The sequence below is a fragment of the Flavobacterium sp. PL02 genome (assembly GCF_035013205.1).
GTDB lineage: Bacteria > Bacteroidota > Bacteroidia > Flavobacteriales > Flavobacteriaceae > Flavobacterium.
The window spans coordinates 1-57,671 of the sequence record NZ_JAYGJP010000014.1 but is presented as its reverse complement, the minus strand read 5'-3'; the positions used below and the strand labels follow the sequence as shown (position 1 = coordinate 57,671).

Genomic DNA, 57,671 nt, shown 5'->3' with positions numbered 1-57,671 from the left:
GGTGGTTTTATAAAAGACAAAGATAAATTTGATCCTTTGTTTTTTGGAATATCTCCTCGGGAAGCTGAATTAATGGATCCTCAACAGCGTTTGTTTTTACAAGAATGTTGGCGAACTATAGAGGATGCAGGCTACACATCAAAATCAATCGACAAACAAAATGTAGGTGTTTTTGTAGGGGCAAGTTCAGGAGATTATCAGCATCTATTGGCTCAGAATCAAGCTGCCAAAGATGGTTTTGCTTTTATGGGGAATTCTCAGGCTATATTGGCAGGAAGAATTGCTTTTTTATTAAATCTAAAAGGACCAGCTCTTACTCTAGATACAGCATGTTCCTCATCTTTAGTAGCTATTGACAGAGCATATCAAAGCATTGTTTCGGGCGAAACAGATATGGCTCTTGCGGGTGGTGTTAAATTAATGTGTACACCATTATTGCATATTTGGACCAGTCAGGTAGGAATGGCTTCGAAAGATGGTAAATGCAAAACTTTTGATAATAAAGGAGATGGAATTGTTTCTTCTGAAGGGGTTGGAGTACTATTCTTAAAGAGATTAGATGCAGCTATAAAAGATGGAGACCAGATACATGCTATCATTAAAGGTAGTGGTATCAATCAAGATGGTAAAACCAATGGAATTACGGCACCTAATGGGGTTGCACAATCTTTACTTCAGCAACGTATTTATGACCAATATAATATAGATCCTGCAACCATAAAATATGTAGAGACTCACGGTACAGGAACTAAACTAGGAGATCCTATAGAAATTGAGGCTCTAAAAACGAGTTTCGGGACAAAACAGGAATTAGATAATAGCTGTGCACTAGGATCAGTAAAAACCAATATAGGTCATGCTGCCGAAGCTGCAGGAGTTTCGGGAGTCATTAAAACAATACTTATGCTTAAGAATAAGTTCCTTGTACCTAGCTTACATTTTGAGCAACTCAATGATGAGATATCTTTAGAGAAAACTCCATTTTATATTAATACTACTCTTAAACTCTGGGAACTCAATATAAAACATCCTAGACGGGCAGTTGTAAGTGCTTTTGGCTTTAGCGGAACCAATGCCCATTTAGTATTAGAAGAATATCCAGAATCAAAATCAGATAAAATACCAGATGATGGTACTGAACAATTGATACTACTTTCTGCCAAAACAGAATATAGTCTTAAAGCTCAGGTGTTACAAATGGTGGATTACCTTAAAGAGTCTAAAGAATCTTTAAAAGCAATTGCTTATACACTACAATTGGGCAGAGATGTTATGCAAGAGCGATTAGCTATTATAGGCAACTCTAAAGAAGAAATTATAAATCATCTGTCTCAATTTCTTAATGAATCAAATCATGAAGTATTTAGAGGGACAGTTGATAAACGAAAAAAGACTACAGTATCTATAACTCAAGAAGAAATGGATGCTGCGATCTTAAAAAAGGACTACAGAACGCTTGCCAGGATATGGATTTTGGGTACAAATGTAGACTGGGCACTTGTATATGGTAATGAGCAAATAAGAAAAGTTCAATTACCAACCTATGCTTTTGAAAAAGAAAGGTACTGGACAGAACCTGTAAATTCAGGTATAACAAATGAATCTGCTGTAAAAATTGTTCAAAATCAATTACATCCATTAGTACATCGCAATGTTTCTACATCGGATGGACATTTATATATAAGCGAGTATTCGGGACAAGAAACAGTTTATAAAGATCATGTAGTTAATGGTAACAAAGTTTTGGCAGGGGTGGCTTATATAGAGCAAGCAAGTATTGCCTTAGAACAAGCAACTGGTCAAAGAATATGGGGACTAAAAGATATTTTTTGGCAACAACCTCTACTAGTAAATGCTAAAAAAGAAGTGTTTACCAGAATAATTTCTGACTCAAAAAACAATAGTTATGAGATTTATACCAAAGAAAATGGAAGTGATTTAATTCATGGTAAAGGATTAGCTATTTTACAAGAGCCACAGAAACCAGAAAAAATAGATGTAAGAAGGTTATTGAGTTTAACTCATAAAAATACTTCGAAAGAAGCATTCTATGCTTTTCTTAAAACAAAAGGTTTTGATTTAGGTGAAAGTTTTAGAGGAGTACAAGAACAGTATTCAACTCCTGAATTTTCTATTTCGAGAATTCAGCTGCCTTTACAATCAGGTTATAAGATGCAACCAGGTGCACTGGATAGTGCTTTACAAAATGCATTAGGCTGGATTATGATGGAAGGGGTATTGGATCAGGCACTTCCGTTTAGTATGAAAACTTGCTATCGATTTGTAGATCAATTACCAGAAACATTTTGGTCGTATGCCCGCAAAAGCAAATCAAATCAAGCAGCTCATAAAGTTCAGGAATATGATATAGATATTTTGGATGAGCAAGGGAATGTCTTAGTACAATTTCTGCAATGTGTATTTCTTCCTATAAAAGAAAAAAGAGAAAAAGAGTCTGCTAATGCTTTAGATATTCAAGAGATTGCATGGCAAAAAACACCTTACATCAAGAATCATGATTTAGTTTATGATCATACAATTGTGTACGTGATTGGGGGCAATCCTATTTTGGCAGATGCAATCCGAAATTCTTATGAAGCAGAGATTCAGTCTATAACCATTGAAAATGAGATTTCGACTTATATTCAAATTTTTGAAAATTTGAAACAAAGACTTCATTCTAAAATAAGAACACAAGTAATTGTATTAGGATCAAATGAAGAATACGAACAGTATGGTTTCCTTTCGGGAATGCTGAAAACACTAACATTAGAACATCCAAATTTTGAAGGGAAAGTAATTGCTATTAAAGATTTTTCGACTCATAATAGTCATGAGATACTCGAAATATTAAATAAAGAACAATTTAATAAAGCGGTTGAGGTAAAATATACATCTCTTGAAAGGTTAGAGAAAAGCAATAGACAATTTACTATTCATGAACAGCAATATGGCGCTATTAAAACAGCAGGAGTATATGTATTGGTAGGTGGGACTGGAGAAATAGGTCGTACTGTTTGTGATTATATTCTGGAAACTTCAGATACTAAAGTGATTCTTTTAGGAAGAAGTGAGCAGCCTGAAAAAAGATTACCTGAAGGGGCTTATTATTATCAATGTGATAGTACAGATGCGTATGCTGTAGCTACAGTTTTTAAAGAAATTAGGAAACAGTTTACAGGAATCAATGGTGTTATTTATCTGGCAGGTATAACTGCAGATAGTTATGCAAAAAACAAAACGATACCAGATGTTACAAAAGTCTTAAAAGTAAAGATAGAAGGTATTAAGAATATCGATAAAGAAACACAGTACGATTCTTTAGACTTTATGGTATTCTTTTCTTCTATAGCTGCTATTTATGGAAATATAGGGCAGATGGATTACGCTGCCGCTAATGCTTTTCTTGATGATTATGCAAGATATAGAGAAACGCAACGTAGAAAAGGAAATCGTTATGGAATTACTAAAAGTATCAATTGGCCTTTGTGGAAAAACGGAGGAATGCAGATTAGTGCAGATACTGAAACATTTTTGCAAAAAAAATGGGGAATGCAACCTATGCCTAATGAAGAAGGTATAAGAGCATTGAAACAAATTTTGAGTTCAGACTTTGTTCAGGCTTCAGTTATATATAAAGTTTCATCAGAAAAGGTGCCAACAAAAATTGAAGATGCCACGAATTCTAATAGAATTTCGACAAAAACGCTGCTGGAAAAATTAACTCAACTAGCAGCTACATTGGTTAAAATGAATCCAGAGAAAATAATTTCGCATATAGAACTGGGAGATTATGGATTTGATTCGATTTTATATACACAGTTTTGTAATGAAATTAATGGGTTTTATGGATTAGATATAACACCAACATTGTTTTTTAATTATCCTACTCTAGATGAATTAGCAACACATTTAGAGGCGAATTATACCTTTTCGGCAGAGGATGAACCATACAATCAGGAAAAGGAAAACATAGAAACTTTTGGAAATCAGGAAGAAGAGAAAAAAGTAGATTTTGATGCCTATTCGAATAAAGCTCCAAAAAGAAAAGAAGTTGCTATAGTGGGAATGAGCGGACGTTTTCCTGGGGCGGCAAATGTGAATGAACTATGGGAGCGTTTAAAAAATAAAGAAGATTTAATTTCAGAGGTTCCTGAGAGTCGATGGGATTGGAGAACGTATTATGGAGACCCACAGCAAAAAGAGAATACAACTTTATGTAAATGGGGAGGTTTTCTGGACAAAATAGGGGAGTTTGATCCTTTATTTTTTAATATTTCGCCTGTTGAAGCCGAACTGATGGATCCTCAGCAACGTTTAGTATTGCAGGAAGTGTATCATGCTTTAGAAGATGCAGCAATTTCAATCGATACGATAAAAGGGACTGATACTGGTGTTTTTATAGGAGTTTCAAGTTCTGATTATTCGACTTTATTAAAAGAGCAAACCAATCAAATAGGTATGGCTCAATTTGCAACAGGCTCTGCCCATTCTGTTTTAGTAAACAGAATATCTTATATTTTCGATTTACATGGACCAAGTGAGCCTATCGATACAGCATGTTCCAGTTCTTTAATTGCCATTCATAGAGCAGCAGAACATATAAGAAATGGTCATGGTACAATGGCAATTGCAGGAGGTGTAAACGCCATATTATCGCCTGAGCTAACATTATCTTTTAGTCAGGCAGGAATGCTAAGCAAAGATGGACGTTGCAAAACGTTTGATCAGGGAGCAAATGGTTATGTAAGAGGAGAAGGTGTTGGAATTTTAATATTAAAAGATTTAGACCAAGCCATTGAAGATAAAAATCCTATTTACGGAATTTTAAAAGGAAGTGCAGAAAATCATGGAGGGAAAGCCAATACTTTAACCTCTCCTAATCCTAAAGCCCAACAAAAGCTATTAATAAAAGCCTATCAACTGGCAGGGGTCGACCCTGGATTAGTTAGTTATATTGAAGCTCATGGAACTGGAACGCCATTGGGAGATCCTATTGAAACTGAAGGTTTAAAATTAGCTTTTGAAACGTTATATAAAGACTCTGAATCTATTTATGGAGAAGAGGCTCATTGTGCTATTGGCAGTATTAAAACAAACATAGGACATCTGGAAGCTGCAGCGGGAGTAGCAGGAGCAATCAAGGTTTTGATGGCGATGAAAAACAATACAATCCCAGGAAATCCATTGTTGCAGCAACCCAATCATTATTTAAAATTAGAGAATACTCCTTTTTATCTACAAAAAGAAACAACAGATTGGAAGGTAACAAAGGGAAAACATAAAATTGCAGGAGTAAGTAGTTTTGGTTTTGGAGGGGCAAATGCACATATAGTTATCGAAGAATATATAGCAAATGAGAAACCAAATTATTCATTAAAAGCAATTCCTGTTTTTGCAATATCGGCCAGAGATATGGATGATCTAAATCGTTTGGCAAAAACGATAAGGGAATATTTATTGACTAATAATACAGCTTTTCAGGATGTATTGTATACGCTACAGTCAGGAAGAGAAGTAATGGAATGTCGATTGGCATTTGTTGTAAATGACCAAAAGGAATGTATTAATCTATTAAATGAATTTATTACGTCTGATCACGGACTAAACGATATGTACATTGGTACTAATGAAGATAGTATTACTGATACAGATAAAGAAGAATTTCAGAATATTACGAACGAATCTTTTACTGACAAAGATGTAAATACAATTGCCAGATTATGGAGTTTGGGTGTAGCAATTGATTGGAAAGTTTTATACGGAAATAAAACACCCCAAAAAGTTCATTTGCCTACATACCCATTTAAGCAAGATCACTATTGGTTTGTTCCAACAAAAAATGAAAAAGAAACCATAGCAAAGCCTTTTAGAAAAGTTCATCCTTTAGTACAAACAGCTATAAACGATACTACTTACGAAAGTGTTTTTTCTGGAAGAGAATCCATTTTTGCTTCACACAAAGTAAATGGAATAAATGTTTTACCGGGAGCTGCTCAAATTGAATGGATTCGCGAAGTAGGAAATCGTTATAAGGAAAAGCCTGTGACTAGAATTACCGATGTAGTTTTTAGAGAAGCTATTCAGGAAAATGACAATGAACAAGTTGAAGTTGTTGTAGCATTAGAAGAAACTGAAAATGGATTGAGCTATAGTTTTAAAAAGAAATCAGATACAACATCAATTTACAGTAATGGTACAATTCAGTACGATTTATTACCAGCAATAAAAACAGTCGTTATAGATAATATAGCCTTGCGATTACCTAATAGTTTAAGCAAGGAGGATTACTATAAATTGCTGAATGATAAGGGAATTACTTATGGAAAACATTTTCAGGGTATTCAGGAAATTATGTATTCAGATAACGAAGTTTTAGCACAAATTTATTTAACAGAAACAGAAGATAAATATATGCTCTCTCCATTTTTATTGGATAGTGCAGTACAAACTGTGATGGGGTTGAGTTTTGGATTTGATAAAAAGAACCCTACCAAACTTCCTTTTCGTATTAAAGAGGTGAAAATTTATAAAGAATTGCCACAACAATTTTGGTCGTATGCTAAAAAAATAGCTCCTGCAAAAGGAGAAGTTCTTCCTACATACAATGTAGATTTAATAGATGGAGATGGCGAAATTTTAGTTCAATTTGAAGGATTTGTTGCTTTAAATATAAAGTCAGAACCTATTGCAGAAGAACTGTCTTATTCGATAGAAGATTTGATGTATGTTTCTGAATGGAAAAGAGAGAGACTATCTAAACAGGAAGAGACTCATAACGGAAACGCCTTAATTATTTCTTATCAAAATGAAGGAAGTAAGATGGTAAATCAATTAAGTGCTTATTTAATTGATAAAGATGTAACTATTTTTAATTCGGATGATTCGTCTGCGTTACCAGAAGGAATTACCGATGTGTATATTGTGCATGATGCGCCAGTAGAAGAGGCTCTTTTGGTATCAGAAACATTCTGGGAAAGAAATGAATTGGCGGTTTTTAAACTGCTCAAAAAACTATTATCCTCATCCTACATATATAAAGGTTTAAACATTACCGTTTTATCAGATCGTACGCAAAAAGTAGTAATTAATGATAAAGTACAGTGTCATGGTAGTGGGATTTTAGGACTGTTGAGTTCATTGGCAAAAGAACAAAGTAATTGGAATGTTCGTATTATCGATGTGGATGCATCAAATGAAATAACAGATCAGGATATCAGGCGATTGCTAACAATACCATTTGATTCTAATGGAGAAATAATAGCGTATCGCAATCAAAATACCTATATAAGAAATCTATATCCGCTAGAAACACAAACCATTACCACCAAATTTAAAAAAGGAGGGGTATATGTAATATTAGGAGGCGCAGGTGGTATCGGGAAAGTTACCACAGCCTATCTGGTTAAAAAATATCAAGCTCAAATAATTTGGTTAGGACGTAGTGCAGAAAATGAAAGCATTCTGGATGCGCAAGAAGAAATAGCACAGTGGGGACCTAAACCAGCATATATCCAATGCAATGCAATTTTAGAGAATGAAGTAAAAGCAGCCTATCATAAAATTAAACAAACGTATCAAAATATTAATGGTGTATTTCACTCTGCATTGGTACTTAGGGATAGCTTAATGCATCAAATGAAAGAAAAAACTTTTGTTGAAGTTTTTGAATCCAAAGCTACAGCAAGTCACTACCTGATAGATGTATTTGCCAAAGAGCCTTTGGATTTTATATGCTTTTATTCCTCTATGCAATCTCAGGTAAATGCTTTGGGACAAGCAAATTATGCCGCAGCTTGTATGTATAAAGATAGTTTTGCCTATACAGTTCAACAAAAATACAATATCCCGGTACAGATTATTAATTGGGGGTATTGGGGATCAGTCGGGGTAGTCGCTTCTGATGAATACAGGAATAAGATGGAGTTATTAGGTATTGGGAGTATAGAGGCAGATGAAGGAATGGCAATTTTAGAAGAAGTAATTGCACAAGAACACCAACAAGTTATTGCTGCAAAATTCATATAAAAGCCTAAGGTAATACTAATTGAAACAAAATATTATGATTAAGATTAACAAAAATAAAAAAGTGACTTTGGTGCAAGAAAGCACGTTTTTGACTCCTCAAATTCCGACTTTAACATTGTATAAAAAAGATGTAATTGCTGAGAATGATTTTAAAGAGGATTGTGGTCTGGCGATATTACAAATATTAATTCGAATGGGAATTCAATCTTTGCGCGCAAATACAATAGTAGAATGGCGAAAAGAACTAAATATTATTCCTCAATATAATTCTTTATTTCAAACTATTCTCGAAGAACTCGAGAGAATGTCTTATATCCATATTACAAATCAGGGAGTAGTTATACCAAAACATATTGAAGAAAAAGCGGCTTTTTTTTCTTTGGAAAATCAGTTAGTAAAAGCCAGAAGAGAAGCAAATCGTCATCATAATTACTATGCATTATTAAATCAGACGATTCAATCTTTTGAAGAAATTTTGAAAGGAAAAACTAAGGCTACAGATGTATTGTTTCCCGAAGGAAATTCCAAGTTAGTGAGTGCTATCTATAATGGCGATTATAGATCTAATTATTTCAACTCAATAGCTGCATCAATTGTAGAAAACACAATTAAGAATTATGAAGGGAATAATTTAAAGATAAACATATTAGAAGTAGGAGGTGGTACAGGAGGAACAACTGTGCGCATTTTGGAACGATTAAAAAATTATGGAAATCATGTTACATATACTTTTACTGATGTATCTCAAAGTTTTTTGATCGCAGCAGAAGAAAGATTCGAAGACATTATACCTTATTTTGAAACCAAAATATTTGACATTACCCAATCAGCATCCATACAAGAAATAGCTACAGGCAAATATGATATTGTAATAGGAGCTAATGTTATTCATGCGACTGCTAATATTGCTGAAACACTTAAGAATATAAAACCAATTCTTAAAAACGGTGGGCTGTTACTTATTAATGAGTTGAGTACGCTAGAAATGTTTACAACATTAACATTTGGTTTACTCTCTGATTGGTGGAATCATGAAGATAAGGAATTGAGAATTTCAGGTAGTCCGGCATTGACTTTTAATGGATGGAAACAAGTATTATCGGAAGTTGGGTTTGTAGATTGTGATGTATATCCGAAACAAGAAGATATTCCGCAACAAATAATAATAGCCAAAAGTAATGGCAGAGTATTAGTTGATACTCAAAAACCAGAGGAATTTGCCAAGGTAACAGCAGAAAAAAATGAAAAAGAGTTTGTAGCAATTGCTTCAAATACTACAATAGATTTAAATGATTTTCAGCAGAAATTGATAGCTATTGCAGCTGGCACAATCAAACTTCCGTTAACAGCTTTTAAGAAAGAAAAGCCGTTTTCAGACTATGGTTTTGATTCGATTTTGGGGCTTACTCTTATTAAAAATATTAATAAAGGTCTAGAGATAACTTTAGATGTTACAGCTATATTCAACTATCCAACAATTCCTTTATTGTCACAGCATATACTGGATATATACCCAGAGTTGTTTCATGCAAAAAGTAAAATAGAAGCATCAGAGTTGGATCAGATTTCTGAAAAAGAGGTTGTAGAACCTAACTTATCAAAAAGGAAAACTACTCAGGAAAATGATACTATTGCTATCATAGGAATGAGTGGACAATTTGGTAAAGCTAATAATCTTGAGGAGTTTTGGGAGGCGCTAAAAAGCGGAAAAAATCTTGTAGAGGAAGTTCCAGAAGACAGATGGGATATTGCATTGCATTTTGATGAAGATCCAAAAGCTAAGCAAAAAACATATAGTAAATGGGGAAGTTTTTTAAGAGACATAGATAAGTTTGATCCCGAGTTTTTTAAGATATCTGGTAAGGAAGCCGAAAATATGGATCCGCAACAACGTATATTTTTACAACATTGTTGGAAAGCACTTGAAGATGCGGCAATTGACCCTGATCTTTTGCAAGATTTTAAATGTGGTGTATATGTTGGAGCAACAGATGGGGATTACTACAAAACCTTTTTAGAAGAGGCAAATGAACCTTCTGCATTTTGGGGTATTTCGGGCTCTATATTAGCAGCGCGCATTTCATATTTTTTAAATTTAAAGGGAGCTGCTGTAGCAATAGACACCGCTTGTTCAAGTTCATTGGTTGCGATGGATATGGGCTGTAAAAGTTTATTGGCAAAAGAAACCGATCTTATTATAACAGGAGGCATTTCATTATCGGTAACACCAGAGTTTTACAAACTAACCAGCATGGCAGGAATGTTATCTCCCGATGGACATTGCTATACTTTTGATGAAAGAGCCAACGGATTTGTACCAGGTGAAGGTGTAGGGGTACTAATTATGAAACGCTTAGACGATGCTATACGAGATGGAGATCCTATTTATGCCACTATACAAGGGATTCTTACTAATCAGGACGGGGCAACTAACGGAATTACTGCTCCAAGTGTATTATCCCAACAAGACATTCAGAAAGAAGTTTTTAAAAGATATAATATTAATCCAGAGACAATTACCTATGTAGAAGCTCATGGAACAGGAACTAAATTAGGCGATCCGATAGAGTTACAAGCTCTTAAGGCATCTTTTAAAGAGCATACTTCCAAAGTAAATTATTGCGGAATTGGGAGTGTAAAAACAAATGTAGGACATACGCTTAGAGCAGCAGGAATGGCGGGTATTATCAAAGTATTGCTAGCTATGAAAAACAAGCAGTTGCCTCCATCTATTAATTATGAAAACATCAATAAACATATCCAATTAAAAGATAGCCCTTTTAGGATACAGGAAAGATTAACTGCCTGGGATAGCGAAGCACCTAAACGAGCTACAGTAAGTAGTTTCGGGATTAGTGGGACCAATGCATTTGTAGTTTTAGAAGAACATTTACAAAAAAACAATCTAGAGGAGGAAATTGATGAACCGATACTAATAGTTTTATCAGCATTAAACGAAGAAAGATTAAAGGTTAAGGCACAACAACTTACCGATTTCATTAAAAATGAAAAGAACCTAAACCTTCGTGACATTGCCTATACATTGCAAGTAGGTAGAAAAGTAATGGAGTGTCGTAAAACTTTTGTTGTGAATCATATAGAAGAATTGATTGCTAAATTGCAACAATTTGTTCAGGAGGAAACGACTGGTATTTATAAAAAGGTTGAAAGCGAAGTAAGTGAATTAAAAATTCAGCAAGCAATTTATGATAAGCAATACGATGCAATAGCAAGATACTGGGAACAAGGAAATACTATAAATTGGTTGAGTTTGTACGATGTACAGCAACCTAATAAAATTCATTTGCCTACGTATGTTTTTGCTAAAGAATCATATTGGATAACTCCTAAAGCAGAAACATCATTCTCTAATATAAAAACATTACATCCATTAGTACATGAAAACATATCGGATTTTGAATCACAAAAATTTTCATCTTGTTTAACTGGTAAAGAAGCTATCCTGTTGGATCATATCGTACAAGATAAAAAGATACTTCCGGGAGTTGCGTATATAGAAATGGCAAGAGAGGCTGTAGAACGCAGTGGATTACAGCCACATAGTTTCTCGAATATAAAATGGTTGCAACCAATAGAAATACATAAAGAATCAAAGTCAATTGAAACTGAAATTTATGTAAATGCAGAGGGCACTTATATTGAAATAAAGAGTATAGATAATGATGAAATAAAGATTCATTTTCAGTCCAGTATAGGAGAGAGTAAAGAAAAAACAGCCCCCCTTAACAGAGATATATCTGCTATAAAAGAGCAAAGTATTGCATCTTATACAGCCGAGCATTGTTATCAAATTTTCAGAACTAAAGGAATTAATTATGGCGATAGTTTACGACATATAAATTCGGCCAATGTTCTAAAAGACGAAGTGCTTACAAGTATTTCGGTTTTTGATAAAAGTACTTTTAAACTTCCAGTTGAAATATTAGACAATGCATTTCAAACAGGAGCATTATTATGGTTACAAAATTCAGAAGAGTTAGCGTTGCCTTACTCTATTGAAAATATTACATGGTACAATCTAGAGGAGGAAATTAAATATTGCTATGCCTATTATTCTGATAAGGAAAATAAAAAAAGCTTTGAAATAGAATTATTAAGTGCAACAGGAAAAGTTCTTATTGTATTATCAGGCTATAGAATGATGCCAATTTTGGGAGTTAAACCCAATACGGCACAAACGTATTTATATGAATCTGTATGGCAACATAAAGTAAATACAAATAACATAGTCGATTCTACTATAACTAACGAGTTTATAGTGGTTGGTGATTTTCCTAAAGTCGAATTACTGGGCGCTATAACAAGAATTAATGATATTGAAGAAACAGTATTGTTTTCTTCGGTTTTTGATAAAGTTAAGCAAGTAATAACTTCCAGAACTCCGGTACGTTTTGTAATTATTTATGATTATAAGAACGAACATAAGGTGCAGTTCTTATCAGGACTATTACGAACTGCAGCTATCGAGAACCCTAAAGTTTTATGGAAATGTATAGGTATTGATTTAGACACAAACACCAATGTAGAACAACTATCGAAAATTATTAGAGTTGAATTAAATGAAAAAGAAACAACAGTTCGCTATGATAATTTAAAAAGAGAAGTAAAAACAATTGTTCCAATAGTAGAACCGCTAACGGTATCAAATGAAAATATCAAATTCGTTAAAGGAGGAGTTTATATCATTACAGGTGGTATGGGCGGTATTGGAAAAACATTGATAGAATATCTTTTTGAATCTTATAATGATATTAAAATTATTGTTAGCGGAAGATCAGTTTTAGATGCAGACAATCAGGAATATGTAGCATCATTTAAGAATCTGGTATATTATCGTTGTGATATTACAAATAAGTCAGCAACTCAACAATTAATTGATGAGGTACAAAGCCAGTACGGTAAACTCAACGGAATTATTCATGCGGCAGGTATCATAAATGATAATTTTATTCAGCAAAAAAATAGTGCAGAAGCATTACAGGTTTTAGAAGTAAAAACCAAAGGAATACGTAATCTTCATGAAACCACACAGCATATTTCATTAGATTTTATGCTTATGTTTTCTTCATTATCTGCTGTTTTAGGAAATTCAGGACAGGCTGATTATGCTGCTGCAAATGAGTATCTGAGAGATTTTGCGAAATTCAGAAATAAAGAAGTATCACAACAGAGAGCTTTTGGAAAAACAATAAGTATTGCATGGCCATTATGGGCTGGTAGCGGAATGCAAATGAATGATAGCAATAAGCAATCTCTTGAAAAGAAACTGAATATAGTTCCTTTACCCCAAAAAGAGGGAATACATTGGTTAGAAAAAGTACTTGCCAGTACCCTTGAGTCAGTTGTATTGCATTACGGAAAAGCTCCTTTGGCTGAAACATTTTTATCGGATATAAAAGGAGCGGAAGCGAATATTACACATCAAAATAACGGAAGTGAAACGGGAAGATTAACCAAAGAACTAACTGAAGAAAATATAAAAGAGGTTACCTACGAATATCTTGTGGGAATTTTGGCAGCAGAGCTACGTTTTCCAAAAAGTAAATTCAAAATCACAGATGCTTTTGAAAAATACGGATTAGATTCTATAATGATGACAAGCCTGACAAATCGTTTAGAAGAAACTTTTCCGAACATTCCGAAGACTTTATTTTTTGAATTCTTAACCATAGAAGAGTTGGTTGCCTTTTTCGTAGAGGAATATCCTAATGAACTAAATGCAATAAGGAATAGTATAAAAGGAGTTACTGAAATAAATAATCAAATTAGTACTTCACCAGAAATAAAATCAACTTTTAAAAAGGTTACAACGAATAAGTTTATACAACAGTCACAAACTAAACAAGACCTTCCAAAGAGGAATACCGATGTGGCTATTGTAGGATTAAGCGGTAGATACCCACAAGCAGATTCTATAGACGAATTCTGGGAAAATCTTAAGATAGGAAAAGATTGTATTACGGAGATTCCTAAAGATAGATGGAATATTGATGGTTTTTTTGATAAAGAAAAGGGAAAATCCGGGCGTAGCTATAGCAAGTGGGGAGGTTTTGTAAATGATATGGATAAGTTTGATCCATTATTTTTTAACATAACACCTTTAGAGGCAGAGAAAATAGATCCACAAGAGCGTTTGTTTTTGCAAGTAGCCTGGGAGGCAGTAGAAGATGCAGGATATACTAATGAAACTTTAAAAAGAAATCCTTTTACGGGAGAACCAGACGGAAAAGTAGGGGTTTATGTGGGGGTCATGTACCAGGAGTACCAGTTATATGGAGTAGAGGAAACACTAAAAGGGAATCCAACAACGCTTAGAGGTAGTTCAAGTAGTATTGCGAACAGAGTTTCGTATGTTTTTGACATTCATGGACCTAGTTTGTCTTTAGATACAATGTGCTCCTCATCAAGCACAGCTATTCATTTGGCATGTAAAGCCATACAAGAAGGAGAAATTAATGCAGCAATTGCAGGAGGTGTAAACTTAAGTGTACACCCAAACAAATATTTGATGCTTAGCGATGGTGGTTTTGCAAGTAGTAAAGGAAGATGTGAGAGTTTTGGACAAGGAGGAGACGGATATGTTCCAGGAGAAGGCGTTGGAGCTGTTTTGTTAAAATCTCTTGAGCAGGCAGAGAAAGATGGAGACCATATTTATGGCGTGATTAAAGGAACGGCATTAAATCATGGCGGAAGAACTACGGGGTATACTGTTCCAAATCCTAAGGCGCAAACAGCGGTAATTAAAGAAGCTATTGAAAAAGCCAATCTTAAACCAGCATCTATTTCTTATATCGAAGCACATGGTACAGGAACTAGTTTAGGAGATCCTATAGAAATTGTAGGGCTAAAAAATGCATTAGAAATAACCGATGCCAGTAAATGTCGTATAGGTTCTGTAAAATCGAATATTGGACATTGCGAATCGGCAGCAGGTATTTCAGGGATTACTAAAGTATTGTTGCAACTTAAATACAAACAGTTAGTTCCATCTATTCATTCGGCTATATTAAACCCAAACATACAGTTCGATCAAACTGCTTTTTTAGTTCAACAAGAATTAGAACCTTGGCACTACCAAGGAGAAAAATTGTTAACTGCAGGTATTAGTAGTTTTGGTGCAGGAGGGAGCAATGCGCATATTCTTATACAAGAGTATCCAAAAGCGGATATAGTTGATGATTTTAATAAAGAACCAGTTATAGTAGTTTTATCGGCTAAAAACAAAAATAGATTAAAAGCCTATGCAAGTCGATTAACAACTTACTTAGAAAAAACTCCAGAAACGTTACAAAATATAGCGTACACTTTGCAGATTGGCAGAGAAGCTATGCCCGAAAGATTGGCAATAGTAACTAGTTCTAAAGAAGAGTTGACACGACAATTAGAACATTTTGTTAAAAACGATGTGGTTTTTACAGAAGATATTTTTACGGGGAATATAAAAGACGAAAGTGCTGATTTTTTGTTGAAAGGTAAAGCTGGAGCAGCCTATATTAAAGAAGCTCTTCAGGAAAAAGAAGTAGCATCTATAGCTCAATTATGGACAAAAGGAGTTGAAATAAAATGGCAATCACTATATTCAAATACCAGTTTTTTACAGAAAATAAGTCTGCCAACATATCCTTTTGCTAAAGAAAAGTATTGGGTACAAACAATTGGTACAGATGTAAAACAGGGATTAATCGCTAAACTACATCCGTTGCTTCATACGAATGAATCCGATTTTGAAGCACAAAAATTCAGCAGTGTTTTTACAGGAACAGAATATTTTTTAGAAGATCACTTTGTTCAAAATGAAAAAGTTATTGCAGGTGTAGCCTATCTGGAAATGGCTAGAGAAGCAGTTGAAAAAAGTACACACCAAGAAGTAACACAATTTAAGGACGTAACATGGTTACATCCTATTAAAGTACTCGAACAACCGAAAAAAGTTACGATAAGACTAGAACCTTCAGGAACGGAAATTAGATATCAGGTATATTCTAAGGAACAAGAAGAAGAAAGTGTTCATGGACAAGGAATTGTAACCACAATTGCTCAAGAAGTCCCTAAACCGTATGATTTAATAAAAATTAAATCTCGTACTGATAAGACAGCTTCGGGAGCAGTTTGTTATGAAATGTTTAGTAGTCTTGGGTTTGGATACGGAGAAAGTTTTCAAGGCATACAAGAGTTGTATTACAATGATACAGAAGCTCTGGCCAAAATAGAATTGCCTAAGGATAGAGACATGACCTTAGATCCTGGAGTACTAGATAGTACACTACAGGGATGTTTGGCATGGTTACTTCTAAAAGACAGTAATAAAATGCCTTTGTCTATACCATTTAGTGTAGGGAAAGTAACGGTTTATAAAGAGATTACATTTCCGGTATGGTCATATGCAAGGTTTAGTCCAAAGGCTAACCCAAAAGCAGTTGTGCCCCAATGTGATATGGATTTACTAAACGACAAAGGTGAGGTTGTAGTAAGTTTTGAAGATTTTGTCATTTTACCATACGATGGAGGATTTTTAAATAAAAACTCCAAAAGAGAATCTTTGGCTACGGAAATTTATGATTACCAATGGAACGCAACTGAATTAGAAAAAACGTATGCTCAAACAACAGATTTCAATGATGTGGTTTTAGTAGGGACTACTCAAAATTTGACACAACAATTTAGTGAAGCTTTTGAGGGAACAGTATATCGTATAGACGACGAAATAGAAGAGTCTTATTTTCTGAAAATAAATGAGCTGCTTAAAAAAAGAATGTCTCAGAAACAGAGAGGACATTTTTCGGTACTTATAAATGACGAAGACTATGATAAATACGGATTTATTATAGGAATGTTGAAATCGGCTTCAAAAGAAAATCCAAGAGTTAAGACTAAACTTATTTCTATAGTATCAATAAATGGTAAATCAGGAAATGAATTAGTACAAATCTTGGAGGAGGAAACTGAGGATGAACAAGCAGAAGTACGTTATGTAAATAGAATTAGAGAAGTGAAAAAGGGAACTTCGGTATCTCTAAACCAGATTTCTAATCTTAGGATTAAAGAAGGAGGCGTTTATTTAATTACTGGTGGTGCAGGCGGAATAGGAAGTGTTTTTGCCGAGCATATTGCTAAAACCCAAGGAACTCAACTTATACTTACAGGAAGAAGCGCTAAAAACGAAACAATCCAAAAGTTTATAGGAAACCTGCCAAACGCGCAATATTACGCATGTGATGTTACCAGGTATGAAGAAGTAGAAAACCTGATACAAACTATCCTGACCGATTACAAAAAAATAGATGGAATTATTCATTGTGCAGGTATAGGTTTGGCAAGTACAATTATAGAGAAAACAGCAACAGAAATCTATAAGGTATTGCCACCAAAAATTGCAGGAGTTAAAAATTTAGACAAAGCATTACAAAATGAAACAATAGATTTTATGATGTATTGCTCTTCCATTTCTTCGGTATTGGGAGATATAGGATTGTCTGATTATGCAGCTGCTAATGCCTATATGGATCATTTTGCAAAAAAACGCAATCGTTTAGTTCAAGATGGTAAACGTAAAGGAAAGACACTTTCTGTAAACTGGGGATTATGGGAAAGTGGAGGTATGCAAGCCAATGCAGAGAGTATAGAATTTTTATCAAAACAATGGGGAATGTCTCCTCTTCCGAAATTAGAAGGAGCAAAAGCTTTGGATAAGGTACTACAACTAGCAAAGGAACAAACCATTGTGGTATATGGTGCTAAAAACAAACTAGACAAAACCTTTGGAGTTAAAGGAATTGATATAGTAGTTCTTGATGAAAATAGTATTTCTGAGCAACCAACAGAAGATTTAAAGACAATTGCTTATCAGAAAATAGTCGAAATATTTAAGAAAGAGCTAAAATTAAAAGAAGAACATATTCAAACCCAACTACCTTTTGAGGAGTATGGTATAGACTCAATGTTGGTAGTAAAACTAACCAATAGATTAGGAGATGTTTTTGATAACGTTTCGGTATCGTTACTGTTTGAATATCAAACAATAGACCAACTTGTGTCTTATTTTGTAAAAGAACATTCAGCTACTTTGCAAGCATTAAAAGCTACAAAACATACATATGATGTTCCTGTTGACAAAATAATTAAGAAAGAAGAAGATTTTGCTATAATTGAAGCAAAAGAATACACGCGTTTTATGCAACCAAAATTAGTTTCGGTTGTAAAAAAGGAAGAAATAAAAAACGAAGATATTGCCATAATTGGATTGAGCGGAATCTATCCTGGGGCAAAAGATATTGCGGAGTTCTGGGAAAATCTTAAAGCAGGTAAAGATAGTATTACAGAGATACCAGAACAACGATGGAATATTGATGAGTTTTATAATGAGCAGAAAGGAAAAAAAGGAACAAGTTATAGTAAATGGGGAGGTTTTATTGATGATATAGATAAGTTCGATTCCTTGTTTTTTAATATTTCGCCACGTGAAGCTTCAATGATGGATCCACAAGAACGTTTGTTTTTACAAACTGCATGGCATGCGATTGAAGATGCGGGATATACCAAAAAGAAATTACAAAATATAGGGAAAAACACAGCTGCAGATATAGGAGGTAACGTAGGTGTTTTTGTTGGAGTAATGTATGAAGAATACCAATTGTTCGGAATAGAAGAAAGATTCAAGGGGAATTTTATCGCTCCAACGGGAAATGCCAGTAGTATAGCCAATAGAGTTTCTTATTTTTTAGACCTTCATGGGCCAAGTATGGCTGTAGCCACGATGTGTTCTTCTTCATTAATTGCCATCCAGATGGCTTGCGAAAACATACATTCTGGTAACTGTGAAGCAGCTATAGCTGGAGGTGTTAATTTAAGCATACATCCGGGCAAATATTTAATGTTGAGCGATCTACATCTAGTGTCAGAAAAAGGCAAATGCGAAACCTTTGGCGAAGGTGGAGATGGGTATGTTCCTTCAGAAGGAGTGGGCGCAGTCATGTTAAAATCCTTGGCAAAAGCTAAAGAAGATGGAGATCAAATTTATGGGGTTATCAAAGGTGGAGCTATAAACCATGGTGGAAAAGTAAACGGATATACGGTACCTAATCCTAATGCGCAAGCCGCGGTAATTTCCAAAGCAATGGAAAAAGCAGGTGTTTCGGCTAAAGCCTATAGTTATATCGAAGCTCATGGTACAGGAACTAAATTAGGAGATCCTATTGAGATTTCCGGACTTAAAAAAGCATTCTCAGGAGCCGAAAATCAATCTTGCAAGATTGGTTCGGTAAAATCGAATATTGGGCATAGCGAGGCAGCAGCAGGAATATCTGGAGTTACGAAGGTGCTTTTGCAACTCAGGAATAAGCAACTTGTTCCTTCATTACATTCTAAGAAATTAAATACCAATATCGATTTTGAAAATAGTCCATTTAAAGTACAGCAAGAATTAGAAGATTGGATTACTACAGATGGCAGGCCAAGAATAGCAGGTATAAGTAGTTTTGGGGCAGGAGGTACCAATGTACATCTTGTGATAGAAGAATATGAAAATGCTACACAGGATTTGGCAGATAATCAAGATCCTGTTATCGTTCCTATATCGGCTAAAGATGCTATACGATTAAAAGAATATGTCCAAAATATAGGCAACTATTTAGAAGAAAATATAGCGCAGTTTACGATTAATGATATAGCCTATACTTTGCAAACTGGTAGAGAAGCAATGGAAAGCAGAGTTGCTTTTATAGTTACAGATGCACACCAATTGGTTGCAAAACTAAAGCAATATCTAGTAGAACCTACGGTAGGAATACTAGGCGAAATAGAGACCAATAAATTGTTTCATCATAAAGAAATAAGTAATGACGCTGAGCAGGCTATAATACAAAAAGATCAGGAAGTTTTGGCTACTTTATGGACTCAGGGAGAACGTATTGATTGGAGTCGTTTGCATGATAAAACGCCTAATATCATTAGTCTGCCAAATTATCCATTTGCCAAAGAATATTGTTGGTTTAAGCCAAAAGAAGCAATAGCAATTAAAAAAGAGCATCCATTAGTACATCAACAATTTCATAAATTAGATAGTTCTCGATTTATAAGTAAATATTCGGGTACCGAACAATTTTTGTCAGAACATATCCTGAATACAGAAAAAATCTTACCTGGTGTGGCCTATCTTGAGATAGCAAGAATTTCGGGAGGATTATATATAGATAAAAAAATAGCGCAATTAAGAGATGTATTTTGGATGTCTCCATTACAAGTTAACGGACATTCCAGATCAATAGTTACTGAATTACAGACATTAAATGAAGAAATTACTTTTACTGTTAAAGATAAAGAACAAGAAAATATTGTTTTTAGTCAGGGTAAAATTAGTACAGCCTTTTCAAAACAAACAGAAAGAGTTGATACAGAATTAATCCGTAATCGATTATTGGATGTTGTTTATAAAGAAGAATATTATAAATTATTTAAAGAACTTGGATTTCATTATGGAACAAGTTTTCAAGGAATCGAATATATCCAATATTCCAAAAATGAGGCCTTAGCAAAAATTAGTATTGATAAAGATTTATCAGATCAGTATTGGGCTGTTCAGGCAATGGATAGTGCTTTACAGACCTGTTTAGGAATTCACCTTAATGGGAATACAAAACAATTGCCATTATCAATCCCATTTAGTGTTAAAGAAGTAAATATTTACAAAGAATTACCTTCTTCGTTCTGGTCTTATGTAACTATAAAAGAACAAGATGAAGGACAAAACGCGCTAAAACACTATGATGTAAAATTAATAGATGGAACGGGAGAAGTAATAATGAGTTTTATAGATTTTGTAACGCTACCCTTTATAAATCAAGAGCAAGCAGTATCGAATAAAATAGAAGCTTACACACAATTATATTCTTATGAGTGGAAATCTAAACCAATCACAGAGAGTGCAATAATCAACTCTAATAGAAATTATGAAGTTATTCTGGCAGGTTCAACTTCAGAAATAGCCGAACGATTAACTGATGAACTGGAAATTCAGGTTACGAGTATACAAAGCCAGAACGAGGAAGAATTTTTTAATGCTATTCTGGATTGTGTTAAACAAAAACTGATTCATAAAAAAGAGACTCATTTCTTCATTGTATTTGAAAACCAAGAAAGTTTGGCGTATAGTTTTGTTTCTGGAATATTGAAATCTGCAAACAAAGAGAACCCTATAATCTCAGGGAAAACGATAACGGTAAATCAAATTTCAATAGAGAACATAGATCTTCTGTGCAAGATTATAAAAGAAGAAAAAAATACAAAAGATACAGAAGTTCGATATAGCAATAGCGGTCGTGAAGTTAAAGAAATTGGATTCTATGAGAAGACATTCAATGAAAATACGATTACCATTAAACCTAATGGAGTTTATATCATTACTGGAGGAGCTGGAGGACTAGGGATGATTTTTGCAAACTATTTGAATCAATTTGAAAACACCAAACTCTTTTTGATTGGAAGAAGTGAATTATCTCAAGAAAAGAAAAACACTATCAATGCATTAAATAATGCAAAGTATATCCGTTGTGATGTTACTAATCGAGTAGCTATGTCTATGGTAATTAATGAAATCCTTAGAGAAGAAGGACAAATTAATGGAATTATTCATAGTGCTGGAATAGGAACAGCGAGTCAGATAATAAAAAAGATCCCAGAAGAAATACATAAAGTATTATCCCCAAAGATTGATGCAACTAGAATTTTAGATGAATTGACACAGCAACTGCCATTAGATTTTATGATGTATGTATCTTCCATTTCTGCCATTATGGGAGATATAGGATTAGCTGATTATGCCTCTGCCAATGCCTATATGGATGCTTATGCGCTATATAGAAACCAATTGGTAAAAGAAGGAAAACGCTCAGGAAAATCCATTACAATCAATTGGGGATTATGGGAAAATGGAGGACTACAAATTCATGAAGAAAGTCAGAAATATTTAGAGCATTATTGGGCAATGGTACCATTGCCTACAGCAGAAGGGCTTAAAGCATTATCTCGTATTTTTAAAGAAGCGCCTTCGCAAGTAATGGTTGTGTATGAGAAAGCATCTAAACTCATAGAAAAGAAAGAACAAAAAATAATAGGCCCAGCTACAAATAATTCTGGGGTTACAAAAGAGGTTTGTATTGAATATTTTAGAAATCTGATAGCCGAAGAGTTACAAATAGAACCTGAGAGAATAGGTTTAACGACACCATTTGAAACGTATGGAATGGATTCTATCCGTATCGTAAAACTTACCAATAAGTTAAATGAAGATTTTGACGACATCTCAAATACATTGTTTTTTGAGAATCCAACTCTGGAAGATTTAGCAATATACTTCATGAAGTATCAGTCGGATTCGATGTTGAAACTCACAGAACCTCAGCAAGGAAAACAAACATTTGTAGCAGATAAAAGTGAAACTTTTTACCATAAAGAAGTAAAAGAACCAATAGCAGTTAATTCTAAAGCTATTGAAGAGCCTATTGCAATTATTGGTGTGGCAGGAAAATACCCTGGAGCCAATACCTTGGAAGAATTTTGGGAGAACTTAAAAACAGGAAAAGATAGCATTACAGAAATTCCAAAAAACAGATGGAATACCGAATCATTCTTTGATAAGGAAAAAGGTAAAGAAGGAAAAACGTATAGTAAATGGGGTGGTTTTGTAGAGGATGTAGACAAGTTTGATCCTATATTTTTTAATATATCGCCCAAAGAAGCGGAGCTAATGGATCCACAGGAGCGTTTGTTTTTACAAACAGCCTGGGAGACGGTCGAAGATGCAGGATATACGCCAGAAGATCTGAATCAAAAAGTAGGTGTTTTTGTTGGGGTAATGTACAGTGAGTATGCCATGTTTGGTATAGATGCCATGCATGGAGACCAATTTGTAACACCAAAAGGAATCCATAGTAGTATAGCCAATAGGGTTTCTTATGTAATGAATTTTGAAGGACCGAGTATGGCTATCGATACCATGTGTTCTTCTTCTATTACCGCAATACATTTGGCTTGTGAGAGTATCCGAAAAGGAGAATGTACAACCGCAATAGCAGGAGGAGTAAATCTTAATTTACATCCGTATAAATATCTCTCGCTAAGTAGTGCTGGTTTTGTATCGAGTCAGGGAAAATGTGCCGCTTTTGGCGAAGGGGCAGATGGGTATGTTCCAGGTGAAGGAGTTGGAGCAGTACTTTTAAAACCACTATCAGAAGCTATAAAAGATAAAGATCAAATTTATGGTGTTATCCGATCTACAGAAATCAATCATGGCGGAAGATCCAATGGTTTTCATGTGCCTAATCCTAATGCGCAAGCCAAGGTTATTCAAAAAGCAATTCAAAAAGCAGGGATAGAAGCCTCCTCATTGCAGTATATCGAAACTCATGGTACAGGTACAAGTTTAGGAGACCCAATAGAAATAGCAGGGTTATCTCAGGCCTTAAACCTTGGTTATAATGCTAATTGCAAAATAGGGTCTGTAAAATCTAATATTGGGCATTGCGAGTCGGCTGCTGGAATTTCGGGATTGACAAAAATTTTGCTTCAATTTAAAAACAAACAAATAGCACCTTCGATTCATAGTACTATACTCAATAAGCATATTCAATTTGATGAAAGCCCATTTGAGGTTCAGCAAGAACTCACAGATTGGATAATTAAAGACTCAGAGAAAAGAAGAGCGGGTTTAAGCAGTTTTGGAGCAGGAGGAAGTAATGGGCATATCATACTCGAAGAATATCAAAGAAATGATGAAAGAGATACTCATAAGATAGAGCCAGTACTCCTTGTTTTATCGGCAAAGAATACCGAACGATTAAAGCAGAAAGCCGAAGAACTTATTCAATTTCTGGATGAAAATGATACTATTTCGTTGACAGATTTAGCCTATACATTACAATTAGGCCGAGTTGCTATGGAAACGAGATTATGTATAGAAGTTGCATCTGTAAAAGCACTAAAAAAGGAACTTTATGACTATTTGCAAGATCAGTTTTTAGGGTATCAAAATACCTTAAAAAGCTACGAATTAAATAAAACAGTCAATACAGATATTTTGTATAAAACAGCTTTGGATAATAAAGATCTAAATGAACTGGCAAAATCGTGGATTCAGGGAGAATACATTGCATGGGAAAAGCTCTATAATACACAACCCAAGCGAATAAGTTTACCAACATATCCATTTGTAAAGAAGAGGTATTGGTTACCAGAAATCTCGGAGAAATTAGACAAAAGAGAAAAGGTATCAAAAGCTATTCATCCATTATTTCAAAATTAAATCACATGAAATTCAAGATTATATATACAGGAGAAGAGTCATTCTTTCAATATTATAAAATAAAAGGAAAGAAAACTTTACCATTATCAGCTTATATAGAGATGATAAGAGTTGCAGGATGTAAAGTAAATAATGGAGAAATCAATGTAATACAAAACTTTAAATGGAATCTGCCTATTATAATAGAAAAGGACCCGTTGGTACTTTATATCGAATTATGGGAACAAAAAGAGGGATTCTCTTTTGAATTCTATCAGGAAAATGATGCTTTTCATAAAACAATATATGCACAAGGAAATTTATTAAATGTTTCCAGAGCTATACCTACGAAGATTAAATTGGAGCACTTGGTGGGTATAGTTCCTGAGTTAAACAAAGAAGAATTCTATAAGCAGTTAGCAAATAAATCATTTGAATATAGTAATGAATTACAGAGTATTCATTCTGTATTTCAAATACAAAATCAGTCATGGTCAAGGGTTACTCCCAAAGAGGAACATGAGCAGTATGTGTTACCATTAAATATAATTGAAAGTGCTTTTCAGACTTTAAAAGGGCAGCAAGACAGTAATACTTCAAGGATAGAAAGCATTGAAGGAATGCATATATATGGAGATATTAAGGATACACAATGGTGTCAGGTAATCAAGGAAGAAGGTAAAGAGGTACTCTATGCCGTTAATCTGCTTAGTGCGGGAGGAGAAGTCCTTTTAGTATTTGAAGGAGTAAAGTTGTTTTCGGATAATAGTGTTTTAGGATTGCAATATTTTGAAGAAGTATGGGAAGAGATTAAAGAAATCAATCAAGAAACCAATCCTTTTCAGGAAAAGAAAATTCTATGTCTGGGTGATACTAATGATGTACTTCTTCACTTTAAAAAAGCATTTACAAAATATGGTGCAGCCGTAATTCATGCTCCATCTATGGAGAATATCAAAGGATCTTTTGATTATGTATTTATATTTCCAGATCGTTCTTTGGTACTCAATGATGACGAAAGTATATCTTATGGAAAAGAAGAAGAATTTGTATTTATATGTTTAAAAAAGCTTTTAGAATTAAAAACTAATAATTCTCAGATACAGATTATTACAAACCAGACGCAGAAAGTTTTTCCTACTGATATAGTTCAGGAAAAAGGAGCTGGAATCTTTGGTTTAGTTGGTACTGTAGCTGCCGAAATGCCAACTTGGAATTTTAGAGTAATTGATATCAATGAAAAAGAGTTAATAGATTTTGAAAAATTAGCGATTAAAATACTAGAAGCAAACGAAACATTAGTGGGGTATAGAAACGGAAGTTTTTATAAGAAACTATTAAATCCTATAGATGTATTACCTGCATTACCTTATTCTAATAAAATTAGAAAAAACGGAACGTATGTAATTCTTGGAGGAGCTGGTGGATTAGGTAAAATCACTACCGAACACTTGATTAATAAATATAATGCCAAAGTATATTGGTTAGGAAGAAGGCCATTAGATATATCTATAAAAGCTAGTATAGAAGATTTTTCCGGATATAGCAGGAAGCCTGTTTATATTTCATGCGATGCGAATAAACTAGAAGATGTAAAAACTGTCTTTGAACAAATAAAATCTAGTGGAGAAACTATAAACGGTGTAATTCATTCTGCTTTAGTACTGGAAGATAAACCATTTTATGCAATGAGTTTTTCGGATTTTACTAAAGCCTTTGCTCCAAAATCAATAGCAGTTCAAAATTTGGTTCAGGCATGCAAGCACGAACCTTTAGATTTTATGTGTTTTTATTCCTCTATTCAAGGGTTTTTTAACGGTCCAGGACAAGCCAATTATGCCGCTGGATGTACCTATAAAAATGCTTTAGCAAAGGTAATTAAGCAAAAATATAATATACCTGCATATACCATTAATTGGGGATATTGGGGGAATATAGGTGTGGCTTCGGATGCTAAATATGCGGATCGAATGGATCAAATGGGAATAGGGAGCATTGAAGCAAAAGAAGGAATGATTGCCTTTGAAAAAATTCTGGAAGGCGAAAAAAAGGAACTATATGCAGTGAAGTTTTCTAAAAAAACGATTGCAAAAAGTTTAACGTCCAGAATAAAAAAGGACTCCTTAGTAAAAAAGATTACTGAAGAGAAAAGACTCATGGATCAATTTGAGTTAAATGCCTCAGATAGTGAAGAACATCAAAATAGTGTATTAGCCATAGTACAAAAAATAGCAGCTTCTCTAATTAAGCTTCCTCAGGAAGAGTTTGATATAGACGAACCTTTTTCTACAATGGGGTACGATTCTATTTTGAGTAGTCAACTTAGCGAATACATAAACAAAGAACTAAATATTGATATCCAACCAACGGACTTATTTAATTATCCTAGTATTCGATCATTGGTGCAATATATTATCGAAAATAAGGACGGTTGGAAACACAAGATAATAGAAACCAAAAATGTAAATATACTAGTGCCTAATAAGGAAGAGTATATAGCAACCCGAACAATAGATGAAAAAATAGATTCAGGTGATATCGCAATTGTTGGTATGAGCGGAGCTTATGCAGGAGCTTCTAATTTAGAAGAATATTGGGAAGCTCTAAAAGGAGGAGAAAGTCTAATAAGAGAAACCCCAATAGAAAGATGGGATGCTGCGCTTCATTACAGTCCTATTAAAGGGGAAGAAGATAAAACCTATAGTAAGTGGGGTGGTTTTATGGATAATGTGGATAAGTTTGATGCAGGATTTTTTAAAATATCAGGTATAGAAGCCGAAAACATGGATCCACAACAACGATTGTTTTTAGAGCATTGTTGGCATGCATTAGAAGATGCAAATTTAACGCAAATTCATTTAGATGGTAAACAAGTAGGAGTTTATGCCGGAGTAGGAAATAGCGATTATATACAAAATCCAAAAAACAAGCATGTATCCGTTTTTTGGGGTATGGATAATTCAATTCTTGCAGCCAGAATCTCATATTATTTAAATTTAAGAGGACCTGCAATAGCAATTGATTCAGCATGTTCATCATCATTAGTAGCATTAGAAGCAGCTTGTAGAAACCTGTTAACAAGAAATATTGATATGGGGATTTGTGGAGGCATAAGTTTAGCAGCCACGCCACTATTTCATAAAATGGCAAGTAAAGCAGGAATGTTAAGTGAGGACGGGCAGTGTTTTACATTTGATCATAGAGCAAACGGATTTGTACCAGGAGAAGGTGTAGGCGTAGTGGTTGTTAAGCGATTAAGCGATGCCCTAAGAGATGGTGATATGATTCATGCCGTAATTAAGGGAATACTCACTAACCAAGATGGAGCAACCAATGGAATTTTGGCACCAAGCGCACCATCACAAGAAGCTTTGGAAAAACAAGTATATGAAACTTTTAATATAAATCCAGAAACTATAAGCTATGTAGAAGCGCATGGAACAGGAACTAAATTAGGAGATCCCATAGAGGTGGAAGCTCTTACTAAGGCTTTTAGAACAAAAACACAAAAAAAGAATTACTGTGGTATTGGAAGTGTAAAGACCAACATTGGACATACTCTGCATGCAGCAGGATTAGCGGGATTGCAAAAAGTGATTTTGGCAATGCAACACAAACAAATGCCACCTTCTTTAAATTATCAAAAAAATAACGAATTTATAGATTTTGAGAATAGTCCTTTTTATGTAAATACAGCGCTCAAACCTTGGGATGATTATGTAGGAGGTAAAAGAAGAGCCGCCATTAGCAGTTTTGGTTTTAGCGGAACTAATGCGCATGCTATTATTGAAGAATATATTCCTTCTCCTTCAGAAAAAGGAGAAGAGATAAATGGTAAAGTAATCATCGCTATATCTGCAAAAGATAAAAATAGTCTAGAGCGATATAGCAAAAAAGTATTATCGTTTGTTCAGAACAACCCAAATATTTCATTAAACTCTTTGGCATATACGTTTCAAGTAGGGCGTACTGCAATGGAAGAGCGTTTTGCCTGTGTAGCACAGAATAAAGAAGAGCTACTATTGAAGTTAAAAAACTTTTTAAATCTGGATCGTGAAAAATCGAGCATCTCAGGTTTTTATACAAATAATATAAGAGTACAAGAGAACACTACTATAAAAGGTATTTCGGGAAAACTATTTGTAGAAAGTGCTATTAAACATGCAGAATTAGAAACTGTAGCAGAATTATGGACACAAGGTGTAAAAATAGATTGGGAGTTATTTTATAATCAAACGATAAAGAAAATTAAAATACCATCGTATCCATTCGAGAGAGATCGATATTGGATTGAGGAAACAGAAATAGAATCTCAAAAAACTTCAAAAATACATCCATTAATTCATCAAAATGCATCGACACTTAAAGAGCAGAGATTTGTAAGTGACTTTAATGGTACAGAATATTTTATTAAAGAGCATATAGTAAATGGCTCTGGTTTATTCCCTGGAGCTGCATATATAGAAATGGCAAGAGAAGCCGGAGAAATTAGTACTAATACTGAGATTAATGAATTATATGATCTTACATGGCAAGAACCTTTAAGAGATAAAGAAAACTGGCCTCAGCTTAATACTGTAATCTCAAAAACGGCAAGTTCAGAATATCAATATCAAATATTTTCAACTCACAACGAGAAAAAAGTTATACATAGCTCAGGTAAATTGAGAAAAACATCAGCTAATACTGAGTCTTCAGAACGATTAGATGTAGAGAAAATAAGAACTGAGTTATCTCTGTCTAAGAATAAAAAGGAGATATATGAACACTTTAATGATTTAGGATTTGATTATGGAAGAAACTTTCAAGGAATTGAAAATATTAAATATTCTCAGAATAAAGCATTAGTTGAATTAACATTTAAAAAGCAGGATCAGTTTGTTTTAGAGCCAGGTATGTTAGATAGTATATTTCAATGTACTATAGGACTTTCATTAGAAGGAAAAACCAATATAATTTATGTTCCATATAGTATACAAAGGCTTAGTATCTATAAAGACCTACCTCTCAAAGCCTGGTGTTTGGTTGAGTTAGTAGCGACTAAATCTAATGCTGCGGGCATCCGAAAATATAATATGGTTTTGGTAAATAGTTTAGGAGAAACGATTTTAAAGTTAGATGAATTCACACTATTGCCATTAGAAAGCATTCCTGCAGATAAAGATAAAACACAAGAAGATCGCAAAGAAGGAATCCAATATTTTAATAAAGTATGGAAAAATACTGCCCCACAAATAAGTAAGGATAAAGAAAATAAGCAATTGGTTTATTTGGCAGGATTTCAAAATGAGATAGCCGAAAAAATAAAGTGCAATGGTTTGGATGTTAGTGTCCTATCAGATAGCCAAGATCCTAAAGATGCATTTGAGGTTATTTTTAAGAAGCTTAAAGAAATTATAACAACTAAAGAGGAGATACAGCTTACTATCGTGATAGAAAGCAGCAAGTACAATCAATATGGATATTTGGTAGCATTGCTTCAATCTGCTCAATTAGAATGTTCTAAAGTAGCAGGGAAAGTAATAGTTCTGGAAGATGCGGCTAGAAAGAGTATAGAAGAAATTCTTCAAATTCTATCATCAGAAAGAAATTTGGAAGGTCTAGAAGTTCGATATATAAATGGACAGCGACAAGAAAGAATTTTGGAAGCTATAACTCCAGAAAAACAAACTCCAGAAGTAAAAATTAAGGAAGGAGGAGTGTATTGGTTAACTGGAGGAATGGGTGGTTTAGGACAAATATTCTTAGAACATATTTTGAAAACCAAGGATACAAAAGTAATTCTTACTGGTAGAAGTGTTAGTAACGATGCTTATAAAAAAATAGTAGACTCCTATCCAAATGTGCTATATAGTAGCTGCGATGTATCTGATAAAGAATCAGTAGCACTTCAGTTTCAGCAAATAAAACAACAATTTGGTGGTCTGGACGGAATCATACATAGTGCAGGAATTATAAGAGATTGTTTGATAATTCATAAAACTATAGAAGAAGCAACAGAAGTAGTAAAACCTAAAATGGACGGTATACGATTTTTAGATGAAGTTACTAAAAATGAAAAATTAGATTTTTTTGTAAGTTTTTCTGCCGTAGCTGCAGTAATGGGAAATCAGGGGCAAAGCGATTATGCCGCTGCCAATGCTTACATGGACAATTTTATGACTTACAGAAGGATAAAATGTGAGCAAGGAGATCGATTTGGTAAGAGCATAAGCATTAATTGGCCGCTATGGGAAAATGGGGGAATGAAAATGTCTGAAGAACAAAAACAGTATATAAAAAATCAAACAGGTATGTTACCAATGCCTAATGAGATAGGGACCAATAGTTTTGATCTCATATTGTTTAGTGAGCATACGCAGATGATGCCAGTATATGGTTTATTAGAAAAAATTAAAACACATAAAGCAAGTATTAAAGAGATTGTAAAAGAGGTAAAGGAGAAGAAAGACAAAGAATACAATCAGGAAACGTTAAAAGCATTTATTACTTCTTATTTAATAGATCTTTTATCAGAAGAATTTAAGTTGCCTAAAGAACGATTTGAACTTCATAAATATTTTGAAGATTTCGGAATAGATTCGATTAGCATTACCAAATTAACGAACAGTTTTGATGCTGTTTTTAATGATATTCCGAGAACCTTATTTTTTGAGTACCAATCACTTCAGGAGTTAATAGGGTATTTTCTAGAAAACCAACAAGCAACAATGCAAGAATTGTTGCTAAAAAATGAAGATTCATTGTATTCATTATCGCATAAAGAAGAAGGTAATGAAACATTTTTGGATGAAGTCGTTGAAGAAAAAAATCAAGATTTAGGTCAATTTATAGCTAAGGACAATCCAAAATATCAAGATGCTTTTTCAGTAGCCAAAAATACAGATAACGAAGAAAAAATAGCAATTATAGGATTAGCAGGAAAGTACCCTGGAGCAAATAATGTACAAGAGTTTTGGGAAAATTTAAAACAAGGAAAAGATAGTATAACCGAAATACCAGATGATCGATGGGATATGACCACTTTTTATGATGAAGAAAAAGGTAAATCAGGTAAAAGTTATAGTAAATGGGGTGGTTTTATAGAAGGAGTAGATAAGTTTGACCCATTATTTTTTAATATATCTCCTCGAGAAGCAGAAATTATGGAGCCTCAAGAGCGATTGTTTTTACAAACAGCTTGGGAAACTATTGAAGATGCAGGTTATACAAGAGAGCAATTAGGACAGTCGACTCAAGCAAATGAAATGACTGGTAATGTAGGTGTTTTTGTAGGCGTAATGTATGAAGAATATCAACTATATGGTATAGAAGAACAGCATAAAGGAAATCAGATTCATCTAGTAGGTAATCCGAGTAGTATAGCCAATAGGGTTTCTTATTTCTTTAATTTTCATGGGCCAAGTATGGCTCTCGATACGATGTGTTCCTCCTCGATAACAGCGGTAGAATTGGCTTGCCAGAGTATTATGAACGGAGATTGTAAGGCAGCAATTGCAGGTGGAGTAAACGTAAGTATTCATCCTAATAAATATTTGCTTTTAAGTAAAGCTGGATTTGCATCTAGTACAGGACGTTGTAAAAGTTTTGGAGAAGGTGGCGATGGCTATGTACCATCTGAAGGAGTTGGGGCAGTTTTGCTAAAAAAATTGTCTGACGCAGAGCGTGATGGTGATCATATTTATGGCGTTATCAGAGGCGCTTCGTTAAACCATGGCGGAAAAACGAATGGATACACGGTACCTAATCCCAAAGCTCAAACTTCGGTAATTAAAAGAGCTATGGAAAAGGCTAACCTCAACGCAAATGAAATTTCATATATCGAAGCTCATGGTACAGGAACAAGTTTAGGAGATCCGATAGAAGTAGCGAGTCTTAAAAAAGCATTTCAGGTAGATAATGAAGATTATTTATGTAAGATTGGCTCTGTAAAATCTAATATAGGACACTGCGAATCAGCTGCAGGAATATCAGGAATAACAAAAGTGTTGCTACAATTAAAGCATAAACAATTAGTACCATCTATTCATGCAGAGGAACAAAATGCTAATATTAATTTTAGTAATACTCCATTTAGGGTACAAAAAATATTAGAACCATGGGATACTAATGGAAACTCGAGAATAGCAGGTATTAGTAGTTTTGGAGCAGGAGGTAGTAATGCTCATTTGATTATTGAAGAATACAATATTCAAGAAAGGCAACATAACTATGACCAGCCAATACCGCTATGGGTTATGTCTGCAAAATCAGAGAAACAACTAAAGGAATATGTAGAGAAGCTTTTGAAATTTATAAAAGATCAGGAAGAACTTTTACCACAAGAAGTTGCATACACGCTTCAGGTAGGAAGAGAAGCAATGTCGCATAGACTCGCTTTTTATGCTACCACTATTGAGGAAGCAATCACCCAATTAAATGCTTATTTGGATGGCGTTTCGTTAGATTATTATTACGGAACTATAAATCCAGATGTACTAATGAAGGACGATGTAGCAGATACTGAAATCAAAAGATTATGGGAAACCGGGGATGCAAGGATATTAGAATTATGGTGTTTGGGAAGAAAGACTGAATGGTCTATGTACTATGATAAAAAACAATTACCTCAAAAGATAAGCTTACCTACATACCCTTTTATAAAAAAACATTGTTGGTTTTCTAAAATTGATAAAGCTAGCGAAAGTGTTGTAAAATCAAAAGAAGCCATACAGATACATCCTATGCTTCATGAAAACATTTCGGATTTGGAAGGAATTAAATTTCAAAGTGATTTCTCAGGAAACGAAACGTTCTTAAAAGATCATTTGGTAAATTCTGAAAAACTATTTCCAGGAGTTGCTTATATAGAATTGGCTAGAAAAGCACTAGAAGAAGTAACACATCAGGAGGTATTACAACTCAAAGACATTATTTGGTTGAAACCATTAAAAGTTGAAAATAAAACAAAAAAAGTTACCACTCTGGTATCTAAAGATAAAAGCGAAATTGTAGTTCAAATATCAAGTAATGAAGAAGGGAAAAGCATAACGCATGCCGAGATAAAATTGGGCAGAGAAGAGTTAAAACAACCCTTACAATATGATATTTCGCTTTTAAAAGAACAAATGCAAGGTGAGAAAGAAGGTGCAGCATGTTATGAGGCTTTTAAAAAGGTAGGTTTAGAATATGGTGATAGTTTTCAAGGAATCAAAAAAATGTATTTTAATGATCATGAATCATTGGTTAGCATTGATTTGCCTACATATGAAGGTGTTGCATTAAATCCAGGTGTTCTAGATGCGGCATTGCAAGCAACTATTGGTGTAGATTTTAATAACAAAGAAGGAGGACTTCAATTACCATATAGCCTTCAGGCGGTAGATATCTATGCTAAAGATCTATCGGGAGCTTCTTGGTGTTATGTACAAAAGCATAATGAAAAAAGCAGAACACAAAAATATTCAATGCAAGTATTGGATCAGGATGGAAATGTATTGATAGGAATGAGAGATTTTGTGTCGATACCATTAAGTCCGGAACCAAAAATAAAGCAAGAAAAGAACGATAGTGAGTCTATTGGAATTTATTATGAATCTGTATGGGAGCAAACATCTTTCGAAAATCAAGTTCTGGTTGCTCATAAAAAGAATGCTTTTATTGGAACTAAAAATGAATACACTTTAAGATTAGAAAAAGAAATACAAACCAATGGAGGAAGTGTAAGCTGGTATAGAGATGTAATGGAAGTTCCTCTAGACATAAAATCTATTTATTTTTTGCAAGGTATATGGGATGCAAATGATAAAAGCGAGGTGTTTGAGCAAATTGATAAAATAGAATTAAATGTATTTAACAATATAAAAGCTTTACAAAAAAGAAGTACCGAAAAACTAGAAATAGTATTTGTAACTAAACAAACTCAAAAGGTAATTTCTTCGGACATAGTTACTAAAAAAGGAGCAGGTATTGTTGGATTTGTTGGTTCATTGGTAAAAGAAGAAATGAACTGGGTTTTTAAAAGTGTAGATGTTTCGGAGTCCAATGATATGAAGAGCATACTTCAAGTTTCCTATTCTAAAATGGGAGAATCATTTGCGATTAGAAATCTCAATTTATATCAAAATATACTTGTACCAGTAGAAGATAAAATAGAAAAGCAATATTCTAAATTTAGAAAAGGCGGAGTATATGTGATTTTAGGAGGAGCAGGTGGTTTAGGAAAAGTTACAACTTCATACTTAGTAAAAGAATATCAGGCCAAAGTGTATTGGTTAGGAAGAAAAGAGCAAGACGATACTATTACAGCAGCAATTGAAGAAATAGCACAATACGGAGTATCTCCAACATATATCCAATGTGATGCAGGCAATAAGCTAAGCATGCAATCGGCGTATACACAAATCAAGCTTACATCTGAAGATATCAATGGGATTTTTCATTCGGCTATAGTGCTCAATGATAAAATAATTGCCAATATGAGCGAAGAAGATTTTACAAAATCATTCTACCCAAAATCAGTAGGAAGTCAATATTTAATAGAGGCTTTTAGCCAGGAAGAATTGGACTTTATTTGTTTTTATTCCTCAGCACAAAGTTTCTTTAGAGCAGCTGGTCAATCTAATTACGCAGCAGGATGTACCTATAAAGATAGTTTAGCAAAACAAGTTCAGCAAAAATCAGGAATCCCAACCTATGTAATCCATTGGGGATATTGGGGGAATACAGGAATTGTTTCTACTAAGGGGTACGAACAACGTATGCAACAAATGGGTATAGGAAGTATTAATGAAGCTGAAGGCATGCAAGCGTTAGAAAAAGTTTTCACACAAAAAAGCGGTCAACTTTTCGTAATGAAATTTTTGAATGATGCCGTAATTAAGAGAATGAATATTTTTCAATTGAAAAAGCAAAAAGTTCAACCTCCAAAAGTGGCAACAATAGAACTTAAAAGAATCAAATTAACGTCTCCAAAACAAATCTTAAATTAAAATGACTACTATAAAAAATAATGCTATAGAAATGGAAAGGATATGTTATAAATCCTTACTCAGTATTTTTATGAGTATGGGGTTTAGAAATGACATAGCTAACGAAATAGACCTGTTAAAAATAGAATTAAAGGTTATTGATAAACACACTCGTTTGCTGGAAGAATGTATTCGTAGTTTGAAAAGCCATAAATATCTTCAGGAAAATGAAGGGATGCTAACGATTTCTAAAGTAATTCAGGATGAATTAAGAGATTTTGATTGGCAGGTAACATTACAAAAAAGCACTATAGAAATGCCAGAAATGGCAAATCATGCTAAATTATTATTTGCATGTCTGGAAGGGTTACAGTCCATATTTCAAGGAAAGGTTAATGCAACAGATGTAATGTTTCCTGATGGAAGTATGGAGCTGGTTTCTGGAGTCTATAAAGGGAATGAACAAGCCGATTATTTTAATGATATACTATGTCAGGTAGTAGAAAATATTGTAGCAGATAATGTTGAAGCCTTAGGTGTAGGAGAAAAATTTACCATCCTGGAAGTTGGAGCAGGTACAGGAGGAACAAGTAATTTATTATTTAAGGTATTAAGTGCATACAAAGATAAAATAAGTTATGTATACACAGATTTATCCAAAAGCTTCTTGTTTCATGCAGAGAAGCATTACAAAAGCATTGCGCCTTATCTGGAAACTAAACTTTTTAATATCGAAAAGTCACCAGAAAATCAGGAACTCCCATTAGGAAGTTTTGATATGGTAATTGGAGCAAATGTAGTACATGCAACAAAAAACATTAGAAATAGCCTTCAAAATATAAAAGGAGTGCTCAAGAAAAATGGAGTGTTGGTATTAAATGAAATAGCTCAGAATGATATATACGCAACCCTCACATTTGGATTGCTCGATGGCTGGTGGTTGTATGAAGATGCAGAAGTAAGGCTGGAAGGTAGCCCGGGATTATCTACTGCGGGATGGCAAAAAGTATTAACAGATACAGGCTTTGTCAATGCGATGAATTACCCAGAAGACGAAGAATTATTTCAACAAATTATAATATCTCAAAGTGATGGCGAAATTATCTTGGTAAAAGAGGAGGTTAAAGTAGCACAAAGTGTAAGAGAAATTAAATCGGATAAAGCAGCAATAGATTCTAACAATGCTACGGAATCATCACAAACTGTAGATATTAGAGAGATAGAAAATTTTATAAAGGCAAAATTAGCTTTAGTGCTAAAAATGGAGGTTTCAGAATTTGATGAGATAACACCAATGTCTGATTATGGAGTAGATTCAATTATAGGATTAGAATTAATAAAGGAAATAAATGAAACGCTAACAGATGCAATTCCAACTACAATATTATTTGATTATCCTACCATAAAAGAATTTTCTAAATACTTGGCAGAAGAACATAGTTCGGCTTTTACTATACAGCCAGCAGTATCAAAAAATGAAACCAGGCTAGAGAATGAAGTCTTAAAGCAACCAGTAGAAACAATAAAAGAAGAAACAATAAAAGAAGAAGAAACAGCTTTTTTTATAAATAAAGAAAAAAGTCAAGCGCAACGCCTATGGTTAGAAAAACCTGCCACGATAGCTGATATTAAGGTTGTTGGATTTAATTTACCCGCAATACAGCAAGATGAGGTTCTGGTTGAGATTTCTCATTTCTCGCTCAATTTTGGGGATTTACTTTGTGTAAAAGGATTATATCCTACAATGCCTCCATATCCTTTTTCGCCAGGATTTGAGGCCTCGGGAACGATTATGGAAGTAGGCGAAAGAGTAACCAATTTTAAGACTGGAGATAGAGTAATAGTAATGACCGATGGAAGTTACGGATTGCATAGTACACATTGTGTTGCTAATGAATTACAGCTGTTATCCATACCCGAAAATCAATCTTTTGAAGAAGCATGTGCAATTCCTACAGTAGCGATGACTATGGTAGAAGCTTTTAGGAGAGTACAGGTAAAAAAAGGAGATTATATTTTAATCCAAACCGCCACAGGTGGTATCGGACATATTGCTGTACAATTAGCCAAATATTTTGAATTAAAGGTTATTGCCACAGCAGGCAGTGATAATAAAATAAATTATTTAAAGCAAATAGGAGTTCCATATACGATTAATTATAGAGAACAAGATTTTGAAGAAGAAGTAAATAAAATAACGAATGGCCAAGGGGTAATGGTTGTTGTGAATACGCTTTCGGGCGAAAATATTCAGAAAGGAATCAACTGTTTAGGAAAAAGAGGGCAGTATATAGAGTTATCGATGACAGCTTTAAAATCGGCAAATAAAATCGATTTGAGTAAATTTTCAAACAATCAAACCTTTATAGCAGTTGATTTAAGAAAATTAATAGGCGAAGATCGAGAATATATTGAAGGATTATGGGCTGAATGTAAAGAATATATAGAAAAGGGAATTTTAAAATCAGTGATAAGTACAGAAGTTGCTTTTGAAGATTATAAAAAAGCCTATACAATATTAGAAGACAGAAATAATATTGGTAAAGTCATTGTAAGAGCCAATTCGGCAAGAACGTCACAGATAGAAATTCCATTACGTAATTCTACAGAAAGTAAAAAATCCAATCAAAACGCCAAAGCATTGGATATAGCTATAGTTGGAATGAGTGGGCAATATGGTAGTGCAAAGGATTTAAATGATTTTTGGGAAAAAATAAAAGAAGGGGAAAGCCTTATAGAAGAAGTACCAAATGATAGATGGAATATTGAAGAACATTTCTCTGCAGATCAGGAAGTAGCTAATAAAACCTATAGTAAATGGGGAAGTTTTTTAAGAGACATAGATAAATTTGATCCCCTGTTTTTTAGAATATCAGGTAAAGAAGCGGAAGGTATGGATCCGCAACAACGTTTATTTTTAGAACATTGCTGGAAGGCTTTTGAAGATGCAGCTATTATATCAGATCAGTTAAATGGGGCAAAATGCGGAATATATGTTGGAGCAGGACAAGGAGATTATGTGCAAACAAATAATCTGGAAAATGCAGCAATTTATTGGGGAAATAGCAGTGCCATCTTAGCTTCAAGAATATCCTATTTCCTTAATTTAAAAGGTCCTGCTATTGCTATAGATACAGCATGTTCATCATCATTGGTAGCAATAGAGATGGCTTGCAAAAGTTTATATCACAAAGAAATTGATGTAGCATTAAGCGGTGGCGTATTTATTAATACAACACCTAGGTTTTACAAATTATCAAGTAAGGCGGGTATGCTAAGTAAAGACGGTCAATGTTATGCTTTTGATCATCGTGCCAATGGGTTTGTACCAGGAGAAGGGGTAGGCGTTCTGGTACTTAAGAGATTAGAAGATGCAAAAAGAGATGGCGATTATATACATGGTATTATAAAAGGAGTAGCAACCAATCAGGATGGAACTACAAATGGGATTTTAGCACCAAGTATGAAATCTCAGGAAGAATTAGAAAATGCAGTATATCAAAAATATGATATTCACCCAGATAGCATAACTTATATAGAGGCACATGGTACTGGAACAGGCCTTGGTGATCCTATAGAGTTTGAAGGATTAACACGTGCTTTTAGAAAACAAACCAATAACACTAATTATTGCGGATTAGGGAGTGTAAAAACTAATATAGGCCATACCGTTTATGCAGCAGGAGTAGCAGGAGTACAAAAAGTAATATTGGCATTACAGCATAAAAAAATACCGCCAACTTTAAATTATGAAAAGGCAAATAGTTTAATAAACTTAGAAAACAGTCCTTTTTATATAACAAATAAAATACAAGACTGGGTTACTGCTGATGCAACACCAAGGAGAGCAGCCGTAAGTAGTTTTGGATTTAGCGGAACAAATGCCCATCTGGTTGTAGAAGAGTATGAAAATAAGCATCAACAAAATCGTTCTAATAAAGAGTTTGTTATACCAATATCTGCAAAAAGTGAGAAAGCTCTTGAACGCCAAATAAAACAATTTGTTGATTACCTGGAGCAAAAAACAGTAATTTCTATTGCTGATGTAGCGTATACTTTGCAAGTAGGACGTCAATCTATGGAATTCCGTAGCGTATTTATAACAGATTCTATAACAGACTTTTTAATTAAGCTAAAGAACGATAAGAGTACTGTAAGTTCAAGCGCAATCTCGGCGAAAGAAAAAAATCAATTCAAGACCTTTTTGTCAAACGGAGCGGGAGAAGCTTATATAAAATATGCTACAGAACATAATGAATATCAGTCTTTGGCCAGTTTATGGGCTATGGGCGTAGCTGTCGACTGGAATAAATTATATAGTGATAATAAAGAGAAACCTCAAAGAATAAGCTTACCAACGTATGCTTTTGAAAAAGATAGGTATTGGTTAAAAAACAATACCATTATCGAGTCGAATCAAGGAATACAAAAACAACATCCTTTGTTACATCAAAGTGTAAGCGTAGATGAGGGAATTCAAAAATTTTGCAGTACTTATTTAGGAGAAGAGCACTTTTTTAGAGATCATATTTTTAGAAATAAAAAAATATTACCAGGAGTAGCTTATTTAGAGCTAGCCAAAACTGCTGGAGAAAAGAGTATAGAAAAACATATTACGCAATTTAAAAACGTGTTATGGCTTCAGCCTATATGGCATCAAGGAAATGAAGTAAAAATTGAAACAGAAATCATCAAACAAAAGGGAAGCCTTCAATATGTTGTATATAGTAACATAGAAGGAAAAGATACTTTGGGTTCGGAAAAACAAATTCATAGCCAAGGAGAACTGACCTCAATCGAAGTCTCAACACCTATAAAACATGATATAGAGAAAATTAAAAAATCTCTTAACAAAAGTATTTCCAGAGATGCTTTCTATAAGACATACCAAGAAATAGGATTAGAGTTAGGAGCCTCTTTTAGAGGAGTGCAACACTTGTGGTATAACTCTTCTGAAGCAATTTCTAAAATTGAATTGCCAAAAGGAGAAGGATATACTTTGACTCCAGGTATTATGGATAGTGCTTTGCAAACATGTATAGGGATCAATTTAGAAAAAGAAGTAACAGGACTCCTATTTCCTTTTAGCGTAGAGCAGATTGATATTTACCAACCATTAGAAGAGAATATATGGTCGTATGTACGAAAAAGTAAAAATAACAAATCAGATGAAGTCATTAATTATGACGTAGATATTTGTAATCTGAATGGAGAAGTATTAATCGCATTTCAGAATGTATTATTTCTGCCAGAAAGAAAAACAATGCCAGAAATAATAACAACTGAGCAAGCACAATTTTATAAACCAGTTTGGAAAGAGACTCCAATAAGTGCTAAAAGAAATGCCGAAGTAAAACGTAAAATAGTAATCTGTGATGCTGCTCCAGAAATGGCAGCACATTTTCATGAATTATTAAATACGGATATAGCTGTGATTGAAGCCAATTCTGCCGAAACTTATTTTGAAAAGACAATAGCAATAATCAAGGAATTGATAACAAGCAAAGAAACTGTCGAACTAATCCTTGCATATCCTATAAATAAGCAGTTAGACATAGCGTTTTTAAGTGCTTTATTAAAAACAGTTTCGCTTGAGAACTCAAAAATCATAACAAAAATGATAGGAATTGATAAGGAGTTTACGATATCAAATAGTGTCGTTATTTCTAAAATAATTGAAAATGAAATAGCATCAACAGATCAGGAAATTAAATATACGAAAGGAAACAGAAATTGTAAACAGCTAGAACTAGTTAGCCTTCCAAATTCTAAAGGAAAAACAGCTATTAAAAGAAATGGTCTCTATGTGATTACTGGAGGAATGGGGAGTTTAGGACGCATTTTGGCAACACATATAAGTAGTCATAAAAAAGCTAAAGTCATTCTTTTAGGACGTAAAAGATTAAATAAAAGTCAACAAGATTTTATTGGGAATTTGCCAAATGCAACCTACATGATTTGTGATTTAGCAAGTGAGCAAAAAGTACAGAATACAATTTCTAAAATTAAAACAAAGTTTGGAAATATAAACGGACTCATTCACGCAGCAGGAATCACAAAAGATAGTTTAATCCTAGCCAAAACAGAAGAAGAAGCTAAAAGTGTTTTTACTCCAAAAATGGAAGGACTAAAACACTTAGACGAAGTATGTAAAGATGAGCCTTTAGACTTTATGATACTATTTTCTTCTATCGTAAGTGAATTAGGAAATATTGGGCAATCAGATTATGCTGCAGCCAATGCCTATCTTAATAATTATGCTTTATATAGAGAAGAGGAACGATTACAAGGAAACAGACAAGGTAAAACCTATAGTATTGGATGGGGATTTTGGCAAGATGGAGGAATGAGATTGCAAAATGAACAAATAGCCTATTTAGAGACTCAATGGGGGATGAAACCAATGCCAACAGAAGTAGGATTAGAATTATTTGAAACAATTTTATCTACAAATTCTCAAAATATAATAGTAGCCTATGGAGATTCGAAAAAAATAGGAAATGTTATTACGAACCATTTTACTGAAAAGAAAAAGGATGAAAATGCAGTAGAACAAATTGGAAAAAATGTTAGAGAAGCGCTCACGGATAAGTTACACTTATTGATTGCAGATCTATTAAAGCTAGATAAAGATAAAATAGAAAGAGATAAAGATTTAGCATTATATGGAGTAGATTCAATTTTACTAACCGAATTAAATGCTGAGCTGAATGCTTATTATGAGATTTCATTATTACCGTCAGTATTTTACAATAATACAACTATAGAAAGTTTAGCTGAGCATTTATTAGAGGAATATAATGCAGCCGTTCATGATAAACATCAAGACATTGATGCAGTAATTTCAGAAAACGGATCAAGTAATAAAAATACCTCATCGAGTACAAAAAATAACGAGCATAGCCTAAGTCAGCTAGATACTAACGAATTACAAAGTACCATAGAAGGGTCTTCTTATTTGATACAATTTCATAAGATAGTACCCGAAAAACCTAATGTTTTTATTATACCAGGCGTTCCGGGTATTGCGTATGGATATTATGAATTAGCAGAGCAGTTCTCTAAATATGGAAACTGTTATGGAATCACTATGCAAGGAATTTTTGATAATAAAAAACCACTAGACAGCATAGAAAAAATGGCTAGCCATAATGTAGCTGAGATTGCTAAAATAGCACAACCAGACTCAGCGATATATCTTGTTACGCATAGTTTTGGTGGACTAATTAGTTATGAAATGGTAAAGCAGTTACAAGCATTATGTATAGAAGTTAAACAAATATTTATGCTCGATTGTTTTCCTAATACATTATCCAGCAACGAGATGGATAAAACTGTTTTGTTCCTTAATTTATTCCCTGAAATATTTGATAAAGTAGAAATAGAAGCTTTAAAAAATAGAGTACAAGCCATTCTACAAGAAAAAAATACAGTTAGAAAGGAATTATTATATGATTTCATTACAACAAATGGAGTAACAGTAAATGAACAAATGTTTGGAAAACTATGGGATGTTTTTGATGTATCTATGAGTTGTACTTACGAAATGGATATTCAGCATCAGGTTCCTATTACACTAGCCAAAGTAAAAGATCAGGTAATTACAAATGGATCCTATGATTTAGGTTGGAGTCCATATTTTGAACAGGTAGAAGTAATAGATGTAGAAGGAGATCATTTTTCGATAATAAGAGAACCTCATTGCTCCAAATGGGTTAAAGAAATAACATTTTATAAAGAACAAAAAGAACAAGAATCCTTGAATTAAATAACATAAAAAAATATACGTAATAATGATAGTATCTATAACTAAAATAAAAAGTACATCTCTATTAAAATCAATGTCATTATTCTCTGTAGAATACAGATTAAAAAAACAAATGAAAGAGGTAAAGTGCTTAAAATATAGAAGTTTGAAACTTTTTAGAATTGTCTATACAATGACATTATGGAGAGACCATGAGCATATGTTGGAATTTAGAAACAATGGTGAACATAGAAATGTGATGAAAGATATTGGTAAAATAGCAGTATACGGAGCCTATGTTTCTTATGAAACAGAAAAAAGTCCTTCATGGAGATCTGCCATAAAGATGTTAGATGAAAATGGGAAAAAAGTAAATTATTAATTGGCCTTTTAAAATATAGAATATGGAAATTAAAAAACAGTTTCATCCAATTAGACTAATAAATAGTAGTGAATTGGAAGATAAGAAAATGATAGGTATCAATAAAGAAAATGTAGAGCTTGTAATAGTTAATAATAACGATGAGATTAAAATATTTCAAGGACTCTGCCCGCACGAAAAAGAATTGCTGAGTTTTGGAGAAATTGATGGAGAGCAAAATATAGTATGCCCAGCGCATCAATGGAAGTTTAATTGCACATCAGGAGAAAATAAATGCAAATCAAAAGGCGGTTTAAAAACATTTTATTATGAAATAGTTAATGGGGACATCTTTATTGATAAAAATGAACTTTTGGCTCATAAAAGAGAGATGGAAAATACACCTGAGCAAAGATACATACCTATAAAATCATTAAAAGATTTGCCAGGTCCCAAAACAATACCAGTTTTTGGTAATTCGTTAAGCTTTCTTTCTAAGATGACAAAAGTGCATTTGCAATACGAAGAATGGGCAAAAGAATATGGATCTTTTTATAAAATTAATGTTAATGGCGAAAACGGAGTAGTGATTTCTGAAGTGTCTTTTATCAAGGAAATTCTAAACCAACGCCCTTATAAATACAGACGTTTTAAAAATATCAGACCCGTATTAGAAGAGATGGATGTTCATAACCTTTTTTCGACAGAAGGAGATGAATGGAAAAGAAGCAGAAAATACGTAACTCAAGCACTCTCTAATAAAGTACTTAGGTCCTTTTATCCATCTATAAAAGAAACTACAGAAGACCTTTATAATCATTGGGAGAGAACATTGGAAAAAACGTCAGAAATAGACGTGCATAAAGATATTTTTAATTACTCATTTGATATTATATCCTATTTAGCATTTGGACAGAAAATTGGAACTGTTGGAAATGACGGAAATAAAATTCAAAACAATTATAAAAGAGTAATGAACATGATACAATTTCGAATTGTAGTTCCTGTTCAATATTGGAAATTTTTTAAACTACCTAAGGATTATAAATTAGATAGAGATTTAAAAGAAATAAAACAAGGTATCTGGAAGTATATAAATGAAGCAAAGGAAAGAATAAGATTAAATCCTGAACTGAAAGAAAACCCGACAAACTATATAGAGGCATTATTACAGGCAACAGATGATGATGGAGTACACTTAACAGATGAAGAGATTTATCCAAGCATATTCGGAACACTTGTAGCTGGAGAAGATACAACTGCCAATACTATATTATGGGTACTACATTATATTACAGACTATCCCGAAGTTCAGAAGAAGATGAGAGAAGAAATATCGCTTGTTTTAGGAGAAGAAAAGTTTTTACAAGTAATGGACGATTCCAATCAATTAGAGTATGTAAATGCAGTTATTTATGAGGTAATGAGGTTAAAACCAGTAATCCCAGTCATCGCATTAACTACAAATGAAGACTGTATTATTGGAGAATATGAAATACCAAAAGATACAGATGTATTTTTATTATCCCATTATAGAGATCAGGAAAGTTGTCCTTTTTTAAAAAGAGAAGCATTTGATCCAGAACGCTGGGTAGATAGCAAAAGTATCACGTTTCATACAACTCAAAGTAACCTTATACCCTTTGGACTTGGAAAAAGAATATGTCCTGGGAAATCATTGGCAATGGTAGAAATGAAAACCATTTTGTGTATGATTTTAAAAAATTATGAAATCACAAAAGCAGATAAAGAAAATAGTGTAGAAGATCATTTTAATACAACTCTTGGACCTAGTAAATTCAATATAAAAATTAAGCGTTTGAACACACCTGTTTTGGTTGTATAAATGCAATTGTAAACAAGAGCCTTAAAATTTTAAAAACAATAAAATGAATAATAAAACTGCAATTATATTAGGGGGAGGAATTTCTGGATTAATGGTTTCAAAAGTACTCAGCAAAAGATATAAAAAAGTAATTCTAATCGAAAAAGATGAACTAGAGGACAAGCCAGAAGTGCGACAAGGTCAATCTCACGGAGGACAGTTTCATGTGTTGTTGCTTAGAGGGTTAAATACTTTAGAACACTATTTTCCAAGGATTACAAAAGAATTAAAAGATGATGGAGCTGTAGAACTAGACCTTGCCAATGGAGCATACTGGTATTCTTATGGAGGTATAAAACAAAACATGATTACGGGGATAAATACATTGATATGTAGTAGAAAATTAATTGATTATAGAGTTCGAAAAAGAGTAGAAAAAATACCGAATGTGCAAATAGTCGATAAAACAAAATATATCGATTTAATTGAAAAAAACGGAACGATTAAAGGAGTAAAAGTTAAGGGTATAGATACTGAGGAATATGTAATAGAATCCGATTTGATAATTGATGCGACGGGAAGAGGTTCTTTAACACCTAAGTGGTTAGAAAACAACAATTATTCAAAGCCAGAAGAAGAGAGAACGATAGTTAACATTACATACAAAACAGCTATATACACGAGACCTGAAGGAGGACTTCAGGGAGGAAAGGTAATGATGTATGCACCAAAATCTCCCGATAAAATAGGAGTGGTAATACAACCCATTGAAAATAATAAAAACTTGGTTTGTGTAGCTGGTTGGCATAAAGAAGATCCTCCGACAGACGAAGATTTAATGGAATTTCTTAAACAATTACCAGACAAAAATTTTTATAATGTGCTAGCTGCATGCCAAAAAGAAAGTGACTTTGTAGCCTATAAGTTCCCGTATTGCTTAAGGAAATACTATGAGAAGTTATCTAAATTCCCTAAAGGATTCCTTCCGATAGGAGATGTGTTTTGCAATTTAAATCCTGCACATGGACAAGGTATAACTTCTGCTTGTTTACAAGTAGAAATTTTAGAAGAACTAATAGAGAAACATGATCCGGCAAATATGTCAAAGATATATTTTGAAAAAGTAGCTAAGATCTTGGATCAATGTTGGGATGCCTCATCGTATGAAAATTTCAGGTATGAAGAAACCATAGGTAAAAAACCTAAAGGAGTAAAACTAGTCAATAAATATATGGTAGCAATTCATAAGGCAGCCAATAAGGATGCATCGGTATATAGTGAGCTTGTAAAGGTTTCTGTCATGATAGAACCTGTAACAAATTTATTCTCTCCCAATTTTATGTGGAAAGTATTTGTGGCTAATATGCGTAAATAGTTTTTTATTAATTAAAACCAAGAAAAATCAATGAAAGCAATAATGTTTCCAGGACAAGGAGCCCAATACAAAGGAATGGGAAAAGATCTTTTTGATAAGTATAAAGACAAAACGGAAATAGCTTCAAATATCCTTGGATATGACCTAGAAGAATTATGTCTTAAAGATCCCAAAAGAGAACTTAACAAAACAGAGTTTACACAACCTGCTTTGTTTGTTGTTAACGCACTAAAATATGATGAACAATTTGCTTCAACTCAAGCAGATTATTTTATCGGTCATAGTTTAGGAGAATATAATGCTTTATTGGCGGCAGGAGCATTTGATTTTGAAACGGGAGTACGAATTGTACAAAAAAGAGGTGCCTTAATGGGAGAAGCTTCTGGAGGGGCAATGGCAGCTGTTTTAGGATTAGATGAAATCACTTTAAAAGAAAAATTGAAAGAGGGAGGACATGATGCTATTGATATAGCTAATTTCAATACACCTAGTCAAGTAGTAGTATCAGGTCCTGAAGAAGCAATTAATCAGCTGGTAAAAGATTTTGACAGGCAAGATATAAAAATTATTCAATTACTAGTTACCGCACCATTTCACTCCAGGTATATGAAAAGTGCAGTAGAAGAGTTTAACGGCTTTATTCATAAACTAGAGTTTAATAGTCTTAAAGTTCCAGTAGTTTCTAATGTTACAGCAAGAAGTTACGCCCAACATGAAATTAAAGATTTGCTCGGAACACAAATAGCAAGTTCAGTACAATGGGTTGATTCTATCCGTTATCTGATGGGAAAAAATGTTAAAGAATATGAAGAAGTAGGAGGAGATAGATTAACCAAAATGGTTGAGCAAATTCAGAGCAGTTGTTCGCCTATTTATGAAGAAATAAAGATAGAAGAGCCAATCCTTATTAGTGAAAAACAAGTAAAAAATATAGCGGAAGAAACAACCGGTATTCATAAAAAAAATACGTTAGGAAGTAGTACGTTTTGCGAAAGATACAATACATCTTATGCTTATGTTGCAGGTGGACTTCATATGGGAATAACTTCGGTAGAGATGGTGAAGAAAATGGCAAATTCTCAAATGTTAAGTTTTTTGGGAACCAAAGGACGTACCATAAAAGAAATTAATAATGATATAGAAAGGCTTCAGGAACAAGTAGTAAAAGAGAAAACTTTTGGAGTTAATTTATATCACAATATTTTGGATCCTAACAAAGAGATAGAATTAGTCAATAGTTTGCTAAAGCAAGGGATAACAATAATAGAAGCAGGAGGATTTAGTCAAATTACCTCAGCCTTAGCGTATTTTAGAATTGTAGGTTTAGAGAGGAAAGACGATCAAAATATAGTTTGTAATAACCAAATCATAGCCAAAATATCGCGACCAGAAGTTGCAGAAGGTTTTATGAAACCAGTTCCGGAAAGGCTTATCAAGAGGTTGTTAGATAACGGATGGATTACACAAGATCAGGCAGAAATGGCAAGAGAAATTCCTTTAAGTGGAGATATCTGCATAGAAGCAGATCCGGGAGGGGTAACGCATAGGAGTTCTGCATTTGTATTGTTTCCATCGATAAAAAGTTTGCGTAACCAAATCCAAGAGCAATATAAGTATAAAGACCCAATACATCTGGGGATTTCAGGAGGAATAGGAACTCCGGAAGCTGCTGTTAGTGCTTTTATCATGGAAGCCGATTTTGTACTCACAGGTTCAATTAATCAATGTACAGTAGAATCTGGTTTAAGCCCTATAGCCAAAGAGTTATTACAAAATAGTGATGTACAGGATACAGCATATATTCCAGACGAAGAACTGTTTGAAATTGGCATACAAGCACAGGTGTTAAAGAAAGGAGTTCTCTTTGCAACACGTGCAAAAAAACTATACGAGTTGTATCAACGCTATGATGGTTTAGATGATTTGCCCATTGATGTAAGAGAACAACTAGAGGCTAAATACTTCAAGAAAACATTACCAGAAGTATGGCAAATTATCAAACAAGAGTTTATACAAAGAGATGAAATAGCACAAATAGCGAGTATAGAAGAAAGACCTAAGAAAAAGATGGCTACTATATTTAAATATTATTTAAGGCAGGCAAACCAATATGCATTAGAAGGAGCTACAGATGAACAAGCTAATTTTCAAATACAGTCAGGAGCAGCTTTAGGTGCATTTAATCAATGGGTAAAAGGAACACCATTAGAAGAATGGCAAAACAGATATGTAGATCAAATAGGAATGAAAATCATGGAATCTGCAGAAAAATTAATGAATAAAAAAGCTGCATTGGTTTAAAGATAGTGTCGGATAAAAAAGTATAAAATATTAAAACGAATAAAAATATGAATACCGCTAGAGAACATGCAGTAGTAATTGGGGGGAGTATGGCAGGCTTAGTTGCAGCAAGAGCATTAAGCAACCATTTTAAAAAAGTAACCATTATAGAAAAAGATAAAGTAGATAATAAACCAGAAACGAGAAAAGGACAACCACAAACGAGACATATCCATTTGGTTCTAGCCCATGCAATGAACATACTCTTAGCGTATTTTCCATCGCTAAAAAAAGAATTAATAGAAAATGGCGCATCAGAACTGGATGTCGGTAATGATTACAATTGGTATTCATACGGAGGGTTCAAGAAAAAAGGAGTTACAGGAATTACTGCACTTACGATGACAAGGGAGCTTTTAGAATATCATGTAAAAAAACAGGTTTTGAATATCAAGAATATTACGATTCAAGATGAAACCAAAGCCTTAGAAATGAAAATGCAAAATGAGAATGTCAACGCTTTGGTATTAGAAAAAGCAGGTGAAAAACAGATTATAAATACCGATTTTGTAGTAGATGCTTCAGGAAGAGGAACCAAAGCTTATAAATGGTTAGAACAATATGGATATCCAACACCAGAAGAAACTAAAATCAAGATTGATATCATGTATGTAACCATATTATTTGAACGTAAAAAAATGCTTCCGGAAGAAAAATTAGAAGTAATTAGCTATACTCCAGAGGCACCAAATGAAAAATTAGGAGCCGTGCTGATGCCTATCGAAAATAATAGATGGGTACTTACATTAATCGGAATGAGAGGAGTTGAACCACCTCAAAATGATGAAGAACTATTAAAGTTTTTAAAAGGACTACCTATTTCAGGATTATATGATGCCATATCAGGAGCAACAAGGCTTACAGATTTTCTAGTGTTTAAATGTCCACATAGTATAAGAAGACATTATGAAAAACTAGAGAGATTTCCGGGGTCATATTTAGTCTTAGGGGATGCAGTTTCAAACTTCAACCCAATGTATGCCCAAGGAATGGCATCAGCTATATGTCAGGCCAAAATTTTAGACGAAGTATTGAGAATTACACCATCGAATGATAAAGTTTTTAAGACTTATATAAACAAAGTAAATAAAGTAATAGAAGATTTCTGGACTTCGGGATCTTATGAAGATTTTAAATATCCAGAAACAGAAGGAGAAAAACCTGCTGGACTCAAAATGGTTAATGGATATATGAAAGCTTTACAAAAAGCAGCTAATAAAGACACCGAATTATTTAAAGAATTATTAGAAGTAGCAGGATATCTTAAATCAGGAAAAGATTTATTCAGGCCCAAAATTTTGTGGAAAGTATTTAAAGGAAACATATAATTAACATAAAAACATTACAACATGAAAAATAAAATAGTAGAACAAATTAGAGAAAATTTAATCGAGATTATTCCAGAATTAGAAGGACAAACGATATCTAATGATGAAAAACTATCAGATATTGGAGCAAATTCTATCGATAGAGCAGAATTAATTGCACTAACATTAGAACAATTAGAAAAAGAAATCCCCAGAATAGAATTAGCAGGAGCACAAACCATAAATGAGTTGGCAGAATTGATTGCTGAAAAATAAAAACACCAACGTTTATATGAATCCGGATCAAATATATAAAGCTTGTGTAACGGGAATGGGAGTAATAACGCCTATAGCAATAGGAATCCCTGCCTTTACAGAGGCTTTAAAAAAGGGGAAATCGAATTTTGCTATAAAAGAGTATACTGTTGAAGACAGAAATTTTAACTACATATATGGAAAAGTAGAAAATTTTGATCTCAAAAAAAGCATAGCAGACGGTGAGTTTGAGGAACATTGGAAACTAAAAATAAATCGTTTACGAGATATTTCATCAAGCACAGCTTATGGAATATTTTGTGCTCTGGAAGCTTGGCATTATGCCAAGCTTCCTTTAACGATTGATAAAAGCAAAATTGCTATAGTTGTAGCAGGTAGTAATACACAACAACAGTATTGTCAAGAGATTAGAGATACATACAAAAGTAAAATGCAATTCATGAAACCCTCCTACGGATTCAATTTTTTGGATAGTGATATGATAGGTGTTGCTTCAGAATTATTCGAGATTACAGGAGAAGGATTTACTGTTGGTGCAGCCAGCGCGAGCGGAAATATGGGAATCATTCAAGCCTGCAGACTTATAGAAAATAATGAATATGATGTCGTTATGGTAATTGCTCCTATGATGGATTTATCAGTATTCGAATATCAAGGACTTTCTGCTTTGGGAGCTATGCAACCAATAGCATCAGCGATAGACGAAGTTCCGCTATACAAACCCTTTGATATAGATCATGGAGGATTTATATATGGACAAAATGCAGGAGCAATTATATTAGAATCAAAAGAATATGCACAACAAAGAAAGGCAAAAGTGTTTGGAGCTATATCTGGATATGGAGTTACATTGGATGCCAATAGGAATCCAAATCCTTCTGTAGATGGAGAGCAAAGAGCGATAGCCAAAGCGATGCAAAAAGCGGGGATTTTACCAGAACAAATTGATTATATCAATGCACATGGGACAGGAGCAAAATTAGGAGATCATACAGAGGTTGAAGCTTTGATTAATTTACAGCTCAAAAACAAACCTATAAATAGTACAAAATCATTAATAGGTCATGGCATTACAGCAGCAGGAACAGTCGAAGCCATTGCGAGTTTGATACAAATGAATGGGAATTTTGTGCATGAAAGCCTTAATTTAAAAACACCAATAGATTACCCTATGGACTGGATACAAAGTTATAGAGACCTCCATTCGATACAATACACATTGAGTAATAGCTTTGGTTTTGGAGGTATCAATACAGCAATCATTTTAGAAGCGTAATCAATATAGAATCAAAAAAAATATGAGAGCAGGAATAGAAGCTATAAATATATATTGTGGATCAGCAGCCATAAACGTAGTTGAATTAGCAAAACATCGACAATTAAATATAGATCGATTTGAAAATTTGTTAATGAAAGAAAAAACAGTACCAATGCCTTATGAAGACCCTATTTCTAACGGAGTAAATGCAGCAAAACCCATATTGGATGCATTGACAGAAGAAGAAATAGAAAGTATAGATATGCTAATCAGCTGTTCAGAATCAGGAATTGATTTTGGAAAGTCGATGAGTACGTACATGCATGATTATTTAAAACTTAGTAGAAATTGCAGATTGTTTGAACTCAAGAACGCATGTTATTCAGGAACAGCAGGATTACAGATGGCTGTTAATTTTATTCTTTCAGGTACAGCTCCCGGCAGAAAAGTTTTAGTAATAGCTACAGATATCATGAGGATGAGTACAGTAGAAGGAGCAGCTATGGAAATGTCTTTTGTAGAACCTTCATCAGGATCAGGAGCTGTAGCAATGTTAATTAGTGATAAACCCAAGATATTTGAAATAGACAAAGGTGCTAGCGGTTATTACGGTTATGAAGTTATGGATACCTGTAGACCTGTTCCCGATAAAGAAGCAGGTGACTCCGATTTATCGTTATTATCATATCTGGATTGTTGTGAAAACAGCTTTAAAGAATATCAAAAGAGAGTCGAAGATGCAGATTATCAGGATAGTTTTCAATATTTAGTTTTTCATACCCCTTTTGGAGGAATGGTAAAAGGAGCACACCGAACCAATATGCGAAAATTCAAGAAGGCAAAACCAGATCAAATTGAAAGAGATTTTCAAGAACGTGTAGCTCCATCTTTAGAATATTGTCAGAGAGTTGGAAATATTATGGGAGCCACTACCTATTTAGCATTAGTAAGTATGATTGAAAAAGGAAACTTCGAAACCTCAAAAAGAGTGGGTATCTTTTCGTATGGATCAGGATGTTGTTCAGAATTTTTTAGTGGAATAATACATCCCGAAAGCCAAGCTTTAATTTCATCCTTGGCTATAGAGGAACATTTAGATGAACGGGTGGTATTATCAATGGAAGAATATGAAAATACTTTTGGAGTCAATTCAGAAATCAAATTCGGAACCAGAGATTTCAAAATAGACACCTCATTATTTCCAAAACCATTTAGTAAAGTAAAAGGAAAAAAGAAACTAATCTTTTCTGAAATTAAAAATTATCACAGAATTTACGAATGGGTATGATGCAAGTCGATAAAATATACAATACTATTTTAGTAAGTCAACAACGAGAAGTTATCCATATTCAACTCAACAGACCCAAACAGAATAATAGTATTAATGCAGTAATGGTGAATGAACTTTTGGAGGTTCTAGAAAATACAAAGCAAAACACCAAAGTAAAAATCATTATATTATCAGGAAACGAAAATCAATTCTGTACAGGAATGGATTTTGAAGCTGTAGTACATCAGAAGGATGAAGCTTTAATGAGTCAACAACCTGATCAATATTATAATTTATTGCAGACAATTAGCGAAATTGATAAGGTTGTAATAGCAAAAGTAGAAGGGAAAGTAAATGCAGGAGGGTTAGGATTAGTCGCAGCTAGTGATATAGTAATTGCAGGTAATCAGGCAACTTTTGGATTATCCGAAGCTCTATTCGGATTGTTACCCGCTTGTGTATTGCCTTTTTTAATACAAAGAGTTGGGCCGCAGAAAGCCAAATGGTTGACATTAATTACACATGGAATAACGGCAGAGCGAGCTTATGAAATAGGTTTAGTAGATGTGGTAACAGACGAAATTAGTAATCAGGTAAGGAAAAATTTATTGCGACTTAGTCGATTAGAAACTAATACAATTCAAGAAATTAAATCCTATACAGCAAAACTTTGGATAATTAAGGATGAAACCAAAATAGTAGCAGTTAATAAATTACAATCACTAATAGAATCAGAAGTTGTACAAAATAATATAAAAAACTTTGTAGAGAAAGGAGAGTATCCATGGGAGAAGTAGTAAGTATTACAGAAATTACCAAAGATATCGTACAAATTACGATGCAAGATAAAGAGTCAAGAAATACATTTTCTAAAGAGTTAATAAAAGGATTAAAAGATGCTTTTGCTATCGTAAACCAAAAGAAAGAATATAAAGTAGTAATCTTAACAGGGTATGATAGCTATTTTTCTTGCGGAGGAACTCAGGATGAATTACAACAAATATATGATGGAGAGTTAAAATTTACCGAGTTAGATTTTTTTACAGCACCAATAGATTGTGAAATACCTGTAATTGCTGCCATGCAAGGACATGCTATAGGAGGAGGACTAGTGTTTGGATGTTATGCAGATTTTCAAATTTTAGGAAAAGAAAACATATATACAGCTAACTTCATGAAATACGGATTTACTCCAGGAATGGGAGCGACATATATGGTGCCCTTACGGTTTGGCTCCTCTTTAGGATGCGAAATGCTTTTTACAGCCGAAAGTTATAGAGGAGGAGAATTACAAGAACGTGGTGTATCCTTACAAGTAGTTCCAAAAAAAGAAGTTATTACAGAGGCAATAGTATTAGCAAAGAAGTTAGCCGAGAAACCAAGACTTTCATTAGTGATATTAAAAAAGCATTTAACATCAAAAATCAAGGCAAGTTTAAAAGAAGTATTTGATCAGGAATTAGAAATGCACGAAATAACTTTTCAACAATCACAAGTCAAAGAAAATATAAAAGCCTTGTTCGGGAGGTAAATAACTAAAAGATATTACATAAAAACAGGTCAAACTCATATGGGATATATTTAGTAATTTAAAAAAAATGTAGTAATCTTACACAAGTATGAAAAAGTATAAAGTCGTCTTTTTATTTTCTGGTCAAGGCAGTCAGTATCGTAATATGGGTAAAGATCTATTTACGAACAATGCCGTTTTTAGATCAAGTATTGAAGAAAGTGATTTAATTTTTCAGAAATACCTGCATAGATCCCTTGTGAATGAATTATATGGTAATGATGATACAGATTTTGATGAGCTATTAATCACTCATCCGGCTATTGTGGCAATAGAGATTGCTATGATAGAGGTAATGAAATCTTATAACATTTTGCCAGATTATGTTTTTGGACAAAGTCTTGGGGAGTTTGCTGCCGGTGTTGCAGCTGGTGTTTGGTCTGCACCTACAGCTATAAAAGCGGCTGTAGAACAGTCCAAATCTTTAACGAGAAGCAACCTTGAAGGAGGTATGCTTACGGTTATAAATGCTGAGGCGCACCATAAATCCAAAATATATGAGCAGTATGATTTGTGTCTTGCCAGCGATAATTTTCAGGGAAGTTATACTGTTTCAGGTACATTAATTAATTTAGATCAATATCAAAAAATCTTAAAGAAAGAAGAGATAATACATGCACGGATTCCAGTCACCATTCCTTTTCATTCTCCCATTATTTATGAAGGTTTAAAAGATTTTTCGTTTTATATGCAACAAGGTATTGAATTGGCTAAACCTAAAGTGCCTTATGTGTCTAGTCTAACATCGGATTTCTTAACAAGCATAGATACAAAGTATTATAATCAAGTTGTAAGTTCATATTCTAGTCATATAAAAGGAATTGATTTTTTAGAACAACTCGGTCCATGTATATATATTGATTTAGGCCCTTCTGGTACTAGTGCTACTTTTACTAAATATTCAATACCAAAAACATCAGAGTCATACATACAGCCAATTTTATCTCCTTTTGGGAATGAGCTCAGACAACTAGAAAAATTAAATGGTTTAATTTCTAATCCCTCCAATTATGCTATTTGAAGGCACTATAAAACTCGTAAGAGAAAATTCAGTACATTCAGCTGGATATACTATTATAAAGCAAGAATTAGCAGATTTGTATGGATATTTAAAAGATTTGCATTTAGATGAGATAACCTATCTAAATTCTTTAAAATTCGATAAACGAAAATCTAGTTACTTGTTAGGACGTATAAGCGCAAAAAGTGCTTTAAGCAAAATTATTCCAGACAAGATAGCAATGAATTCTTTTAAAGTAGGTTTTGGAGTTTTTCAATTTCCTGTCATTGAGCATTTACCTTACTCTGGCTTTCAGGTTTCTATTACCCACTGTGATGCTATTGGTATTTCTATGGCTTATCCAGAAGCTCATCCTATTGGTGTAGATATAGAGAGAATTAATCCCGATAAAGTCGATTTGATGGTTAGTATGTTTACCAAAGAAGAAATAATTTTAGTAAATTCAGAACTTAATGATAAGGCTACTGCCTATACGCTGCTTTGGACAGTAAAGGAAAGCCTTTCTAAAATTTTAAAGACAGGGATGATGATTGATTTTAAATATTTAGAATTAGATTCTCTTAATTATAAAGATGGAATTTACACGGGAAACTTTAAAAATTTTACGCAGTACAAATCATTTTCTATAGTTTTAAAATCTTATATTATTTCTATTATTTGCCCCAGAAATACAAATATAAATTTAACTGATTTCACAAAAGATCTAACCTGTCTAAACTCACTGTCTTAATGATTTATGTGCAACTTTTTGAGGTTACTAATGGTGTTTTTAATAATCAATGTTACCTAATTCATAATCAATATGAAGGTATTTTGATTGATCCAGCTTGGAATTATGAGCTGATCAATTCTTACATAGAAGAAAATGGAATCTTATTAAAGGGAGTGTTGATTACACATGGGCATCTAGATCATATAGACCTGGCAGAAGAATTCTCGAAAAAAAATAATGTTCCTATATGGATTTCGGATATAGATGCAATTAATTTTCGATTAACATACTCTAAATTACAATTGGTTTCTCACTTACAGAGCTTTAAAATTGGTACAATAGAAATAACTCCGATTTTTACCCCAGGGCATACTTCAGGTAGTGTTTGTTATTTAATAGATAAGCATGTGTTTTCTGGAGATACCGTTTTTATTGAGGGTGTTGGAGTTTGTTCCAAAGAAGGAGCTGGAAATTTGTATGATTCCGTTCAATTCTTGAAAAGTTACTTACCTGTTTATTCACTGTTTTGGCCTGGTCATTCATATGGCACAGCACCAGGAAAAGATATGTCTTATTTAATGCTCTATAATATTTATTTTCAATTTAACTCAAAAAAATCTTTTGTAGGTTTTCGAACTCGAAAATATCAACCTACAGTATTTAAGTGGCCTTTTGGCAAGAAAAAAACGGATAGCTCCTCTTCATAATACTACAATTTATAGTTGACAGAGGTTATAAAAAATGTATTTTAACCTATCTTCCTATATTTAAAGACTGTTAATTTTGAGTAAAACTACTTAGCTTTTAGTCAAAAAATATCAATATTTTAAGTAAGACGGAAAATTCTTTCTAATTAATGATTTTTATTTTATTCAATACCAATGATTTAAAAAATATCTTAAAATTAAGTACAATTTTAGTTTGTATACATCAAAAACGTTCCTATATTTGCAACCGCTTAGAACAACAAAGCGTATTAATACAAGCTTCGGGGAGATACTCAAGCGGCCAACGAGGGCAGACTGTAAATCTGCTGTGTAAACTTCGCAGGTTCGAATCCTGCTCTCCCCACGAAAAGGAAAAGAAGTGAAAAGGCAACTTAGTCAAGTTTTTTTTTAATCCTGAAAATGTTAAAACCCTGCAAATCTAAAGATTTGCAGGGTTTTTTGTTTAAAGACAGTTTTGATGTTTATAAAAACAGATTAGAAGGGATTAAGGATCAAGAACAAAACCTGGGGAGGAATGTCAAAATAAAATAAGAACTTTGTAATCTAAGAATTTGAGATGACTCCTATAGACCTTTTAAAATTTATGCTGCCTGATTTTTTAGTAGAACAC

17 protein-coding genes and 1 tRNA gene (1 of these 18 running past the window's edge) are annotated in these 57,671 nt (G+C 33.6%); all 18 read left to right on the top strand.

Annotation, left to right across the window (positions count from 1 at the left end):
- Positions 1-8,028, top strand: the 3' portion of a protein-coding gene (locus SHI72_RS23020; protein ID WP_323491536.1) for an SDR family NAD(P)-dependent oxidoreductase. 5,631 nt of this gene lie to the left of the window's left edge; 8,028 of the gene's 13,659 nt are visible here — the last part of the coding sequence; its start codon lies beyond the left edge, outside the window; it ends in the stop codon at positions 8,026-8,028.
- 34 nt (positions 8,029-8,062) lie between these two features.
- Positions 8,063-24,343: an SDR family NAD(P)-dependent oxidoreductase gene (locus tag SHI72_RS23015; RefSeq protein WP_323491535.1), complete on the top strand. Its 16,281-nt coding sequence runs from the start codon at positions 8,063-8,065 to the stop codon at positions 24,341-24,343.
- Between the two features lie 5 nt (positions 24,344-24,348).
- The gene (locus SHI72_RS23010; RefSeq protein ID WP_323491534.1) at positions 24,349-35,292 is read left to right on the top strand and encodes an SDR family NAD(P)-dependent oxidoreductase; all 10,944 of its coding nucleotides are present in this window, start codon (positions 24,349-24,351) and stop codon (positions 35,290-35,292) included.
- Between the two features lies 1 nt (position 35,293).
- Positions 35,294-43,039: an SDR family NAD(P)-dependent oxidoreductase gene (locus SHI72_RS23005; RefSeq protein ID WP_323491533.1), complete on the top strand. Its 7,746-nt coding sequence runs from the start codon at positions 35,294-35,296 to the stop codon at positions 43,037-43,039.
- Between the two features lie 172 nt (positions 43,040-43,211).
- Positions 43,212-43,400 (top strand): hypothetical protein, encoded by a 189-nt coding sequence (locus tag SHI72_RS23000; RefSeq protein WP_323491532.1) that lies wholly within the window; start codon positions 43,212-43,214, stop codon positions 43,398-43,400.
- Positions 43,401-43,422: 22 nt separating this feature from the next.
- The gene (locus SHI72_RS22995; protein ID WP_039119628.1) at positions 43,423-45,225 is read left to right on the top strand and encodes a cytochrome P450; all 1,803 of its coding nucleotides are present in this window, start codon (positions 43,423-43,425) and stop codon (positions 45,223-45,225) included.
- A 43-nt stretch (positions 45,226-45,268) separates the two neighbouring features.
- Entirely contained in the window at positions 45,269-46,579 is a 1,311-nt protein-coding gene (locus SHI72_RS22990) for an NAD(P)/FAD-dependent oxidoreductase (protein ID WP_323491531.1), read from the top strand.
- Positions 46,580-46,609: 30 nt separating this feature from the next.
- Entirely contained in the window at positions 46,610-48,880 is a 2,271-nt protein-coding gene (gene fabD / locus SHI72_RS22985) for an ACP S-malonyltransferase (protein ID WP_323491530.1), read from the top strand.
- A 47-nt stretch (positions 48,881-48,927) separates the two neighbouring features.
- Complete coding sequence (locus SHI72_RS22980; RefSeq protein ID WP_323491529.1) at positions 48,928-50,247, top strand: NAD(P)/FAD-dependent oxidoreductase; 1,320 nt, start codon at positions 48,928-48,930, stop codon at positions 50,245-50,247.
- A gap of 21 nt (positions 50,248-50,268) precedes the next feature.
- Positions 50,269-50,502, top strand: a complete 234-nt coding sequence (locus SHI72_RS22975) for a phosphopantetheine-binding protein (RefSeq protein WP_039115217.1) — start codon at positions 50,269-50,271, stop codon at positions 50,500-50,502.
- 16 nt (positions 50,503-50,518) lie between these two features.
- The gene (locus tag SHI72_RS22970) at positions 50,519-51,778 is read left to right on the top strand and encodes a beta-ketoacyl synthase N-terminal-like domain-containing protein (protein ID WP_323491528.1); all 1,260 of its coding nucleotides are present in this window, start codon (positions 50,519-50,521) and stop codon (positions 51,776-51,778) included.
- Between the two features lie 22 nt (positions 51,779-51,800).
- Positions 51,801-53,048, top strand: a complete 1,248-nt coding sequence (locus SHI72_RS22965; protein WP_323491527.1) for a hydroxymethylglutaryl-CoA synthase family protein — start codon at positions 51,801-51,803, stop codon at positions 53,046-53,048.
- Positions 53,039-53,827: an enoyl-CoA hydratase/isomerase gene (locus SHI72_RS22960; RefSeq protein WP_323491526.1), complete on the top strand. Its 789-nt coding sequence runs from the start codon at positions 53,039-53,041 to the stop codon at positions 53,825-53,827. The genes SHI72_RS22965 and SHI72_RS22960 overlap by 10 nt, the downstream gene beginning before the upstream one ends.
- The gene (locus SHI72_RS22955) at positions 53,815-54,561 is read left to right on the top strand and encodes a polyketide synthase (RefSeq protein WP_039115212.1); all 747 of its coding nucleotides are present in this window, start codon (positions 53,815-53,817) and stop codon (positions 54,559-54,561) included. The genes SHI72_RS22960 and SHI72_RS22955 overlap by 13 nt, the downstream gene beginning before the upstream one ends.
- An 88-nt stretch (positions 54,562-54,649) precedes the next feature.
- Positions 54,650-55,621, top strand: coding sequence for an acyltransferase domain-containing protein (locus SHI72_RS22950; protein WP_323491525.1), 972 nt, complete (start codon positions 54,650-54,652; stop codon positions 55,619-55,621).
- Positions 55,611-56,351 carry a 4'-phosphopantetheinyl transferase family protein gene (locus SHI72_RS22945; protein ID WP_323491524.1) on the top strand — a complete coding sequence of 247 codons (741 nt, stop codon included), beginning with the start codon at positions 55,611-55,613 and terminating at the stop codon, positions 56,349-56,351. The genes SHI72_RS22950 and SHI72_RS22945 overlap by 11 nt, the downstream gene beginning before the upstream one ends.
- Positions 56,351-57,040 carry an MBL fold metallo-hydrolase gene (locus tag SHI72_RS22940; protein ID WP_052250134.1) on the top strand — a complete coding sequence of 230 codons (690 nt, stop codon included), beginning with the start codon at positions 56,351-56,353 and terminating at the stop codon, positions 57,038-57,040. Before SHI72_RS22945 ends, SHI72_RS22940 begins: the two co-directional genes overlap by 1 nt.
- Before the next feature lie 283 nt (positions 57,041-57,323).
- A tRNA-Tyr gene (locus SHI72_RS22935) sits at positions 57,324-57,404 on the top strand.
- Positions 57,405-57,671 lie beyond the last annotated feature (267 nt).

What these genes read in the sequence shown, in the direction of transcription:
- SHI72_RS23015 (WP_323491535.1), top strand. Translation starts at nt 8,063, where the DNA reads ATGATTAAGATTAACAAAAATAAAAAAGTGACTTTGGTGCAAGAAAGC.
- SHI72_RS23010 (WP_323491534.1), top strand. Translation starts at nt 24,349, where the DNA reads ATGAAATTCAAGATTATATATACAGGAGAAGAGTCATTCTTTCAATAT.
- SHI72_RS23005 (WP_323491533.1), top strand. Translation starts at nt 35,294, where the DNA reads ATGACTACTATAAAAAATAATGCTATAGAAATGGAAAGGATATGTTAT.
- SHI72_RS23000 (WP_323491532.1), top strand. Translation starts at nt 43,212, where the DNA reads ATGACATTATGGAGAGACCATGAGCATATGTTGGAATTTAGAAACAAT.
- SHI72_RS22995 (WP_039119628.1), top strand. Translation starts at nt 43,423, where the DNA reads ATGGAAATTAAAAAACAGTTTCATCCAATTAGACTAATAAATAGTAGT.
- SHI72_RS22990 (WP_323491531.1), top strand. Translation starts at nt 45,269, where the DNA reads ATGAATAATAAAACTGCAATTATATTAGGGGGAGGAATTTCTGGATTA.
- fabD (WP_323491530.1), top strand. Translation starts at nt 46,610, where the DNA reads ATGAAAGCAATAATGTTTCCAGGACAAGGAGCCCAATACAAAGGAATG.
- SHI72_RS22980 (WP_323491529.1), top strand. Translation starts at nt 48,928, where the DNA reads ATGAATACCGCTAGAGAACATGCAGTAGTAATTGGGGGGAGTATGGCA.
- SHI72_RS22975 (WP_039115217.1), top strand. Translation starts at nt 50,269, where the DNA reads ATGAAAAATAAAATAGTAGAACAAATTAGAGAAAATTTAATCGAGATT.
- SHI72_RS22970 (WP_323491528.1), top strand. Translation starts at nt 50,519, where the DNA reads ATGAATCCGGATCAAATATATAAAGCTTGTGTAACGGGAATGGGAGTA.
- SHI72_RS22965 (WP_323491527.1), top strand. Translation starts at nt 51,801, where the DNA reads ATGAGAGCAGGAATAGAAGCTATAAATATATATTGTGGATCAGCAGCC.
- SHI72_RS22960 (WP_323491526.1), top strand. Translation starts at nt 53,039, where the DNA reads ATGGGTATGATGCAAGTCGATAAAATATACAATACTATTTTAGTAAGT.
- SHI72_RS22955 (WP_039115212.1), top strand. Translation starts at nt 53,815, where the DNA reads ATGGGAGAAGTAGTAAGTATTACAGAAATTACCAAAGATATCGTACAA.
- SHI72_RS22950 (WP_323491525.1), top strand. Translation starts at nt 54,650, where the DNA reads ATGAAAAAGTATAAAGTCGTCTTTTTATTTTCTGGTCAAGGCAGTCAG.
- SHI72_RS22945 (WP_323491524.1), top strand. Translation starts at nt 55,611, where the DNA reads ATGCTATTTGAAGGCACTATAAAACTCGTAAGAGAAAATTCAGTACAT.
- SHI72_RS22940 (WP_052250134.1), top strand. Translation starts at nt 56,351, where the DNA reads ATGATTTATGTGCAACTTTTTGAGGTTACTAATGGTGTTTTTAATAAT.